Below are 57,671 nucleotides of genomic sequence, written 5' to 3' on the forward strand. Positions count from 1 at the left end.
GCAGGAGAGATGGGACAGATACTGGCTGATTTGATGCTGAAGCTTGACCAGGTAAACCCCGATGATCTGCAGATGAAGAACAAAGGTTTTTTCGCCCGGCTGTTTAAAAGGGTATCCGGTTCTGTGCAGGAAGTGCTTTCGAAATATCAAAAGACAAGTGTGCAGATTGACCGTATCAGCAGAAGGCTGGAACATTCTAAAAATGTGCTGTTGAGTGACAATAAATTGTTAGATCAGCTGTACGCCCAAAATAAACAATACTTTTCTGATTTAACTATGTATATAGCAGCGGGGGAATTAAAATTAGATGAGCTGAAAACAAAGCTGATACCCGAAGCGGCAAGAAAAGCCGAATTACAAGAACACAATCAAATGGCCGCGCAGGAAGTGAATGACCTTCGCCAGTTTGCCGACCGTCTGGATAAGAGAGTGCATGATCTGCTGCTGAGCAGGCAGATTACGCTTCAGAGTGCGCCGCAAATCCGTCTGATTCAAAACACGAATCAGGCACTGGCAGAGAAAATTCAGTCCTCCATTGTTACGGCTATTCCTTTATGGAAGAATCAAGTTGCCATCGCCCTGACACTAATGAAGCAGCGGAGTGCGGCAGATGCACAGCAGAAGGCGGCGGATACGACGAATCAATTGCTCCTGAAAAATGCTGAGCTTCTGAAAACAAGTACAGTCGAGACCGCCAAAGCCAATGAGCGCGGACTTGTTGAGGCAGAGACCCTCAAAAAAGTGCAGGAAAGCTTAGTCAGCACACTTGAAGAAATCATGTCTATTCAAGAAGAAGGCAGGATGAAACGCAGGCGTGCCGAGGAGGAGCTTGTTATCATGGAAGGCGATTTAAAAAAGAAGCTGCTTGATATGGGGACCGGCCGGGATAACGGCTAGATGGCAAAAAGTCTTAGCTTTAAGTTGGCTCGCAGGCACGATATAATAAGAAAGACAGGCAAAGGATTTGTTTAAAAATGGACACACCTTTATATACAGCGCTGATGAAGCATGCGCACCGAAATACGTACTCTTTTCATGTTCCGGGACATCACAATGGAGATGTCTTTTTTGATGAAGCCAAATCTGTATATCAATCTCTTTTATCTATTGATATGACTGAGATCACGGGTCTTGATGACTTGCACCACCCGACGGGGGTCATTAAGGAAGCGCAGGATTTGGTGAGCAGATTTTACGGCTCTCAGGAAAGCTTCTTTCTCGTCAATGGAACGACCGCCGGCAATCTGGCGATGATTTTAGCTGTTTGTGAACCGGGTGAACCCATTCTGATCCAGCGTAATTGTCACAAGTCTGTTTTCCATGCGGCGGCATTGGCCGGAGCCAAGCCGGTTTATTTGTCGCCGGAATTCGATGAAAACATGCATGTGCCGGCACATGTATCCCTTTCAGTCATCGAAAACGCGCTGGCGTCATATCCGAACGCGAAAGGACTTGTTCTGACCAATCCGACTTACTACGGGCATGCTGCCGATTTGACTGCGGCAGTTAAAAAAGCCCATTCATACGGCGTTCCTGTACTGGTGGATGAGGCTCATGGGGCTCACTTTGTGTTAGGCCAGCCTTTCCCGCCTTCATCATTGGCTATGGGGGCGGACGCCGTTGTTCAATCGGCTCACAAAACGCTTCCGGCTATGACGATGGGGTCTTACTTTCATTTGAACAGCACCAGAATTGACAGAGAACGATTAACTTATTATGTAAGCAGTTTGCAAAGCAGCAGCCCGTCATACCCGATTATGGCATCTTTAGATACGGCGCGCGCTTATGTACAGGATATTGCTGAAAAAGGGACACTTCCCGTTCATATGGAGCATATTGAGAAAATCAAAGGAAGGTTCGCATCAATTTCTTCTATTGAAATAATCGAGCCTTCCGGATATGGGCTGCGGGCGGATCCGTTAAAATTAATTCTTCGCTCAAAGCTCGGACATTCCGGCTATTCATTACAACGTATTTTGGAGAGTGAAGACATTGTTGCCGAGCTGGCTGACGAATACCAAGTATTGCTCGTCCTGCCGATAGGCGGCCGGCGGATGATAGAACAGGAAACCGTAAGAAACATACAGCAGAAACTGGAGAATACACCGCCCGATAAATTGCCGGATGCCGTGAATTGGACATTTCCGTCCATTTCGACACTTGAATATCCGCAAAATGAGATGCGGAAGTTTACAAAAGAGCCTGCAGATATAAATAAGGCGGCCGGGCGCTTGCATGCGGGGAACATTATTCCTTATCCGCCGGGAATTCCGCTGATCATGGACGGAGAACGGATAACAGAAGAGATCGTACAAAAGCTTTCCCGTTTAATCGGCATGGACGCGCATATTCAAGGCTTGTTAAACGGGGAACAATTACTTGTCTATATAGAAGAGGAGAAATCATGAGCGGTTTATTTATAACATTTGAAGGTCCTGAAGGTGCAGGGAAAACGACTGTGCTTCAGGAAATGAAAGAGATTCTGTCGGCAGAGGGGCTTCCGGTGACAGCGACAAGAGAACCGGGCGGCATCGACATTGCGGAACAGATCAGAGAAGTGATCTTAAATAAAAACAATACACTGATGGATGCAAAAACGGAGGCACTGCTTTACGCTGCGGCGAGAAGACAGCATTTAGCCGAAAAGGTGCAGCCTGCATTGAAAGAAGGGCGCATTGTGCTGTGCGATCGTTTCATCGACAGTTCGCTGGCTTATCAAGGCTATGCGAGAGGGCTCGGGATTGATGAAGTTCTTTCTATCAACCAGTTTGCAATCGGCGATACGATGCCTGATGTCACCATCTATTTTTCTATTGAGCCGGAAGAAGGGTTGAAACGGATTACGTCGAATGATTCAAGAGAAAAGAATCGTCTCGATCTTGAGGCCCTGCACTTTCACACGAAAGTACGGGAAGGATACCAAAAGGTAATGCAGCGTTTTCCGGAAAGATTCCATACAATCGACGCATCGAAAAAGAAGGAACTCGTCATTCAGGACGCACTTCAAGTGATAAATGAAGCATTGAAAAAAATTCAGTTGTGACCTGTTTCTCATAAGTTGCTATAATGAATGTAACGACAATGTTCTTTCCAACCTAAAGGGGGCCTAGAGAATGAAACTAATAGTGGCAGTGGTGCAGGATCAGGACAGCAACAGGCTTTTGAAAGTATTAACCGACCACAACTTTAGGGTGACGAAACTTGCGACAACAGGCGGATTCCTTAAATCAGGCAATACGACGTTTATGATCGGGGTGGAAGATATCCGTGTCGATAAAGCGCTCAGCCTCATTAAAGAGAATGGCTGTAAACGTGATCAGATGATTGCCCCGGTATCCCCGATGGGCGGGAATGCGGATTCCTACGTTCCATATCCCGTCGAAGTGGAAGTCGGCGGAGCGACGGTCTTTGTCCTCCCGGTCGATGAATTTCATCAATTTTAAGGATTTGACGACGTGAAAATAAATTCTGACTTACGTACATTTATTGAGAAAAAGCAGCAGCCTGCTTATAAAGCGGCAGAGCTTTCCGGAACATTTAAAAGTTCAATGGACAGCCAAAGCAGCAAGCTGAAATTTGATCAGCTGAGCAGGTTCTTAACGGATATAGAAACGTTCGGGAAAAGGCTGACGAAGTCGAGAAACTTCAAAGACTTAGCGAAATTCAAAGGATTGGTAAAACGTTTTGTAAAAGAGGCCGTAGACAGCGGATTATCGCATGAGACGGAGAAAAGCTTTGACCTGTACGGCAGCAGCCGGACTCTGGGGCTTGTGAAAGAAATAGATGAAAAACTGCTTCAGCTGACGGAAGAAATGTTAGATCAGGAAAAACCGGCAATTGATTTGCTGGATCGAATCGGAGAAATAAAAGGTTTATTGATTAACCTTTACACATAGAGAGTGATACAATGGCAATATCATGGAAGGAAATGACCGGGCAGCAGCCCAGAGTGATGCGGCTTTTGCATAACAGCATTGAAAAGAAAAGGCTTTCTCACGCATATCTGTTTGAAGGCAAAAAAGGTACGGGCAAATTGGATGCCGCACTGCTTCTCGCAAAAAGCTTTTTTTGCCTTGAAGACGGGACTGAGCCTTGCGGGGAATGCCGGAACTGTAAGCGTATCGAATCCGGAAACCATCCCGACCTACATGTGGTTCAGCCCGACGGATTATCCATTAAAAAGGCTCAGATCCAATCGCTTCAGGAAGAGTTTTCTAAAACAGGACTGGAATCGCATAAAAAGCTGTACATTATATCCCATGCGGATCAAATGACGACAAATGCAGCAAACAGTCTGCTGAAATTTTTAGAGGAGCCGAGTCAAGACACCATCGCAATTCTTATTACTGAGCAGCTCCATCGAATACTGGATACCATTGTTTCGAGATGTCAGGTTCTTCCGTTCCAGCCGCTTCAGCCGAAAGCCATAGAAGAAAGACTGATTGAACAGGAAGTGAGCCCTCACATGGCCCGGCTCTTAGCAAATATGACAAATAATATTGCGGAAGCAGTCGAATTAAGTCGAAATGATGAGTTTGCAGAGTCCAGAGCGAAAGTGATAAAATTGTATGAAGTCTTACATCAGCGGAAAGGACATGCCTTTTTCTTCATTCAGGATCAGTGGGTGCCCTTTTTCAAAGAAAAAACCCATCAAGAAATGGGTCTTGATATGCTCTTATTGATATACCGTGATGTATTATCCATCCAAATTGGAAATGAAGATAAACTGATTTATCAAGACTTATTCCAATCAATAAAACAGCATGCGCTGCAATTTACACAACAAAGCGTTACGAACCAAATTCTCGCTGTTTTAGAAGCAAAAAAACGGCTTCATTCCAATGTGAATGTGCAGGGATTAATGGAGCACTTGGTGTTAACGTTGCAGGAGGGATAAGCTTGTACAACGTAATAGGCGTCCGCTTTAAAAAAGCGGGAAAAATTTATTATTTTGATCCGAACGGATTTGATATAGAACAAGACAGCTGCGTCATTGTTGAAACCGTAAGAGGTGTCGAATACGGGCAGGTTGTCATCGCAAATAAACAAGTGGACGAGCATGATGTTGTGCTTCCGCTTCGAAAGGTCATACGCGTTGCTGATGAACGCGATCTTCTCATTGTAGAAGAAAACAAACAGGAGGCCTTGTCCGCTTTTGAAGTCTGTCAGAAAAAAGTGGCTGACCACGGCTTAGATATGAAGCTGGTTGATGTTGAGTTTACATTTGACCGCAATAAAGTCATTTTTTACTTTACAGCAGACGGACGGGTAGATTTCAGGGAATTGGTCAAAGACTTGGCTTCTATCTTTAAAACGAGAATCGAATTGCGCCAAATCGGGGTGAGGGACGAGGCGAAAATGCTCGGCGGTATCGGACCATGCGGGAGAATGCTTTGCTGCTCCACGTTCCTCGGTGATTTTGAACCGGTGTCCATCAAAATGGCGAAGGATCAAAATTTATCGTTGAACCCAACGAAGATTTCCGGTCTGTGCGGCCGTTTGATGTGCTGTTTGAAGTACGAAAATGATGAGTATGAGACGGCAAAAGAACAGCTGCCGGATTTAGGCGAAATGATTACGACGGCAAACGGCCCCGCAAAGGTTGTCGGTCTTAATATTCTGGAACGGGTGCTTCAGGTGGAACTGAAGAATCGTGAAAAAGTGATAGAATATACTTGGGAAGAGCTCTTGGAAGAGGGCGTCGTATCCGCACAAACCACAGATTAACGAGGTGTGGAACCTTGGATAAAAAAGAGTTATTTGATACTGTCATAAACCTGGAGGAACAAATCGGTTCGCTGTACCGTCAGCTGGGTGACTTAAAGCAGCATATCGGCGAAATGATTGAAGAGAATCACCATCTTCAGCTTGAAAATAAGCATTTGCGTAAGCGGCTTGATGACACGACAGAGCAAATTGAGAAATTCAAAGCCGATCAGAAAGAAACAAAAACACAGAAGGCAGAGCAGAGTGATATAGGAGAAGGGTACGACAATCTGGCCCGGCTGTATCAAGAAGGCTTTCATATTTGCAACGTCCATTATGGGAGCGTCCGCAAGGGAGATTGCCTTTTTTGTCTGTCCTTCTTAAATAAAAAATAAGGAAAAGGCTTCCGCTGTTGTCGGAAGCCTTTTTCAAAGAGTGCCGAAAGGAATAAGATTATGGTTTCATTACGTGATGATGAAAGATTGGATTACTTATTAGCAGAGGATATGAAAATAGTACAGAGTCCGACGGTTTTCGCTTTTTCATTAGATGCCGTGCTGCTGTCTAAGTTTGCATACGTTCCGATTCAAAAGGGGAACATCGTTGATTTATGTACGGGGAACGGCATTGTGCCGCTTTTGCTCAGCACAAGGTCAAAAGCCGATATCACCGGGGTTGAAATTCAGGAACGCTTGTATGATATGGCGCTCCGAAGCGTGGAATACAACGGGCTGGGCGGTCAGATCAGTCTCATTCATGATGATCTGAAAAATATGCCGGAAAGACTCGGACATAATAAATATGATGTTGTCACCTGCAATCCGCCTTATTTTAAAACACCGAAAGAAGCGGAGCAGAACCTGAACGAGCATCTCAGAATCGCAAGGCACGAAATCCTTTGCACGCTTGAAGATGTGATTTCCGTCAGCAGCAAACTGCTGAAGCAAGGCGGAAAAGCGGCTCTCGTTCATCGGCCGGGGAGGCTTTTGGAAATCTTTGAATTAATGAAAGCGTACCGAATAGAACCGAAACGGGTTCAGTTTATTTATCCGAAACAAGGTAAAGAAGCGAATACCATTTTGGTTGAAGGAATTAAAGGCGGCCGCCCTGATCTCAAAATTCTTCCCCCGCTGTTCGTATACAATGAACAAAATGAATATACGAAAGAGATCCGCACGATTTTATATGGAGACAAATAGTCATTTCTTTTATGTGCTGCTGTGCAATGACAACAGTCTGTATGCCGGTTATACAAATGATCTGCAAAAACGGCTGAAAACCCACAATGAGGGAAAGGGCGCGAAGTACACAAGGGCGCGGAGGCCGGTTTCGTTATGCCATGCGGAATCATTTGAAACAAAACGGGAAGCGATGCAGGCGGAATACCGTTTTAAACAGCTGACCCGAAAGAAAAAAGAGCAATATATAGAAGAAAAACGACGCAGCAAGGAGGCTGTATATGTTAAGACGCCAGATGAGTTTTAACGGAAAATCTGAAATGGGAACTCTGTACCTTGTTCCTACACCGATCGGCAATTTGGAGGACATGACCTTTCGTGCAGTAGAGACGCTGAAATCGGCCGATGTCATAGCTGCCGAAGATACGAGACAGACGAAAAAGCTGTGCCATGTTTATGCCATAGAAACATCTCTCATCAGCTATCATGAACATAATAAAGAAAGCAGCGGCCATAAAATCATTGAATGGCTGAAAAGCGGAAAGAATGTGGCATTGGTCAGTGATGCCGGCATGCCGACAATTTCCGACCCGGGGGCTGAGATTGTGAGAGATTTCACCCAAATCGGCGGATATGTCGTTCCGCTTCCGGGTGCAAATGCGGCATTAACCGCGCTGACCGCATCAGGCATCACCCCGCAGCCGTTTTTCTTCTACGGATTTTTAAACAGACAGAAAAAAGAAAAGAAGAAAGAACTCGAAATCCTGAAAAAACGGCAGGAAACGATGATATTTTATGAAGCGCCGCACAGATTAAAAGAAACATTAACAGCAATGCATGACGTTTTGGGTAATCGAACCATCGCCGTCACGAGAGAATTAACGAAAAAGTACGAGGAATTCATCAGAGGAACCATCGCCGAGGTGATTGAATGGGCAAATGAAGATCAAATCCGCGGTGAGTTCTGTCTCGTTGTCGAAGGAAATCAAACCGCTGAACCGGATGAAGAGGAAAAGCCTTGGTGGACGGAGCTTTCTGAGAAAGAACATGTGGAGCATTACATAAATGAAGGATCTTCTTCCAAACAGGCCATAAAACAAACAGCGGTAGATCGGGACGTGCCGAAACGCGAGATTTATGACGCCTATCACATTCAATCATAAAAAAAACCGTTCTTGTGTCGTAACAAGAACGGTTTTTGTATGAAATAGCTTATTTTTGGTTTTGAAGCTGGTTTTGAATTTCAGAGATGATTTGCTCAGCGCCTTCTTTGCTGAGTACCAATTTGCCGCCGGCAAGTTTAAGGTTATCATCAGAAACTTCACCAGTTACTTGGCAAGTCATGTTTGGTTTATATTTTTTAAGGATGATTTTTTCATCATCAACATAAATTTCAAGAGCGTCTTTTTCTGCGATGCCCAGTGTACGGCGAAGTTCGATAGGGATAACTACGCGTCCAAGTTCATCAACTTTACGTACGATACCAGTAGATTTCATTAACAGTCTCCTCCCGAGAGATAATTATTTGTAGTTTATATTTTTCTTCGTCATTATTCGACAAAATTCCTTACATTCCTAGCATAACAAGGTTTCCAATAATCGTCAATCTTTTTGTTTGCTATTGTTTGTAAGAATTAGTTCTTATAGTAAGTAAAGCCTTGGAAATCCTGAAATAACAGGTTTTTTGACTGCTTTTTCGAACCTATTATCCTACTGAAAATCCTTTTAAATCAAGACTTTCGAACCAAGATGTTTTATATTAGTAGATTATATACGACAAATTTCGACATGTTAAGACTTTTTTTAATTTCAATAAAAATTTTTAATTTTATTTACTCTTTTACGCGCAGTACGTATATATCCTTGATCTTAAAGGCTAAGATGGTATCATAGATAGAGGACAAATATCAATATTGTATATCAAATAAAACCGCTCTCGTCCTTTGGGCGTGAGCTTTTCGACATTCTGAATGGGAGGTTGCAACATGCCGCAAGACAATAATACTTTTTATATTACAACCCCGATATATTATCCGAGCGGAAAATTACATATCGGCCATGCTTATACTACCGTGGCCGGCGATGCGATGGCGCGTTACAAAAGATTAAAAGGATTTGACGTACGCTACTTAACCGGAACGGATGAGCACGGACAGAAAATCCAGCAGAAAGCGGAGGAAGAGAATATCACGCCTCAAGCTTATGTGGATCGTGCAGTTGCTGAAATCCAAAAACTATGGAAGCAGCTCGACATTTCTCACGATGATTTCATCCGGACGACGGAAAGCCGGCACAAAGAAATTATCGAGAAAGTGTTTCAAAAACTTCTTGATAATGGTGACATTTACCTGGATGAGTATGAGGGCTGGTACAGCATCCCTGATGAAACATTCTATACGGAAACACAGCTGGTGGATGTGGAACGAAATGAGAAGGGTGAGGTTGTCGGCGGAAAAAGCCCTGACAGCGGACACCCGGTCGAATTAATCAAAGAGGAGTCATACTTCTTCCGCATGAGCAAATACGCAGACCGCCTGCTGAAGTTTTATGAGGAAAATCCTTCTTTCATTCAGCCTGAATCGCGCAAAAATGAAATGATTAACAACTTCATTAAACCGGGGCTTGAAGATTTGGCCGTTTCCAGAACGACGTTCGACTGGGGCGTAAAAGTGCCGGGAAATCCGAAGCATGTCGTGTATGTATGGATTGACGCACTGTTCAACTATATTACAGCGCTCGGTTACGATACGGAAAATGATGAGCTTTACAAAAAGTACTGGCCGGCTGACGTCCATCTTGTCGGTAAAGAAATTGTCCGTTTTCATACCATTTACTGGCCGATTATGCTGATGGCGCTTGATCTCCCGCTGCCTAAGCAAGTATTCGCGCATGGCTGGTTATTGATGAAAGACGGAAAAATGTCGAAATCAAAAGGAAATGTCGTTGATCCGGTAACGTTAATTGAACGCTACGGCTTGGATGAACTTCGCTATTACCTGCTTCGCGAAGTACCGTTCGGTTCTGACGGTGTCTTTACGCCGGAAGGTTTCGTAGAACGGATTAATTATGACTTGGCGAACGACTTAGGAAACCTTCTGAATCGTACAGTCGCAATGATCCAAAAATATTTTGACGGCGAGATTGGTTCATATGAAGGAAATGTGACCGATTTTGATTCAGAGCTTTCTTCTGTAGCCGGTGAAACGGTTAAAGCTTATGAAAAGGCAATGGAAAACATGGAGTTTTCAGTCGCTTTATCAACGCTATGGCAATTAATCAGCCGTACGAACAAATATATTGATGAAACTGCTCCGTGGGTGCTTGCTAAAGATCAGGAAAAAGAAAAAGAATTACGTTCTGTCATGTATCATTTAGCTGAATCATTACGTATCTCAGCCGTATTGCTCCAGCCTTTCTTGACACAAACGCCTGAAAAAATGTTTGCACAGCTAGGAGTTGAGGATCAGTCTCTTAAAGCATGGGACAGCATTCAGACATTCGGCCAATTGAAGAACACGAAAGTGAAAAAAGGGGAACCGCTTTTCCCTCGTCTTGAAGCTGAAGAAGAAGTAGCTTACATCAAGCAAAAAATGCAAGGAACTGCTCCTGCTAAAGAAGAAAAGGCGGAAGAGCCGCAAGAAGCAGAGCGTCTTCCTGAAATTACGTTTGATCAATTTATGGATACAGAACTTCGCGTCGCAGAAGTCTTGTCCGCAGAGCCGGTGAAAAAAGCAGATCGGCTGCTGAAATTGCAAATTGATCTGGGCTTTGAACAGCGCCAAGTTGTATCAGGTATCGCGAAGCATTATACACCGGATCAGCTTGTGGGAATGAAGATCATTTGTGTAACGAATTTAAAACCTGTAAAACTGAGAGGCGAGCTTTCTCAAGGAATGATACTGGCAGGAGAATCGGACGGCGTTCTCAAAGTTGTAGCTGTCGACCAGTCATTACCGAAAGGCACTCGAATTAAATAAATAAATAGATGCAAAAGGTGTTTCACGTGTAACATTCCGTCGAACACCTTTTGTTTTTCAACAAGAAAGGAGTTTTTATGATGCTTTTTGATACACATGCGCACTTAAATGCCGAGCAATTTGACACAGACTTAGAGGAAGTCATTGCGCGTGCAAAGGCTGAAAAAGTTGAACGAATCGTCGTTGTCGGATTCGACAAACCCACTATCACGCGTGCGATGGAGCTGATTGAGGAATATGACTTTATATACGCTGCGATCGGTTGGCATCCGGTAGACGCAATTGACATGACAGAGGAAGATTTATCATGGATTAAGGAACTGTCCTCTCATGAAAAAGTCGTGGCAATCGGAGAGATGGGCCTTGATTACCACTGGGATAAATCACCAAAAGGCGTTCAGAAAGAAGTATTCCGGAAACAAATCGCTCTCGCCAAAGAAGTGAACCTTCCAATTATCATTCATAATCGTGATGCAACGGAAGATGTTGTCACGATTTTGAAAGAAGAGGGGGCGGAAGAAGTCGGCGGCATTATGCACTGCTTTACGGGGAGCGCGGAGGTTGCGCGGCAGTGTATGGATATGAATTTCTATATTTCATTCGGCGGACCGGTTACCTTCAAAAATGCGAAGAAACCAAAAGAAGTAGCAAAGGAAATTCCGAATGACCGTTTGCTGATTGAAACGGACTGTCCTTTCCTGACACCGCATCCTTTCCGCGGTAAACGAAATGAGCCAAGCTATGTAAAATATGTTGCTGAACAGCTCGCTGCATTAAAAGGGCTGACATATGAAGAAATTGCCTCAATTACAACCGAAAACGCAAAAAGACTTTTCCGCATGAACTGACAGAATGCGCTGTCGTAACGTGTAAAGGCTTGTCCGATTCAGTGGATATGTAAAACCGTTCTACAAGCTTCCTTCTCCTCATAAGATAGGTTGTCGATATGTCTCTCTTCCTTTTTTTGCTTTGTTTTTGCATAATGAGGGATACGCTGAAGGTTTTTCATCTTCGAGATGGGAGGGTTGACAGCATTTTAGATACTCTATATAATCTCTCCGAGGAGAAGGAGGCGTTTTTCATCACACAAAAAATGAAAAAACTGTTTTCCGTAAAGCTTGGTAAAAGCAAGGTTATTCTTATTGCAGCTATTATTCTGCTGGGCGGAACCGGGACTGCATACGGGGCACATGAGCTCTCAAAACAATCAGTTTCTGTTTCCATCAACGGCAAGAAAAAGCAAATACGCACTCATGCAAAAACGGTTGGGGAACTTCTGGAAGATTTACATATAGAGACGAGAAATGAAGACCGGATTACCCCGTCTAAGCAGACAGCATTGGCAGACAACATGAATGTCGTGTATGAAGCTGCAAAGCAGATCCGTGTGACAAGAGGCGGAGAAGAAAAGACTTTATGGTCAACGGCAAAAACAGTCGGCGCATTTCTGAACGAACAGCATACACCTGTGAATCAGCACGATAAAATAGATCCAGCAGCAGATACGAAAGTGACAAACGGCATGAAAGTCACGGTCGACCCGGCTTTTCAGGTCACTGTAAATGATGCGGGAAAGAAAAAGAAAATATGGACGACTTCGACTACGGTCGCTGACTTTTTAACGCAGCATAAGATGGACATGAAAGACGAAGATAAAGTAAAACCGGCATTACACGAAAAGCTCACAAAAAATCAGGCCGGTATACAAATCACTCGTATCGAAAAAGTCACCGATGTAGTTGAGGAAAAAATAGCGTATCAAGTGAAAGAAAAAGAAGATGCGTCTCTCGACAGCGGGAAAGAAAAGATCGTTCAAAAAGGAAAAGAAGGCAAACTTAAAAAGCATTTTCATGTTGTCAAAGAAAATGGAAAAGAAGTATCAAGAAAGCTTGTCAAAGAAGAAACATCTGAAAAAAGCAAAGATCAGATCATAGCGGTCGGCACAAAGCGGCACAGTCCCAAGATTGAGCAGCTCAGTGCACCTGTGAAGGCATCTTCGGGCGAAACCGGATCTTCCGGTAAAGTGATTACCGTGTCTTCCACGGCTTATACCGCAAGCTGCAGCGGCTGTTCCGGCCATACGGCTACAGGCGTTAACCTGACAAGCAATCCGAATGCCAAAGTCATTGCGGTAGACCCTAGCGTCATTCCGCTCGGCACGAGAGTCCACGTAGACGGATACGGGGATGCCGTGGCCGCTGATACGGGCTCAGCCATTAAAGGAAGACGGATTGATGTCTTTTTCCCTGAAAAATCTTCAGCTTACCGCTGGGGAAAGAAACAGGTCAAAATAAAAATCTTAAATTAATTCCGATTCACTCAGAGGGTTTTGCGCCCTCTGTTTTTTTCGTTATAATAGGTAAAGTGTATTTTCAGTATATTAGACGTGACATGTAAGCAAAGGTTTCGTTTTGGATATAAAAAGTTTTTTTGGAGGAAGTAATGAAAATTAAAGAAATTATTGTAGTCGAGGGACGCGATGACACTGCGCGCATAAAACTTGCCGTTGATGCGGATACGATCGAGACAAACGGTTCCGCAATCGGAGACGAAGTCATCAGGCAGATTCGGCTGGCGCAGGAAACGAGAGGTGTCATCGTGCTGACGGACCCGGATTTTCCGGGGGAAAAGATCCGGAAAACCATTTCTGAAGCAGTACCCGGCTGTAAACACGCATTTCTGCCCAAACATCTTGCCAAACCGAAAAACAAGCGCGGCATTGGCGTTGAGCACGCATCCATTGAAAGCATCAGAGCATGTCTGGAAAATGTGCATGAAGAGATGGAGGCAAAGCCGAGTGAGATTTCAGCTGAAGATGTCATACAGGCCGGTCTGATCGGCGGACCGGCTGCCAAAAGACGCCGCGAACGATTGGGCGACCTGCTGAAGATCGGCTATACAAACGGCAAGCAGCTTCAAAAACGGCTGCAAATGTTTCAAATCAAAAGAAGTGATTTTATTGATGCGCTCGATGCTATGAGGCAGGAGGAACAGGATGAACAATAAAGATATCGCGACACCTATCAGAACGAAGGAAATTCTGAAAAAGTACGGTTTCTCTTTTAAAAAGAGTCTGGGACAGAATTTCTTAATTGATACAAATATATTGGACAGAATTGTGGACCATGCGGAAATTACGGATCGGACCGGAGTCATTGAAATCGGGCCCGGAATCGGCGCGCTGACAGAGCAGCTTGCCAAACGGGCGAAAAAGGTCGTCGCGTTTGAAATTGATCAGCGCCTGCTTCCCATTCTCAATGATACGCTGTCTCCGTATGACAATGTAACGATCATTCATCAAGATGTGCTGAAAGCAGACGTCAAATCCGTCATTGAAGAGCAGTTTCAGGATTGTGATGAAATTATGGTGACGGCGAATCTCCCATATTATGTGACGACGCCGATCATCATGAAGCTCTTGGAAGAACATCTTCCGTTAAAAGGGATTGTCGTGATGCTGCAAAAAGAGGTCGCTGAGCGGATGGCCGCTGATCCTTCCTCTAAGGAGTACGGATCGCTTTCCATTGCGGTTCAGTTCTATACGGAGGCCAAAACCGTCATGACCGTCCCGAAAACGGTGTTTGTGCCTCAGCCTAATGTCGATTCAGCCGTCATCCGTCTCTTGCTTCGTGACGGCCCGGCGGTTGACGTCGATAATGAACCGTTTTTCTTCCAGCTGATTAAAGCAAGCTTCGCACAGCGCCGGAAAACCTTGCTGAACAACCTTGTGAACAATCTTCCGGGCGGAAAAGAGAAAAAAGCTCAAATTGAAGAAGTTCTTCAAGAAACGAATATTGACGGAAAGCGGCGCGGTGAATCCCTGTCCATAGAAGAATTCGCGCTCCTGTCCAACGGATTGCATAAAGCCCTTTTCTAAGAGGGCTTTTTGTTTTGCGTCACCACTTGGACTGCCGCTACATAGGCTAGAGGAGAACCTTATTCATTCAACTGCAAGAAAAGCTTGAAACATCAAGCGCCGCAGCGGAAAGAGGTGTATTTGCCAAGACTTCTTTCATGATGAGGCTTAGTCTATTTGTGGAGTGGGTAACGTGCAATTTCAAATAGGAGATATGGTAGCCAGGAAATCCTATCAAATGGATGTTTTATTTCGCATTATCGGTATAGAGCAAACAAGCAATGGGAATTCAATTGCCATCCTGCATGGTGACGAAGTCAGATTGATTGCGGATGCTGATTTTTCTGATTTGGAGCCTGTCAGAAAAGACGAACAGGCCATGAGAAAGAAAAGAGATGAAAGCAGGATGAATGAATCTCTCGAGCTGCTCCGCCAGGATTATAAGCTGCTTCGGGAAAAACAGGAATATTATGCGACAAATCAATATCAGCATCAGGAGCACTACTTTCATATGCCCGGAAAGGTATTGCATCTGGACGGCGATGAGGCCTATTTGAAAAAGTGCCTGAACTTTTATGAAAAAATCGGTGTGCCGGTATACGGAATTCATTGCCATGAGAAAAAAATGCCGGCATCAATTGACGAGCTGCTTGATAAATACAGGCCGGATATTTTAGTCATCACCGGCCATGATGCATATTCCAAGCATAAGGGAGGCGTGAACGATTTAAGCGCCTACAGGCATTCCAAACACTTTGTCGAAACCGTTCAAAGAGCGAGGCGTAAAGTACCTCATTTGGATCAGTTGGTCATATTCGCGGGGGCGTGCCAATCTCATTTCGAGTCTTTAATCAGGGCAGGCGCGAATTTTGCAAGTTCGCCGTCACGCGTCAATATCCATGCGCTTGACCCGGTATATATTGTCGCGAAAATCAGCTTCACCCCGTTTATGGAGCGGATCAATGTATGGGATGTCCTGAGAAATACGCTGACGAGAGAGAAAGGGCTGGGAGGAATTGAAACGAAGGGTGTGCTACGTGTCGGTATGCCGTATAAATCAAATGGATGAGTGATAAAACCCGCATATATTTCGCTATGCGGGTTAATTATTTTACATATTGATACATAAATTTCCGGAACTTGTGAAAAATAACGCAGAAATCAATAGAATTTTGTCAAAATAATTTTGTTGACAATGACTTATTAACGTTGATATAATTTAAATTTTATTTGACAAAATTGGGCTCTTGTTGTACAATAAATGTAGTGAGGTGGATGCAATGGCGAAGACGTTGTCCGATATAAAAAGATCGCTTGATGGGAATTTAGGTAAACGGCTTACGTTAAAAGCAAACGGCGGCCGCCGAAAAACGATTGAGCGTTCGGGCATTTTAGCTGAGACGTACCCTTCTGTTTTTGTGATACAACTAGATCAAGACGAGAATTCGTTTGAAAGAGTTTCATACAGTTATGCTGATATTCTGACTGAGACTGTTGAATTGACATTCAATGACGATGCGGCAAGCTCAGTAGCATTTTAATGGGCAGTGAACCTTTTGTTTACTGCTTTTTGTTTTGCCTTCCAAAGCTCTTCTAATTATTCCCTCGAAAGTTTCAGCCGATTAAACGGAAGCTATAAGTGTCACATGTTTTATCGTGGCGTGCACGAATGGTGATCAATTCTATAAAAGGGGTTGTTTCGTTTGGGCAGACGTCGTGGAGTTATGTCAGATGAGTTCAAATATGAGCTGGCGAAGGACCTTGGTTTTTACGATACGGTGAAAAACGAGGGCTGGGGAGGCATTCGGGCGCGTGACGCCGGGAATATGGTAAAGCGCGCGATTGAGATTGCCGAACAGCAGATGGCGGCTCAGAACCAAAATAACCGATAATGCAGTGGCCCGGGGGACAATCCGTTCCCCGGTTTTTTCTATCGGCTGTCAAAACCGGCGTCAATTTCGGATAAGTACCTCCGGGTCTCCAAATGTGATACAATGTTCATACTTATGTTTAGATGGAGAAGTAGGTGAAAGCTATGCGTATTTTAGAAAAAGCGCCGGCCAAAATCAATCTGTCCCTCGATGTGACGAGTAAACGCCCGGATGGTTATCACGAAGTGGAGATGATCATGACGACAATTGATTTGGCAGATCGGATTGAACTGACAGAACTGCCCGAAAACGTTATCAGAGTGGCGTCGCATAATCGCTTTGTTCCGGATGATCAAAGGAATCTGGCTTATCAGGCAGCCAAACTGCTTAAAGAACGGTTTCAAGTCAAAAAAGGCGTTTCCATTATGATTACAAAAGTGATCCCTGTTGCGGCAGGGCTTGCCGGCGGAAGCAGCGATGCGGCAGCCACGCTCAGAGGGCTGAACAGGCTTTGGGATTTAAAGCTTTCTGTCGAAGAGCTCGCGGAGCTTGGAGCTGAAATCGGTTCAGACGTGTCCTTCTGTGTATACGGAGGCACTGCTCTGGCAACCGGACGCGGTGAGAAGATCAGGCACATCAGTGCTCCGCCTCATTGCTGGGTCGTGCTTGCCAAACCGACGATCGGGGTATCGACTGCCGAAGTGTACCGCCGGCTGAACTTACAGCAGGTTCGGCATCCTGATGTGCAGGCGATGATTGACGCGATTGAAGAAAAAAGCTTCCAAAAGGTATGCGGACAATTAGGAAACGTATTGGAGTCGGTTACGCTCAGCCTCCATCCCGAGGTGGCGATGATTAAAAGTCAAATGAAACGCTTCGGCGCTGATGCGGTGTTAATGAGCGGAAGCGGACCGACTGTATTCGGTTTGGTTCAATACGAATCGAAGGTGCAGCGGATTTATAACGGGTTAAGAGGTTTCTGTGATCAAGTGTACGCGGTGCGGATGATCGGCGAACAGAATGCTCTTGATTAAATCCGTATGTTAAGTTATATTATTTTTAAATTATTCGGATTTTGGGGGTAAGTTCATGAAGTTTCGTCGCAGCGGCAGATTGGTGGACTTAACAAATTATTTGTTAACCCATCCGCATGAATTAATACCGTTAACGTTTTTCTCAGAACGGTATCAATCAGCAAAGTCATCAATCAGTGAAGATTTAACGATTATTAAACAGACCTTTGAACAGCAAGGCATTGGGACGCTGCTTACAGTGCCGGGAGCTGCCGGAGGCGTCAAGTACATTCCGAAAGTGAAACAGGCTGAAGCAGAAGCGTTTATCCAGGAGCTGGGACAGTCTTTAGTAAATCCTGAGCGTATCCTTCCGGGCGGTTATGTATATTTAACGGATATCTTAGGAAAACCATCTGTCCTCTCTCATGTAGGCAGGCTTTTTGCTTCCGTTTTTGCGGAGCGGGAGATTGATGTGGTGATGACCGTTGCGACAAAAGGAATCCCTCTTGCTTACGCAGCGGCCAGTTATCTGAACGTTCCGGTTGTCATCGTGCGAAAGGACAACAAAGTGACGGAAGGCTCCACGGTGAGCATCAATTATGTATCAGGGTCATCTAACCGCATTCAAACGATGTCGCTTGCGAAAAGAAGTTTGGCTACGGGTTCGAACGTTTTGATTATTGACGACTTTATGAAAGCCGGCGGCACCATTAACGGCATGATCAGCCTGCTTGATGAGTTTAATGCAAACGTCGCGGGAATAGGCGTCTTGGTTGAAGCCGAGGGAGTGAATGAACGGCTTGTCGATGAATACATGTCACTGCTCACGCTTTCAACCATCAATATGAAAGACAAAACGATTGAGATTCAAAACGGCAATTTTCTGCGATTTTTTAAAGAACAGCATTTAAAGAATGGGGAGACAGAAAAATGACAAAAGCAATCCATACAAAACACGCGCCGGCAGCGATCGGGCCATATTCACAGGGAATCATCGTAAACAACATGTTTTACAGCTCAGGCCAGATTCCTCTTACTGCTGAAGGAGAAATGGTAAACGGTGATATCACAGAACAAACGCATCAGGTGTTCAGCAATTTAAAAGCTGTGCTGAAAGAAGCGGGCGCTTCGCTCGAGACGGTTGTCAAGGCAACGGTGTTTATTGCTGATATGGAGCAGTTTGCGGAAGTGAATGAAGTGTACGGACAATACTTTGATGTACATAAGCCGGCAAGGTCTTGTGTGGAAGTGGCGAGACTGCCGAAAGACGCTCTCGTGGAAATTGAAGTCATTGCGCTGGTGAAATCTTAAATCTCAGAAAAGTGGTTCCGGTCTCCGGGATCACTTTTTTTATGCAGTATATGATCCCCAAATATGGTTTATCACCTAATTGTGTATGTATATCCTATATTTTCAAAAAAACTTTTTGAAACGTGCAGGAATTTAAAAAGAATCGTGGAATTGTTAGACTAATGCTTTTATATAGGGAAAAGGTGGTGAACTACTGTGGAAGTTACTGACGTAAGATTACGCCGCGTGAATACCGATGGTCGCATGAGAGCGATTGCATCCATCACGCTGGATCACGAATTTGTCGTACATGATATTCGTGTGATTGATGGAAACAATGGTCTTTTCGTTGCGATGCCGAGTAAACGCACCCCTGATGGAGAATTCCGCGATATTGCTCATCCTATTAATTCCAGCACGCGGGGCAAGATCCAGGATGCTGTTTTAAATGAGTATCATCGTTTGGGTGACTCTGAAGCATTAGAATATGAAGAAGCCGGGGCTTCTTAAACATAACAAAATGTAAGGACTGCTGATAAAGGCTGACACAAGGCCTTTTCCGGCAGTCCTTTTTTAAATCTGATTTTTCAGTAATAAAGCGATTACATAGAAAATTCTTGCACTTTTTGATGTCTTCTTGAAATCAACAGCTATTTAGGATATATTTTTCTATGGATAAAAGGGATATTGGAGGCCATTAAATGGATAAGCGGTTTGCAGTGATTTTAGCTGCCGGAAAAGGAACGAGAATGAAATCGAAGCTTTACAAGGTCCTTCATCCGGTATGCGGAAAGCCTATGGTAGAGCACGTCGCAGACGAAGCTCTGAAATTATCTTTAGCGAAGCTTGTCACCATCGTAGGACACGGCGCCGAAGATGTGAAGAAGCAGCTCGGACAGAAAAGCGATTACGCTCTCCAAGCAGAACAGCTCGGTACGGCTCATGCGGTCAAGCAGGCAAAACCATTTCTTCACGGAGAAAAGGGTGTCACGATCGTTATTTGCGGCGATACACCGCTTCTGACGGCGGAGACGATGGAAGCCATGCTGAATGAACATACAGACAAAGGTGCAAAAGCCACGGTGTTAACGGCCGTTGCCGACGATCCCGCCGGATACGGAAGAATCATCCGCAGTGAAGACGGCGCCGTTCAAAAAATCGTGGAGCACAAGGATGCTTCGGAGCAAGAACGTCTTGTGAAAGAAATTAACACGGGAACGTACTGTTTTGATAACGAGGCTCTTTTTCGTGTCATCGAACAGGTTTCGAATGAAAATGCCCAAGGCGAGTATTATCTGCCGGATGTGATCGAAATCCTCAAAGACGAAGGCGAAACTGTTGCCGCTTACCAGACTGGTAACTTCCAAGAGACGCTCGGAGTGAATGATAGAGTCGCTCTTTCTCAGGCTGAAATGTATATGAAAGAGCGTATTAACAAACGGCATATGCAGAACGGAGTCACTTTAATCGATCCGATGAATACGTACATCTCACCTGACGCACGTATCGGACAAGATACAGTTATTTATCCCGGAACTGTGTTAAAGGGACAAGCAGAAATCGGCGATGAATGTGTCATCGGCCCTCACACTGAGATAGAGGACAGCTCAATCGGCAGCCGCACTGTGATTAAACAATCCGTTGTCAATCGCAGCAAAGTTGGGAATGATGTAAATATCGGTCCTTTTGCTCACATCAGACCCGATTCCGCAATCGGCAATGAAGTGAAGATCGGAAACTTTGTTGAAATCAAGAAAACACAATTCGGCGACCGAAGCAAAGCATCTCATTTAAGCTATATCGGTGATGCCGAAGTGGGCACGGATGTGAATCTGGGCTGCGGCTCCATCACGGTCAATTATGATGGGAAGAAAAAGTATTTAACCAAAATTGAAGACGGCGCCTTTATAGGCTGCAACTCCAATCTGGTCGCTCCTGTTACAGTGGGAGAAGGCGCGTACGTCGCTGCGGGTTCAACCGTAACTGAAGATGTGCCGGGCGAAGCGCTTGCCATTGCCAGAGCAAGACAAGTAAATAAAGAAGATTATGTGAAAAACATTCATAAAAAATAATCCTAAAATCGGAGGTTTACCATGTCTAACGAATACGGAGATAAGAATTTAAAGATTTTTTCTTTGAATTCAAATCCAGAACTTGCAAAAGAAATCGCGGATAATGTAGGGGTTCAATTAGGAAAGTGCTCTGTTACAAGATTCAGTGACGGAGAGGTCCAGATCAACATAGAAGAAAGTATTCGCGGCTGTGATTGCTATATCATTCAGTCTACAAGTGCGCCGGTTAATGAGCACATTATGGAATTGCTGATTATGGTTGACGCTTTAAAGCGCGCTTCCGCGAAAACAATCAACATTGTGATTCCGTACTACGGTTATGCGCGCCAGGACAGAAAAGCAAGATCACGTGAACCGATTACGGCAAAACTTTTTGCAAACCTGCTTGAAACAGCGGGTGCGACACGCGTGATCGCGCTTGATTTACACGCGCCGCAAATTCAAGGTTTCTTTGATATTCCGATTGACCACTTAATGGGTGTTCCGATTTTAGGCCATTACTTTGAAGGTAAAGACTTGAAAGATATCGTCATTGTTTCTCCTGACCACGGCGGTGTGACGCGCGCCCGCAAACTTGCGGACCGTCTGAAAGCGCCGATCGCGATTATCGACAAACGCCGTCCTAGACCGAATGAGGTAGAAGTGATGAATATCGTCGGTAACGTGGAAGGAAAAACAGCGATTCTGATCGATGATATTATTGATACGGCCGGCACAATCACACTTGCCGCTAACGCGCTGGTTGAAAACGGAGCTGCAGAAGTGTATGCATGCTGTACGCACCCTGTACTGTCAGGCCCTGCCGTTGAGCGGATCAATAACTCTAAAATCAAGGAGCTTGTCGTAACGAACAGTATCAAGCTTCCTGATGAGAAAAAAATCGACCGCTTTAAGCAGCTTTCTGTCGGACCGCTTCTGGCTGAAGCGATTATCCGCGTTCACGAGAAACAATCTGTCAGCTATTTATTCAGCTAAACCGAAACTTTAAGGTTTAAATCCCAGTTATTGTGGGTATTGTTCTAATAGGACGATAAAACGATAATTAGGATGGTGCTGAATATGGCAACTTTAAAAGCAAATGAAAGAACAGATTTTAAACGTTCGACGCTTCGGAAAATCCGTCATTCAGGACATGTTCCAGGGATTATATACGGTAAAGAAACAACGAATACGCCTGTCTCTTTAGACAGTGTCGAATTGCTTAAAACATTGCGGGACGAAGGAAAAAACACGATTATCACAATTGATGTCAACGGAAATCAGCAATCGGTTATGGTGACTGATCTTCAGACAGACCCGCTCAAAAACGAATTGACGCACGCCGATTTTCAAGTCGTGAATATGAGTGAGGAGCTGGAGGCCGAGGTGCCGATTCAGCTGACGGGAGAGGCGAAGGGAGTCAAAGACGGAGGCGTCATCCAGCAGCCGCTGCATGAGCTTTCGATTAAGGCCAGACCGAAGGACATCCCTCAGACAATCAATGTTGATATTTCAGGACTTGAGATGAATGATGTGCTGACCATCGCAGATCTGACTGCTGACGGCAATTATACATTTACAAACGATCCGGAAGAAGTCGTGGCTTCCATCCTTCCTCCTAAGCAGGAAGCATTCGAAGAAGATGCAGAACCGTCTCCTGGGGAAGAGCCCGAAGGAGAAAATCAATAAGCGCTTTAAGACGTAACCCGCCCGAGGTTACGTCTTTTGTGCTAGAATGAGAAGAATTACAGCGATGTTGAGGGAGGATTTACGATGCTTGTGATTGCTGGTCTCGGTAACCCCGGGAAAACCTACGAGAACACGAGACATAATGTCGGCTTTATGGCCATTGACGAGCTTTCTAAAGAATGGAATATTGAACTGAATAAAACGAAATTCAACGGACTTTACGGAATGGGGTTTGTTTCCGGAAAAAAAGTTCTACTTGTTAAACCGCTTACATACATGAATTTATCAGGGGAATGTTTGCGGCCGCTACTGGATTATTATGATGCCGATCATGAAGATCTGAAAGTCATATACGATGACCTTGATCTTCCGACGGGAAAAATCAGGCTCCGGACGAAGGGGAGCGCAGGCGGACATAACGGAATTAAATCGCTTATACAGCACCTCGGAACCCCTGAATTTGACCGGGTCAGAATCGGAATCGGCCGCCCCGTCAACGGAATGAAAGTCGTTGACTATGTACTGGGAGCTTTTACGAAGGAAGAAGCGCCGCATATCAATGATGCCGTCTCAAAAACCGTAAAAGCCTGCGAAGCTTCCTTAACGAAACCATTTTTAGAAGTCATGAACGAATTTAATGCAAATGTATAAGATAAATAATGGGAGACCATACTAGGGAAAAATGATTTTTTCACATCAGGAGGTCCAACGTATGGCTTTGCATTATTTCTGCCGCCACTGCGGCTTTAAGGTAGGGAGCCTGGAATATTCGACGGTGCCGACACAGTCACTTGGATTTCAGCACTTAACAAATGAGGAAAGAAACGATATGATTTCATATAAAGACAATGGAGATGTCCATGTTCTTACAATTTGTGAAGACTGCCAAGAGGCGCTGGAACGCAATCCGCACTACCATGAACACAACACATTTATTCAATAAGAAGCTTTGGTGTAGATTCTAGACCAAAGCGTTTTTCTGTTCTTGCAGAAAATAGAGAGGAGGGCCCATATGGACAACATTCAAACCTTTATTAAAGAAAGCGATGATTTTAAATCCATTGTCAACGGTTTACATGAGGGGCTGAAGGAACAGCTGCTTGCGGGTCTGTCAGGTTCCGCGCGTTCTGTTTTCACCTCCGCCCTTGCACAGGAAACGAAAAGGCCGATTTTCTTTATCACCCATAATTTATATCAGGCCCAAAAAGTGACGGAAGATCTGACGGCGCTTCTCGGGGATCAATCTGTTTTTTTATACCCCGTAAATGAATTGATTTCTTCAGAAATTGCGGTAGCGAGCCCTGAACTGCGCGCTCAGCGGCTTGATGTCATTAATAGATTAACAAACGGAGAAGCGCCGGTCGTTGTGGCGCCCGTTGCGGCAGTGAGAAGAATGCTTCCGCCGAAGGAGCTGTGGAAAAGCAGCCAGCTCGTCATTTCACTCGGAGACGAAATAGAACCGGATCAGCTGTCCGCGCGCCTTGTAGAGGTGGGGTATGAGCGTTCCGATATGGTTTCTGCACCCGGTGAATTCAGTATTCGCGGCGGAATTATCGACATTTATCCGCTGACGTCGGAGCATCCGGTGCGAATTGAACTGTTTGATACGGAGGTCGATTCCATCAGAAGCTTCAATTCTGATGACCAGAGATCAATTGAGACGCTCAAACATGTGGCGATCGGACCGGCGAAGGAATTGATCATCAGGGCGGAAGAAAAAGCCCGTGCGATGGAAAGGCTCGATAAAGGGCTTGCCGACAGTCTGAAAAAGCTGAAGCAGGACAAACAAAAGGAAATGCTTCATATCAATATCTCACATGATAAAGAACGGTTATCAACGGGACAGACTGATCAGGAACTTGTGAAGTATCTCTCGTACTTTTACGAAAAGCCTGCTAGTTTGCTAGATTATACACCGGCAGACACGTTGTTACTGTTAGACGAGGTCAGCCGCATTCATGAAATGGAGGATCAGCTGCAAAAAGAAGAGGCCGAATTTACGACAAGTCTGCTCGAGGAAGGGAAAATTCTGCACGACATTCATTTATCCTTCAGCTTTCAGGAGCTTATGAGCGAAAAGCGGCGCCCGGCTATTTATTATTCATTATTTTTGCGTCATGTCCAGCATACAAGCCCTCAGAATATCGTGAATGTGACAAGCAGGCAGATGCAGAGTTTTCACGGGCAGATGAATGTGCTCGCAGGTGAAATGGAGCGCTTTAAGAAATCAAACTTCACCGTCGTCTTTTTAGGCGCGAATAAGGACAGAACCGACAGATTGGCATCCGTGCTGGCTGATTACGAAATTGAAGCCGCAAAAACGGACAGCTCCAAAGCGCTTGTGCAAGGACAGGTCTATGTCATGGAAGGCGAGCTGCAATCCGGTTTTGAACTGCCGCTGATGAAGCTGGCCGTCATTACGGAGGAAGAGCTGTTCAAAAACCGAATTAAGAAAAAGCCGAGAAAGCAGAAGCTGACAAATGCCGAACGGATCAAAAGCTATTCCGAGCTTCAGGTCGGTGACTATGTCGTCCACGTCAACCACGGGATCGGTAAGTATTTGGGGATCGAAACACTAGAAATCAAAGGCATTCATAAAGATTACCTCAACATTCATTATCAGGGCAGCGATAAGCTGTACGTCCCTGTAGAACAAATCGACCAGGTGCAGAAGTACGTCGGCTCTGAAGGGAAAGAACCGAAGCTTTATAAACTGGGCGGCAGTGAATGGAAACGGGTGAAGAAAAAAGTTGAAAACTCCGTTCAGGATATTGCCGATGATCTGATTAAGCTTTATGCGGAACGGGAAGCAAGCAAAGGCTATGCGTTCTCGCCGGATCATGAAATGCAGCGGCAGTTCGAATCTGCTTTCCCTTATCAGGAAACAGAGGACCAGCTCCGTTCCATTCAGGAGATTAAAAAGGACATGGAAAGAGAGCGTCCGATGGACCGTTTGCTTTGCGGTGATGTCGGTTACGGGAAGACGGAGGTAGCCATCCGAGCGGCCTTTAAAGCGATCGCAGACGGAAAGCAGGTCGCGCTTCTTGTGCCGACGACAATACTCGCGCAGCAGCATTATGAAACCATTATGGAGCGTTTCCAGGACTATCCGATTAACATCGGTCTTCTCAGCCGATTCAGAACGAGAAAAGAATCCAATGAAACGATTAAAGGCCTGAAAAACGGAACTGTAGACATCGTAATCGGAACCCACAGGCTCTTATCTAAAGACGTCGTCTATAAAGATCTCGGCTTGCTCATCATTGATGAAGAGCAGCGCTTTGGCGTAACGCATAAGGAAAAAATCAAACAGATCAAAGCCAATGTCGATGTGCTGACTCTTACAGCGACGCCGATACCGCGTACGCTTCATATGTCCATGCTCGGTGTGCGGGACTTATCTGTTATTGAAACGCCGCCGGAAAACCGTTTCCCTGTTCAGACATATGTCGTGGAATACAATGGCGCGCTTGTGCGGGAAGCCATCGAAAGAGAACTGGCGCGCGGAGGACAGGTATATTTCTTGTACAACCGCGTGGATGACATCGAGCGGAAGGCTGATGAAATTTCCATGCTTGTTCCCGATGCGAAAGTGGCATATGCCCACGGAAAAATGACTGAAAATGAATTGGAAAGCGTCATGCTCAATTTTCTGGAGGGGGAATCAGACGTCCTTGTCAGCACGACTATTATTGAGACAGGCGTAGATATACCAAATGTCAATACCTTGATTGTGTTCGACGGAGACAAAATGGGGCTGTCTCAGCTGTATCAGCTGAGAGGACGGGTCGGCCGTTCCAACCGCGTCGCTTACGCGTATTTTACGTACCGCAGAGACAAAGTGCTCACTGAGGTGGCGGAAAAACGGCTGCAGGCGATTAAAGAATTTACCGAGCTGGGATCAGGCTTTAAAATCGCCATGCGTGACTTGACGATCAGGGGAGCAGGGAACCTTCTCGGCGCCCAGCAGCACGGCTTTATCGACTCAGTCGGTTTTGACCTGTACTCGCAAATGCTCAAGGAAGCGATTGAAGAGCGGAAAGGCGATATTCCGAAAAGCGAACAGTTTGAGACAGAAATCGATATCGAGCTTGACGCGTATATTCCTGAGAACTATATACAAGACGGCAAGCAAAAAATCGACATGTACAAACGGTTCAGGTCGATCGCCACAATTGAGGAGAAAAATGAGCTTCAAGATGAAATCATCGACAGGTTCGGCAGCTACCCTAAAGAGGTTGAATGGCTGTTTACGGTTGCTGAGATGAAGGTATACGGAAAATATGAACGCGTCGAACTCATCAAGCAGGATAAAGACGCGATCAGATTTACCATTTCTGAAGAGGCCAGCGCACAGATTGACGGCCAGAAATTGTTCGAACTCGGCAATAAATACGGCCGGCAGATCGGACTGGGAATGGAAGGGAAAAAGCTGAAAATCTCAGTACAGACGAAAGGCCGCAAAACGGAAGAGTGGCTGGAGACCGTGCTCGGCATGCTGAAAGGCCTTCAGGATGTGAAGAAGGAAACAATCGCGTCTTCATAAAAATTGTTACTCTCTGGTGTATATTACATTTGATGTGACGGATACTAATTTCAAGCGAGTGGCGGAAGCTACATAAAGTAAAGAGCTTTAGTACTTTCCCTTAAATATCATCACATGAAAGAGAGGCACCAGAGAGATGAAAGCTACAGGTATCGTACGTCGTATTGATGATCTAGGACGGGTCGTCATTCCTAAAGAAATTCGGAGAACACTGCGAATCAGGGAAGGAGACCCGCTTGAAATATTCGTTGACCGCGACGGAGAAGTTATATTGAAAAAATATTCTCCTATCAGTGAGCTTGGCGATTTTGCGAAGGAATATGCAGATGCTTTGTATGACAGTCTCGGCCATTCCGTTTTGATTTGCGACCGTGACGCGTATATTGCCGTTTCAGGCAGTTCGAAAAAAGAATTTCTGAACAAAGCCATCAGCGATTTGCTCGAAAAAACGATGGATCAGCGCAGCTCAGTGGTAGAAAACGACGTGAAGTCCGCGCAGCTTGTTAATGACATTGATGAAGATATGAGCTCCTATACCATAGCCCCGATCGTGGCAAATGGCGATCCTATCGGCGCCGTGGTCATCTTTTCTAAGGAACAGGCGCTTGGAGAAGTAGAACATAAAGCGGTAGAAACGGCAGCCAGTTTTTTGGCGAGACAAATGGAGCAGTAGGTCTTATTACCATTATTGAAATAAGAAAACGGAGAAAGAGCAGCTCTTATACAAGTGCTGTTCTTTTTCATATTCATATGTGCTCTCTATCGGTTCGGCCGTTAGGATTGTGATATAATAAGCTCGTTTTATAGACGTAATTTTCTAGCGGCTGGAAGGAGCTTTTGGATGAACGATTCAGTTGGCGCCAAGCGGCAATCGGCATGGAAAGGTGCTTTTGTGCTCGTCGTTGCGGGTATCGTGACGAAGATATTAAGCGCCGTGTACAGAGTTCCTTTTCAGAATATTGTCGGTGACGTCGGATTTTACATTTATCAGCAGGTGTATCCGTTTTTAGGGATCGCGGTCATGCTGTCAACATCCGGTTTTCCGGTAATCATCTCAAAATTAATGAACGATTATAGCGATCATAAACAAAAAATAATGAAAATTTCCGCCCTTTATGTCACGGCGGCCGGACTTGTTCTGTTTGCGCTCATGTATGCCGGCGCGGCGCCGTTGGCCGGTTTTATGGGTGACGCCCGCCTTGTGATGCTGATAAGGGTCGCGGCGTTCGCTTTCATACTGTTTCCGTTTACGGCGGTTTTCAGGGGGTATTTCCAAGGCGTGCATGATATGATGCCGTCAGCTTTATCCCAGATTACGGAACAGCTTCTTCGCGTGGCGGTGCTTCTCGGTTTATCCTTCTGGCTTTTGAAAAGCGGCCGCTCATTATACGCGGCAGGTGCGGGGGCGGCCTCGGGATCAATTGCCGGAAGCTTGGCAGCCCTTTGTGTATTGGCTGTTTTCTGGTATAAGCGGGAAGAAACAAAGAAAGACGGCGGACATATCGAAACGGCCGTCATTGTAAAAAAGCTGCTGCTTTATTCAGTCACCATCTGTATCAGCAGTGTACTCATGCTTTTGATTCAGCTTGTAGACGCCCTAAACTTATATTCACTGCTTTCAGACGGGACGGAGAGCCATGCCGCGAAACAGCTGAAAGGCATATATGACCGCGGACAGCCGCTCCTTCAGCTGGGAACCGTGTTTGCCGTCAGTATCGCCGCGTCATTGGTTCCTTCAATTTCAAAAGCGGTGCATGAGAATAAGCCGTTTATCATAAAAGAGAAAGCGACATCAGCCGTCAAGCTCTGCCTTGCGGTAGGGATCGGTGCATCAGCCGGGCTTTTTTGCATTTTAGAGCCGGTGAATATCATGCTTTTCCAAAACAGTGAGGGGACGCAGACCTTACAAATATTCAGCTTATCTATCTTTTTTGCCTCGATTGCGCTTACAGCAGCCGCGATTCTGCAAGGAGCGGGACATACCGTTTTCCCCGCCGTATCTGTTTTGGCGGGAGTGGCGCTGAAATGGGTGCTGAATGTTTGGCTGGTCCTCGGCTGGGGTATTACAGGAGCGGCACTGGCGACCGTCTTGGCATTTGCCGCAGTTGCGTGCCTGAATCTCCGGAGAATTTGGTCGAAGGGCTGGCTGACGAATATCGGCGGCGTGATTGCCCGTCTATGCTGGTGCAGCCTGCTGATGGTCTTCTTTCTGCTCGTATATATGAAGCTTTGGCAGTTATTTGTTCCTGTCAGCAGGGCCGGAGCTGTATGTGAGAGTCTGTCTGCGTCAGTCATCGGAGGGCTATTGTTTATTTATTGTATGATAAGAATGAAGATTTTCACGGACGAAGAGCTGAGCGGCCTTCCTTTCGGCAGTGCTTTAAGCAAATTGAAAAAGAGGAGAGAAAAACATGGCAGGTAACATTACGGTCGTCGGCCTCGGCGCCGGAGACATGGATCAATTGACAGTGGGCGTACATAAGCTGTTGACTCAGGCGAAGCATTTATATATAAGAACGAAAGACCACCCTTTGATTTCGGAATTAGAGCAAGAGACGGAAGCGGACATCCGGTATTTTGATGATATTTATGAAAAACATGATCAGTTTGAAGCGGTCTATGAAGAGATCGCGGACATTCTGTTTGAAAAAGCGAAGCAAGAGGATATCGTCTACGCTGTACCCGGGCATCCGTTTGTCGCTGAGAAAACCGTTCAGCTGTTATTTGAACGCCGGGAAGAACAACAGATAGCTGTTCATACTGCCGGAGGGCAAAGCTTTCTGGATGCCACTTTTAATGCATTGCGAATTGATCCGATTGAAGGGTTTCAATTTACGGATGCGCAAACAATGACGCCGGATGAGCTCGAACTCCGCCATCACCTGATCATTTGCCAGGTTTATGACCAGATGACGGCCTCTGAGGTAAAGCTGACGCTTATGGAGAAATTGCCTGACGACTATGAAGTGGTCATCGTCACGGCAGCCGGAAGCAAGGGAGAAAAGATGACCAAGGTGCCTTTGTTTGAACTTGACCGCAATGTAGAAATAAATAACTTAACAAGCGTGTATGTTCCGCCGATTAAAAAAGAAGAACTCCTTTACCAGGAATTTTCTGCATTCCGAAGTATTATTCGCGAGCTTCGCGGGCCGAACGGCTGTCCGTGGGATCAAAAGCAGACACACCAGTCATTAAAGAAATATATGATTGAGGAATGCTACGAACTGCTTGAGGCCATTGACGAAGAGGACACGGATCACATGATAGAAGAACTCGGGGACGTCATGCTTCAGGTTATGCTGCACGCCCAGATCGGAGAAGACGAGGGGTATTTCTCAATTGATGATGTCATCAGAGACATCAGTGCGAAGATGGTCAGACGGCACCCGCACGTGTTTAAGGATGTTAAGGTTCAGGATGAACATGATGTCGTCGCCAACTGGGAAGAAATCAAAAAGACGGAAAAGCAAACAACATCCTCTTCATTGCTGGATGCCGTGCCGAAAACACTGCCTTCTCTTGCAAAAGCGGCCAAGCTTCAGAAAAAAGCCGCAAAAACCGGCTTTGACTGGGATGACGTTCAGGATATATGGGATAAAGTAAATGAAGAGCTGAAGGAATTTTCTGCAGAGGCTTCCGCCGAAACAGCAGATGAAATCAGCTTAAAAGCTGAATTCGGCGATGTTTTATTTGCATTGGTCAATATCGGCCGATACTATAAAATTGAGCCTGAGGAAGCGCTCGCCATGACAAATGACAAATTCCGCAGACGCTTTGCTTATATTGAGAAAGAAGCGGCAGCAAAGGGACTTGAATTGACCGCAATGTCACTTGAAGAAATGGACAAATTGTGGGATGAAGCAAAAGAAATGGAGAGGAGATTCTGATATGAGACTTGATAAGTTTTTAAAAGTATCCAGATTAATTAAACGCCGCACATTGGCGAAAGAGGTCGCCGATCAAGGGAGAATCACCGTTAACGGGAATCAGGCGAAAGCCAGCTCAGACGTAAAAGCCGGTGATGAACTGACGGTCCGCTTCGGCCAGAAGCTTGTCACCGTGAAGGTAAACGAATTGAAAGAAACAACGAAAAAAGAAGAAGCCGCGGGCATGTATACAATCGTCAAAGAAGAAAAACTCGGCGAATAGGCTTGTTCTAAACAAGGCTCCCGCCTCATACAATGCAGTAATAATGCTAAAAGTATCGAGGATATGGGGGCTGAATAGATGAATTCATATTATGAGCAAAAAGGTTCTTCTTCTGTTCCGGAACAGCATGATGTAACGATGAAAGGGAGAAAGCATTTAGACATTTCGGGCGTCAAGCATGTAGAAAGTTTTGACAACGAAGAGTTTTTGCTGGAAACAGTTATGGGAATGCTTTCCGTCAGAGGCGAGAACCTGCAGATGAAAAATCTTGATGTGGAAAAAGGGATTGTATCTATAAAAGGCAGGGTGTTTGACCTTGTATATTTAGACGAGCAGCAAGGGGATAAAGCTAAAGGGTTTTTTAGCAAGTTGTTTAAATGACACTGACGACCCAATTTTATACGATGCTGGCAATGACCGGTATGGGCGCCTGGCTCGGAGCGTCGCTTGATACATACAGGCTGTTTGTCAGCCGCGCCAAAACGGCCAGATGGCTGTTATTCATTCATGACATTCTCTTTTGGATTGTACAAGGTCTGATGTTTTTCTATGTGCTGCTCAACGTGAATGAAGGAGAACTCAGGGTATACATTTTCTTGGCTGTCTTACTGGGTATTGCGACGTACCAAAGCCTGTTTAAACGAATGTATATAAAAATACTGAAATTTGCCATTCATCTTGCGGTGTCTCTTTACCAATTCGCAAAAAAGCTCATTCAGCACGTGCTGTTCCGTCCGGTGCTTCTGCTCTTTAAGCTGCTCATCGGGCTGATCACGGTTATTTCTTTATACTCCTATCGGGTGAGTGCCTTTTTTGCGAAGTGTCTTTTTAAGATCGTAGCTTTTTTGCTGTATCCGCTGTTCTTCCTGTTGAAACAATTATTGAAACTTCTTCCTGAAAAATGGCGTCTTACTTTCAAACGATATTTTCAAAAAAGTGCAGGATTTTCACAAAAGAGCAAGAAACTAATCATAACAATCAGATCGACCATGATACGTATTTTGAAAAGGTGAAAGGAGGACCGTCTGGTTTGAATCTATCTAGAGAACGTACAATAACTGAAATTCAAAACGACTATAAAGAGCAGGTTGAACGGCAATCCCAGCTTATGAAAAGAAGGCGGAAAGGGCTTTTCAGACGGTTGATCGTATTCGGCGCCCTTGTGTTGTTGACGGCTATTGTCTTAGCGGGTTCTCTGTGGTCACAGACCTCTTCCCTTAGCGCAAACGAAGAAAAGAAAGCTCAGCTGGAAAAACAAGTGAAAAAATTGAACACGAAACAGGCTGATTTAAAAGATGAAATTTCCAAATTAAAGGATGAGGATTACGTCACAGAGCTTGCCAGAAGAGACTTGTTTATGTCAGGAAATGGTGAGATTCTCTTTAATGTAGAGAAGAAGAGCAAGTAGCCTTGTTGACACTTAAATTTTTATTTAGGTATAATTAAACAAACGATCTTTTTATAAGCCTAAGGAGGAGCACTTTTTTTATGTCGATTGAAGTTGGCAGCAAGTTGCAAGGGAAAATAACAGGTATTACAAATTTCGGAGCATTTGTTGAATTGCCTGGAGGCTCAACCGGTCTCGTTCATATCAGTGAGGTAGCCGATAATTATGTAAAAGACATTAACGAGCATTTAAAAGTCGGCGATCAAGTTGAAGTGAAAGTCATCAACGTTGAAAAAGACGGGAAAATTGGTTTATCAATTAAAAAAGCTAAAGACCGTCCGCAAGCCAGACCTAGAAATGATTTCCGTCCGAAAGAATCTTTTGAACAGAAAATGAACAAGTTTCTTAAAGATAGCGAAGACCGCTTATCATCTTTAAAACGAAACACGGAATCAAAACGTGGAGGGCGCGGAGCAAGAAGAGGATAACTTGCTGCTTTCTATAAATACATGGAGCATCCGTCTATCCCAGCGGGTGCTTTTTTTGTATGCGTCCGTATAGTCAGAAAATTAAAACTTTAAAGTTTCTGTTGACGAGATGAAGAAACCTTTGTATTATATAACTTGTGCTTATAAGCACCTATATGGCGGTGTAGCTCAGCTGGCTAGAGCGTACGGTTCATACCCGTGAGGTCGGGGGTTCGATCCCCTCCGCCGCTACCATATATATCCGGCCCGTTGGTCAAGCGGTTAAGACACCGCCCTTTCACGGCGGTAACACGGGTTCGAATCCCGTACGGGTCATCAAGCGAATCGGCTTCTGTTGCAGAAGCCGATTTTTTCATATTTAGACAACTTTTTGAGAAATGTCGGAGGAAATACGAAAGGAAAGGGGAACAAGGGAGAAAGCGTCGAAGACTTCTTTGGAATTGTTACCTTCTTTTGACAAAATCCTATCTGGGCTTTCATTTATAATGACAAGCAACGAATAAAACAGGTGGGGGATGAGAGCAATGGAAAAAGCGGAAAGAAGAGTGAACGGGCCGATGGCGGGACAAGCTCTGGAAAAACTGCAATCGTTTTTTGAAAAGGCGGCAAAGCTTACAGTCCATCAAGCGCATTCACTTTTTTTCTATAAGGGGTTCATTTATGTCGTGATCGGTTTTTTACTTGGACGGGCTTTCATATTATCTGAGGTTCTTCCGTTTGCGCTGCCGTTTTTCGGAGCGATGCTGTTGATCAGAAGAGATAAAGCCTTCTATGCTTGTCTGTCTTTACTTGCGGGCGCTTTAACCATTTCGCCGAAACACTCTTTATTGATTCTCACAGCTTTGGCCGTCTTCACTCTATTTTCGAAAATCGGTACATATATCGTGCAGGACCGGGTGAAGATGCTGCCGATCGTGGTGTTTTTCTCTATGGCTGCCGCGAGAATCGGATTTGTTTATTTTGAAAGCGGCGCTTTTACCACCTATGATTATGTGATGGCTGTTGTCGAGGCGGGCCTGGCCTTTATTTTGACGCTGATCTTTTTACAAAGCCTGCCGATCTTCACGATCAAAAAAGTGAAGCAATCGTTAAAAATAGAAGAAATCATCTGTTTTATGATCTTGATCGCATCCGTTTTAACCGGGCTTGCCGGTGTTTCATTTCAGGGAATGCAGGCTGAACATATCCTGGCCCGCTATGTCGTGCTGAGTTTTTCCTTTGTCGGCGGGGCAAGCATCGGCTGTACGGTCGGTGTTGTGACCGGACTGATCCTCGGGCTTGCGAATATCGGGAATCTCTATCAAATGAGTCTGCTTGCGTTTTCCGGGCTTCTTGGCGGGCTGCTGAAAGAAGGAAAGAAAGCCGGCGCCGCAGTCGGATTAGTGATCGGCTCACTGCTGATTTCATTATATGGAGAAGGATCTGCCGGATTAATGACCACTCTTTATGAATCTTTGATTGCCGTTGTTTTGTTTTTGATTACGCCCCAATCGATTACGAAAAAGGTGGCGCGATACATACCGGGCACTGCTGAGCACAGTCAGGAACAGCAGCAGTACGCAAGGAAAATCAGAGATGTCACCGCCCAGAAAGTAGACCAGTTCTCCAATGTGTTTCATGCCTTGTCGGAGAGCTTCGCCACCTTTCATCAGACGTCTTCTGATGAGCAGGCGGAAGAAGGGGAAGTGGATCTCTTTTTAAGCAAAATCACCGAGCATTCCTGCCAATCCTGCTATAAGAAAAGCAAATGCTGGGTTCAAAACTTTGATAAAACATATGACTTAATGAAACAAGTTATGCATGAAACAGAAGAAAAACAGTATGCCTCAAACCGCAGATTAAAAAAGGAGTTTCAACAGCACTGTTCCAAATCCAGACAGGTGGAAGAGCTGATTGAGGACGAACTTGCCCACCATCATGCCCATCTGACACTGAAGAGAAAAGTTCAGGACAGCAGAAGGCTTGTTGCCGAGCAGCTGTTGGGGGTTTCTGAGGTCATGGCGGACTTTTCTCGGGAAATAAAACGGGAGAGGGAGCAGCATTTTATTCAGGAAGAACAAATGATAGAGGCGCTTCAGCATTTCGGAATCGAGATTCAGCATGTCGAGATATACAGCTTGGAGCAGGGCAATATTGATATCGAAATGACAATCCCGTTCAGCGGAGGACACGGCGAGAGTGAGAAAATTATCGCCCCGATGCTGTCTGACATTCTTGAGGAGCAGATACTTGTCAAAAGCGAACAGCACTCGGCTCATCCGAATGGCTACAGCCATGTCGCGTTCGGTTCGACCAAGTCGTACCGGGTATCGACAGGCGCGGCTCATGCGGCAAAAGGCGGCGGCCTTGTCTCCGGCGACAGCTACAGCATGATGGAACTGGGGGCGAGAAAGTATGCGGCCGCGATCAGTGACGGCATGGGCAATGGGGCGAGGGCCCATTATGAGAGCAATGAAACGATTAAGCTGCTCGAAAAAATTCTCGAATCAGGTATTGATGAAAAAATAGCGATCAAAACGATCAACAGTATTCTGTCTTTACGGACGACAGACGAAATCTACTCAACTCTCGATCTTTCTATCATTGATCTTCAGGATGCAAGCTGCAAATTCTTGAAGGTCGGTTCAACGCCGAGTTTTATCAAGCGGGGAGATCAAGTCATGAAAGTGCAGGCCAGCAATCTGCCGATCGGCATCATCAATGAATTTGATGTAGAGGTTGTAAGTGAACAGTTAAAAGCGGGAGATCTGCTCGTCATGATGAGTGACGGTATTTTTGAAGGGCCGAAGCACGTTGAAAACCACGATCTGTGGATGAAACGGAAAATGAAAGGGCTGAAAACCGAAGATCCGCAGGAAATCGCTGATATATTAATGGAAGAGGTCATCAGAACGCGTTCCGGCCAAATCGAAGACGATATGACGGTGGTTGTTGTCCGGATTGATCACAACACGCCGAAATGGGCTTCCATCCCGGTGCCGGCGGTTTTCCAAAATAAAAAGGAGATTTCTTAATCCTTTCGTATAAATCACTTTCCTTCTGGCGAAGATGGGACTAATCGTATCACCGGGAGGAATGTATGTGAATAAGGGACATTTAAATCAAGTTCTGCTGATTACAGATGGCTGCTCCAATCATGGTGAAGACCCGATCGCAATGGCGGCTTTCGCCAAGGAGCAGGGGATTACGGTGAATGTTATAGGAATTATGGAAGAAAACGCGATTGACCAAGAGGCAATGAAGGAAGTTGAAGGCATCGCCATGGCCGGAGGCGGCGTCCATCAAGTTGTGTACGCGTCACAATTGTCTCAGACGGTTCAAATGGTGACGAAAAAAGCAATGACCCAGACGCTGCAAGGCGTCGTCAATCAAGAGCTTAAACAAATTTTAGGGAAAAACGTTGAAATGGAAGAGCTTTCTCCTGAAAAACGCGGCGAAGTGATGGAAGTGGTTGATGAACTCGGCGAAACGGTTCATCTGCAAGTGCTTGTGCTGGTTGATACGAGTGCGAGTATGGCGCCGAAACTGCCGACGGTGAAAGAAGCGCTGATCGATCTTTCCATCAGTTTAAATTCCCGGGCCGGACAAAATGAATTTGCAATGTGTATATTTCCCGGGAAAAGCCAGGAAGTTGAGCTTGTACTGAATTGGACGCCGAAGCTTGAATCCCTTTCTGCACTCTTTGCGAAGCTGTCGACCGGCGGTATCACCCCTACGGGCCCCGCTATCCGGGAAGCGACGCAGCAGTTTGAGAGAATCCGCTCAAGAAGGAGCATGTTGGCAGATGATGAACGACGCTTTAACGAGTTTGGCATGTAGTCTGGCACCGGGGACGGCAATTCAGGGCAAATGGAACGGCAAATCCTACAGATTGCTCAAACAGCTTGGAAAAGGGGCTAACGGTATTGTATATCTGGCAGAAGCATCAGGCGGACAGGTCGCTTTGAAAATAAGCAGCGACAGCATGTCTGTTACCTCTGAAGTGAATGTCTTAAAATCCTTTTCAAAGGCCCGGTCGCAAACGATGGGGCCTTCTTTTTTTGATGCGGACGACGCGTTTATACCGCAGCTGAATAAAAATGTCTCTTTTTACGTGATGGAGTACATAGAAGGGCCGCTTCTTCCGCAATATATCAGCAGTAAGGGAGCGGAGTGGATTCCGGTGCTGATGGTGCAGCTTCTTTCCAGCCTGTCAGTCCTTCATCAGCAAGGATGGGTTTTTGGCGACCTCAAACCGGACAATCTCATTGTAACCGGACCACCGGCTGCCATTCGCTGCATTGATGTAGGGGGAACGACAAAACAGGGCCGCGCGATTAAAGAGTATACGGAGTTTTACGACAGGGGCTATTGGGGGTATGGAACAAGAAAAGCAGAACCATCCTATGACCTGTTTGCTGTCGCAATGATCATGATCCACTGTGTCCAGAAGAAAGAGTGCAAAAAGTCAGGACAGCCGAAAGAACAGCTTCGTTCTATCATTGAAGGCCACCCGTTTCTGAATAAGTATAAGAAGGTTCTGTTTTCTGCTTTAAACGGTCAATATCCGTCTGCGGAAGCCATGAAGCATGACATCCTGACGGCGGGGCAGAGCGCCGGGAGCAAAAGGAAAGCCGCCGCCAAGCCTAAGCCGCCGCATTCAAAACCGCGGCAGGGCACTGTATCTCAAACGCGGTATAAACCTAAACAAAAACCCGCAAAGCACAATGGTTTGTTTGAAACAACACTTATTTTAATCAGCGTTCTCGCCCTTTATTTCGCTTACATCGTCTTTTTTCTCATCTAGTGCCGGCCGGACGCCTGCGCTCATGCTTCTTCTTTGCTTGGAGGGAATGAAAGTGATAGGATATGTATATCTTTAAAAAACCTGCTCATTGTGAGGGGGACATTGTGAAAAGCGTGGAAGATTTTTTCAAAACATATCATCTTCAGGCGGAGGGAGAAACGATTATTGCCGGGGTCTCCGGAGGCCCTGATTCAATGGCGCTTCTCAGTATGCTGAATAAGCACTTCGGGCATTCCTCCGTTATCATAGCGGCGCATGTCGACCATCAGTTCAGGGGTCCTGAATCTGAAGAAGATATGAAGTTTGTGCAGTCATATTGCGAGGCTGAACACATCCTCTGCGAAACGGTACAGATTGATGTTTCTGCATACGCAAAGAAGAATAAGCTGAACAAGCAGGCTGCCGCGCGTGATTGCAGATATCAGTTTTTCGAAGATCTGATGACAAAACACCAAGCGAAGTTTTTGGCGCTGGCTCATCACGGCGATGACCAGGTTGAGACAATGCTCATGAGGCTTGCGAAAGGTACGCTCGGGGCAGGGCTTGCGGGAATGCAGCCCGTTCGCGAATTTGCATCCGGCTGGCTGATCAGGCCTTTCCTCTATACGGCAAAGGATGAAATCCTTGAATACTGCCGTCAAGAAGGGCTCAGCTACAGAACGGATGAGAGCAATGCAAAAGACGATTATACAAGAAACAGATTCAGAAAGACCGTGCTTCCTTTTTTAAAACAAGAATCACCTGACGTTCATAAAATGTTTCAAAAGGTGAGTGAAGCACTGACAGAAGACGAACAATACCTGCAGTCATTAACGAAAGAACGAATGAATAAGGTTATTACAAGCAAGTCTGACACATCGGTTGAAGTCGATTCCTCTCAATTGCTTGCCCTTCCGATACCTTTACAAAGAAGAGGAGTTCAACTAATATTAAACTATCTTTATGAAAACGTTCCATCGTCGTTTTCCGCCCGCCACATACAGCAGTTTCTCGAATGGGCGGAAAATGGAAGCGCCTCGGGAGTGCTTGATTTTCCGAAAGGGCTGAAGGTGGTCAAATCATATCAGACATGTTTGTTTACATTTGAACAATGGCAATGTGAAAAGGTTCCCTTTGAGCTGCAGCTGCAAGGAGCGGAAGGCGAGACTGCTGTTCTCCCCAACGGCTTTATGATAGAGGTGGCCGATCAGGCTGACCCTCATATCAAAAATGGGAATGCTGTTTTTATGACAAGCAGAAATAAGGTGCAATTTCCTTTAACAATCCGGACGAGAAAAATCGGCGATCGGATCAAACTTAAAGGGATGAATGGCTCGAAAAAGGTGAAAGATATATTTATTGATCATAAACTGCCTCTGCGGGATCGGGACGAATGGCCGATTGTAACGGATGCGAGCGGTGAAATTATCTGGCTGCCTGGCTTGAAAAAATCCATCTTTGACGATCTTGTGATTTCAAACAGTGACCGCATTGTATTACAATATAGACAGCATGAAAAGTGTAGGGGGCAAGCATTAACATGAAACAGGATATCGAAAAAGTGCTGATCTCAGAAGATGAGATCCAGCAGAAAGTAAAACAGCTTGGAGAACAATTAACAAGCGAGTACAGCGACACGTTTCCGTTGGCAATCGGTGTGTTAAAGGGAGCGCTTCCTTTTATGGCTGATCTTATAAAGCATATTGATACATATTTGGAAATGGACTTCATGGATGTATCAAGCTACGGAAATTCCACGGTTTCTTCCGGAGAAGTCAAAATCATCAAAGATTTGGATACATCTGTAGAAGGCCGGGACATCTTAATCATTGAAGATATTATCGACAGTGGGTTAACCTTGAGCTATCTCGTAGAACTCTTCCGATATCGTAAAGCGAAATCAATTAAGATTGTTACCCTGTTGGATAAACCAAGCGGAAGAAAAGCGGACATTAAAGCAGACTTCGTAGGCTTTGAAGTTCCTGACGCGTTTGTTGTGGGTTACGGACTTGATTATGCCGAACGCTATCGCAATCTGCCTTACATCGGAGTATTAAAACCGGCGATTTATGAAAGCTGATCGGCTGCCTGCTTCCGAGATGGTTATCGGTTGTATTGGAATGATTTTCTATGGTACTATTGAACATAGTTGTGCTTACTGTGGGAGGAGGTAAGGAATGAATCGGGTCTTCCGTAATACCATTTTTTATTTACTTATTTTATTAGTAGTAATCGGGGTTGTGAGTTACTTCCAGACTTCAAACCCGAAAACAGAAAATATGTCGTACAGTACGTTTATCAAGAACCTCGATGAGGGGAAAGTTGATAGCGTATCGGTTCAGCCTGTCAGAGGTGTTTATGAGGTAAAAGGACAGCTGAAAAAATACGACAAAGACCAGTACTTTTTAACACATGTTCCTGAAGGAAAAGGAGCAGACCAGATATTTGATGCAATTAAAAAGACGGACGTAAAAGTTGATCCCGCACAGGAAACAAGCGGGTGGGTGACGTTCTTAACGACGATCATTCCGTTTGTCATCATCTTTATTCTGTTTTTCTTCCTGCTCAATCAGGCTCAGGGCGGCGGCAGCCGTGTCATGAACTTCGGAAAGAGCAAAGCGAAGCTGTATACGGAAGAAAAGAAACGCGTGAAGTTTAAAGATGTAGCCGGCGCGGATGAGGAGAAGCAGGAGCTCGTTGAGGTTGTTGAGTTTCTGAAAGATCCTCGCAAATTCGCCGAGCTTGGCGCCAGAATCCCTAAAGGCGTGCTGTTGGTCGGACCTCCGGGAACCGGTAAGACGCTGCTTGCGAGAGCCTCAGCCGGTGAAGCGGGCGTTCCTTTCTTCAGCATCAGCGGATCTGACTTCGTTGAAATGTTTGTCGGTGTCGGTGCTTCCCGTGTGCGTGATTTATTCGAAAATGCGAAAAAGAATGCGCCTTGTCTGATCTTCATTGATGAGATCGACGCGGTGGGACGTCAGCGCGGCGCAGGTCTTGGCGGCGGGCATGATGAACGCGAACAGACGCTGAACCAGCTGCTTGTAGAGATGGACGGTTTCAGTGCGAATGAAGGAATCATTATTATCGCTGCGACAAACCGTGCGGACATTCTCGACCCTGCATTGCTTCGTCCGGGACGTTTTGACCGTCAGATTACGGTAGACCGTCCGGATGTCATCGGCCGTGAAGCCGTATTACAGGTCCATGCGAGAAACAAACCGCTTGATGAAACGGTGAACTTAAAAGCGATCGCTTCAAGAACACCCGGTTTCTCAGGCGCCGATTTAGAAAACCTTCTTAACGAAGCGGCACTCGTTGCTGCCCGTCAAAACAAGAAGAAAATTGATATGCGCGACATTGATGAAGCGACGGACCGTGTGATTGCGGGCCCTGCGAAGAAGAGCCGCGTCATATCGAAAAAAGAACGCAATATCGTGGCGTACCACGAGGGCGGTCACACCGTTATCGGACTTGTGCTGGATGAAGCCGATATGGTTCATAAAGTAACGATCGTTCCGAGGGGGCAGGCGGGCGGATACGCGGTCATGCTTCCGAGAGAAGACCGTTACTTCCAGACAAAACCTGAACTTCTCGATAAAATTGTCGGTCTTCTGGGCGGACGCGTTGCCGAGGAAATTATCTTCGGCGAAGTCAGCACGGGCGCTCACAATGACTTCCAGCGGGCAACGAACATTGCCAGAAGAATGGTGACAGAGTTCGGTATGTCAGAAAAACTCGGACCGCTTCAGTTCGGTCAATCTCAAGGCGGTCAAGTATTCCTGGGCCGGGATTTCAACAACGAGCAAAACTACAGTGATCAGATCGCTTACGAAATCGATCAGGAAATTCAGCGCATCATTAAAGAATGTTATGAGCGTGCGAAAACCATCCTGACTGAAAATCGCGATAAGCTGGAATTGATTGCTCAGACATTGCTTGATGTGGAAACATTAGATGCGGAACAAATCAAGCATCTCGTGGATCACGGAAAACTCCCTGAGCGCAATTTCTCAGATGACCATCTTCAAAAAGACGATGTGAAAGTAAACATCCTGTCTAAAACAGAAGAAGAAAAGAAAGACGAGCCGAAAGAATAGTTCGCTTTCTGATATGAAAACCGCCGGCGTATACCGGCGGTTTTTTTACTGGTTTCGTTTTGTTTACAAAAGAGCCGCAGATCGTGTATGGTATTGTAGAATGTTGAAAATGTTATGATTAGAAACTATTCAAAAGTGGTGATAGAGGTTGTTACTGGTTATAGATGTGGGGAACACCAACACCGTGATTGGTGTATATCATGATGGGGAACTAGAATATCATTGGCGCATAGAAACGAGCAGGCACAAAACAGAAGACGAATTCGGCATGCTGCTCCGCTCCTTATTTGAACATTCCGGATTGATGTTTGAACAGATTGAAGGGATTATCATCTCATCCGTAGTGCCGCCGATTATGTTCTCTTTAGAAAGAATGTGCACAAAATACTTTCACATCGAGCCGCAGGTTGTCGGCCCGGGAATGAAAACAGGTTTAAATATAAAATATGACAATCCGAAAGAAGTGGGAGCTGACAGAATCGTCAATGCCGTTGCGGCGATTCAGCAGTATGGCGGCCCCTTAATTGTTGTTGATTTCGGAACGGCGACGACGTATTGCTACATCGATGAAAACAAACAATACATGGGCGGCGCGATTGCTCCCGGCATTACAATTTCAACGGAAGCGCTGTACTCACGCGCGGCCAAGCTTCCGAGAATTGAAATCGCCCGACCGGACAATATCATCGGCAAAAATACGGTAAGCGCCATGCAGTCCGGCATCCTTTTCGGCTATGTCGGACAAGTTGAAGGTATAGTGAAGCGGATGAAATGGCAGGCAACACAGGAACCGAAAGTCATTGCGACAGGCGGGCTTGCGTCATTAATCGCAAACGAATCAGACTGTATTGATATTGTTGACCCGTTTCTCACTCTGAAAGGGCTGGAAATCATTTATGAGCGAAATCGTGTGGGTCACGTATAGGAGGTAAACGATGGATTATTTAATTAAAGCAATTGCATATGACGGTAAAGTAAGGGCTTATGCAGCCAGAACGACAGATATGGTTAATGAAGCGCAAAGAAGGCATGACACGTGGCCGACGGCATCAGCCGCAATCGGCCGGACGATGACAGCTTCTCTGATGCTCGGAGCGATGCTTAAGGGTGAAGATAAGCTGACAGTCAAAATAGAAGGCGGCGGCCCGATCGGAGCCATTGTCGCAGATGCGAACGCAAAGGGTGAGGTAAGAGCATACGTATCAAACCCGCACGTTCATTTTGACCTCAATGAACAAGGGAAACTGGATGTCAGACGGGCGGTCGGAACTGACGGAACACTCAGTGTCGTAAAAGATTTGGGCTTGCGTGATTATTTTACGGGACAAGTAGAGATTGTCTCGGGTGAACTCGGTGACGACTTCACGTATTACCTTGTTTCTTCTGAACAAGTCCCTTCATCTGTCGGCGTAGGTGTTCTAGTAAATCCTGATAACACGATTCTCGCTGCGGGCGGGTTCATCATTCAGCTTCTTCCGGGGACTGATGAAGAAACCATTTCAACAATTGAAAAGCAATTATCTCAAATCGAACCGATTTCAAAATTGATTCAAAAAGGCCTGACACCGGAAGAAATCTTAGAAGAAGTTCTGGGTCAAAAACCGGACGTTCTCGAAACAATGCCGGTCAAATTTCACTGTTCTTGTTCAAAAGATCGATTCGAAACGGCCATTTTAGGACTAGGCAAAAAAGAAATACAAGATATGATAGAAGAAGACGGAAAAGCCGAAGCGGTTTGCCATTTTTGTAATGAGAAATATTTATTTACAAAAGAAGAACTGGAAGAGCTTCGTGACGAAACAACCCGCTAGCTCTTTAGCGGGTTGTTCTATTTTGTAAAAGGGATGGGGTAGATTTTGAAATCGAGAACACTTTTGACGATTATTGTAGCGGCGCTGTTGGTATGCAGTGTAGCAGTGGCGTATAAGTTAACAAAATCCCAAGCCGCGGGGTCATCTGAAGAATCCATCGCGACAATCGGTGATAAACATATCACACGGCAGGACTGGATGAAAAAGATGGAAGACGAGTACGGAAAATCAACTCTGGAAGACATGATTAATGCACAAGTAGTGGAAGAGCTTGCGAAAAAGAATAAACTCACAGTTTCAAACAGCGAATTGGAGCGGGAATTTCTTTTAATCAAAGCGGTGAATAATTCATTTTATGAAGACAGCCATATTACCGAAAAAGAATGGAGAGACCAGATCCGCTACAACATTCTTCTTGAAGAACTGCTGACGAAGGACATCGATATATCGGATAAGGAAATGCAATCATTTTATAATAAAAATAAAGAACTGTACCATTTCGATGATTCCTACAGAATCAGGCACATTGTCGTCAAAAACAAGGAAGAGGCGGACAGGGTGCTTGCTGATTTGAAAGGCGGTTCCAGCTTTGAAGCCGTCGCCGCTGAGCGTTCCACGGACAGATACACGTCACAGTATGGCGGAGACCTCGGCTTTGTGACAGAAAAACAGGAAAATATCCCGCAGGCATATATCACAGAAGCTAAAAATCTTAAAGAAGATGAATGGTCCGCTGAACCGATTAAAGTTTCTTCAGGATACGCCATCATTCAGCTGAAAGAAAAGCTTAAAGCGAGAACTTTCTCATACAATGAAGTGAAGAGCCAAATCAGACGCCAGATCGCGATGGATCAATTAGGTGACAAGGCGACAGTCAAAACGCTGTGGAAAGAGGCGGGGGTCTCTTGGTTCTACGGGGAAAAAAGAACTAAATGATTGACAAAAAATTTTGAAATTGATAACTTATATTTATAATACCAATAAATTTAGTCGGAAATTGAGGTGTCCAACATGGTGCGTATTGCAAATTCTATTACTGAACTAATCGGAAATACTCCTATTGTGAAATTGAATCGCCTGACGGATGAAAACAGTGCAGATGTATATCTGAAGCTTGAATACATGAATCCGGGCAGCAGCGTAAAAGACCGTATCGGAGCGGCGATGATTGAAGCGGCTGAAAAAGAAGGGAAATTAAAAGCCGGCGACACAATCATTGAACCGACAAGCGGAAATACAGGGATCGGTCTTGCGATGGTGGCAGCGGCTAAAGGTCTCAGAGCCATTCTCGTTATGCCTGATACAATGAGTATGGAGCGACGCAATCTGCTGCGCGCATACGGAGCGGAGCTTGTGCTGACTCCCGGCGCAGAAGGAATGAAGGGCGCCATTAAAAAGGCGGAAGAACTTGCGGAGGAACACGGATACTTTGTGCCTCAGCAATTCAACAATGCGGCAAACCCGGAAATTCACCGCCAAACGACGGGGAAAGAAATCGTAGAACAGTTTGGTGATGACCAGCTTGATGCGTTCGTGGCCGGAATCGGTACCGGCGGAACCATCACGGGAGCGGGCGAAGTGCTGAAAGAAGCATATCCATCCATCAAAATCTATGCGGTAGAGCCGGCAGATTCTCCGGTTCTTTCCGGCGGAAAACCGGGCCCGCATAAAATTCAGGGTATCGGAGCGGGATTTGTCCCTGAAACATTGAATACGGACATCTATGATCAGATCATTCCCGTCAAAAACGAGGATGCATTTGAATATGCCCGTAAAACGGCAAAAGAAGAAGGGATTCTCGGCGGCATTTCTTCCGGAGCGGCTATTTACGCGGCACTGGAAATCGCGAAAAAATTGGGGAAAGGCAAGAAAGTGCTTGCGATCATCCCTAGTAACGGAGAACGTTACTTAAGCACACCGCTTTATCAGTTTGAATAGAGACATACACACGGCTCCCGGCTGTATCCGGGAGTTTTTTTGTGCCTGAAGCATCGAAAATCCAAAAAACGTTTCGAATTTTATGGTTGGAAGTGAAATTCACTTTTTTCACCAGTGTGATTGCTTTAAAATAAAACTACAGTAAAACGAAGCAGAGGATTGATATGATGGCACAACGCAGACCGGCAGGAAGAAAAATACCTTTTACGAAACAAGCATTTTTACAGCGATATGAAAACCTTTCGAAATCGAGAAAACGGCATGTTCTGCTCGAAAGCGCGAGAGGGGGAAGATTCAGTATAGCCGGTCTAGATCCGATTGCGTCCGTCAGAGGGAAAGACGGAATTACAACGATCAAGCATGAGGGGGAAACACTGTTTAAAGAAGGTGACCCGCTGCGGGCCTTTCATGAATGGTTTGGAACGCTCGGAACGGAAACAAACGTTGAGTTTCCGGACTTTCAGGGCGGTGCGATTGGTTTTATCAGTTACGACTACGCCCGATATATTGAGAATTTTAAGATGCTGTCGTTAGATGATCTGGAAACACCTGATATTTACTTTCTTGTTTTTGATGATGTGGCCGTTTATGACCATGAGGAAGAGGCGTTATGGCTCATTACCCATACTGAAGCGGAAGAAGCGGATCTTGCGGAAGAAAAGCTGTCCGGCTTAGAGGACATGTGGTGTTCCCTCCAAACGGCGGACGAGCCTTTTTCACCGCTGGATCGGAATGGGGACGGATCGTACGCCGCTCCGTTCACTGAAGAAGGATTTTCGCAGGCTGTAGAACAAATTAAACAATATATCGCGAGCGGCGATGTGTTCCAGGTTAATTTGTCCATCAGGCAGTCTCAGTCCTTATCCGTTCATCCGTATGAGGTGTATAAACACTTGAGAAACGTCAATCCGTCTCCTTACATGGCCTATCTCGAGACACCGGGGTTTCAAGTGATATGCGGGTCGCCGGAGCTATTGGTGACAAAGAAGGGGAAGAAGCTTGAAACGAGACCGATCGCGGGTACGCGTTCAAGAGGAAAAGACGATGCTGAAGACAAGGCTTTGGCTGACGAATTAATTCACAATGAAAAAGAACGTGCGGAACACGTCATGCTTGTTGATCTTGAGCGCAATGACCTCGGGCGCGTATCGCGCTACGGCTCCGTGCGCGTTAACGAATTTATGGCGATCGAAAAGTATTCCCACGTCATGCATATCGTGTCAAACGTACAGGGAGAGCTGCAGGACGGATATGACGCGACAGACATTATTCATGCGGTGTTCCCGGGGGGCACCATCACGGGAGCGCCCAAAGTGAGAACGATGGAAATTATAGAAGAGCTTGAGCCGACAAGACGGGGGCTTTATACTGGATCTATAGGCTGGTTCGGATTCAACGGAGATTTGCAGTTTAACATTGTGATCCGGACGATCTATGCAGCCGGCGGACATGCTTTTATGCAGTCCGGAGCAGGAGTGGTCATTGATTCGGTTCCGAAGCATGAATACAAGGAATCGTTCAAAAAAGCTTTTGCGATGAAAAAGGCGTTAGAGCTGAGCGAAGAAGAGACAAAAAATCAGACGAGGTGAGCAGAGATGATTTTAATGATTGACAATTATGATTCATTTACGTACAACTTGGTTCAATATTTGGGTGAGCTCGGGGAGGAACTGATCGTCAGACGGAATGACGAGATTACGATTGAGCAGATTGAAGAGCTGGGTCCGGACTTCTTAATGATTTCACCCGGGCCGTGCAGTCCTGATGAAGCGGGGATCAGCCTCGAAGCCATCAAACATTTTGCCGGCAGTATTCCTATTTTCGGCGTATGTCTCGGGCATCAGTCGATTGCGCAAGTATTCGGCGGCGATGTCGTCAGAGCAGAGCGGCTCATGCACGGCAAAACGTCAGAAGTTATGCATGACGGACAGACGATTTTTAAAGGCCTGCAAAATCCGCTGGTCGCCACCCGGTACCATTCACTTATTGTCAAAGCGGACACGCTGCCGGATTGTTTTACGGTATCCGCTCAAACCAAAGAAGGAGAAATTATGGCAATCCGCCATAATGAGCTGCCTGTTGAAGGTGTTCAGTTCCATCCGGAATCCATCATGACCTCCTTCGGCAAAGAGATGCTCAGAAACTTTATAGAGACACACCGCAAAAAGGAAGTAACGGTGTGATTATATATTTGAATGGTCAATATATAGAGGAGAAAGAAGCGGCGCTTTCTCCTTTTGACCATGGTTATCTGTACGGGATCGGCGCGTTCGAGACGTTCAGGCTTTACAGCGGCCGGCCGTTTCTGCCGGATGCGCATGTCGCCAGGCTCAACAGGGCGCTTCGGGATCTGCAGATTGCATATGAGGTGAACAAACAGGAGCTGCTTGATATGCTTCTGAGACTGTTGCTCCTCAATGACATCAAGGACGGCAGCGCGCGTGTCCGGCTTAACATCTCGGCAGGCGTCAGCGATAAGGGATTTGCCGCGCAGACTTATGAAAAGCCGACCGTCCTTTGTTTCGTCAACCGGCTCAATCCGGAAACTCTGCCTGTTCAAAAAGAAGGCAGGCTTCTCTCTGTCCGGAGAAACACGCCTGAAGGATCTTTTCGGTTAAAATCCCATCACTATTTAAACAACATGTATGCTAAACGGGAGATCGGGAATGATCCCAATCTTGAAGGCATTTTCCTGACCGGAGAAGGAGATGTCGCGGAAGGCATTGTCTCCAACGTGTTTTGGCGAAAAGGAGACAAGGTCTTTACGCCATCTTTGGATACGGGAATTCTCGACGGCGTAACGAGACAGTTTGTCATTGATGAATTGAAACGGCAGGGGACAGAAGTCACCGAAGGCCGATTCCGTTTTCAATCAATGCTTGAAGCGGATGAAGCATGGATGACAAACTCCGTGCTTGAAATCATCCCGTTTTCTAAAATAGAGGAAGTGCCGCTGCCCGGAATGAGCGGAAAAACGGTGCAATTGCTCCGTAAGCAGTATCAGCAGGAAATAAACAAAATGAATGTACAGGAGGAGGAACAAAATGGCGCAGCAAACAATTGAACAGCCTAAACTGATTCATACAAAAAAAGGCGCTCTGTCCTATAAAGAGAAGACGCTCGTTATGGGGATATTAAATGTAACGCCAGACTCCTTCTCTGACGGCGGTAAATACGACAGTACGGAAAGGGCGCTTCTGCGTGCGGTGAAGATGGCTGAAGAAGGGGCGCATATTATAGATATCGGCGGCGAATCGACAAGGCCCGGCGCATCACTCGTGTCGGCTGATGAGGAAATGTCACGAGTCATCCCCGTCATAGAACGGATTACAAGCGAGCTGGACATTCCGCTTTCAATCGATACGTACAAAGCGTCCGTGGCAGACGAAGCGGTCAAAGCGGGAGCCTCTATCCTTAATGACATCTGGGGGGCGAAAGGTGACCCTGACATGGCGTCAGTAGCCGCCGCACACGGGGTTCCGATTATCTTAATGCATAATCGCACGGAAAGAAACTACAACGATCTTATTCCTGATATGCTTGCAGACCTGATGGAAAGCGTAAAAATTGCCGCAGAAGCCGGCGTCACAGATGAAAACATGATTCTGGATCCGGGGATCGGCTTTGCGAAAAACTATGAGGACAATCTGGCTGTCATGAACAAGCTGGAGGTGTTCAGCGGGTTAGGTTATCCGCTGCTCCTGGCGACATCGAGAAAAAGGTTCATCGGCCGTGTACTTGACCTTCCCCCTGAAGAACGTGCTGAGGGAACGGGAGCGACAGTATGCCTTGGCGTCCAGAAAGGCTGCGACATTGTGAGGGTGCACGATGTCAAAGAGATCGCAAGAATGACTAAGATGATGGATGCTATGTTGAACAAAGGAGGCGCACATTATGGATAAAGTATATGTGGAAGGTATGGAGTTTTACGGATATCACGGCGTGTTCGAAGAAGAAAACAAACTCGGCCAGCGCTTCAAAGTAGACCTGACTGCCGAACTGGATTTGAGCAAAGCGGGAAAAACGGATGACCTTTCTTATACCATTAACTATGCGGAATTGTACAGTGTCTGCCGCGGCATCGTTGAGGGCGAGCCCGTTAATTTGGTCGAGACCCTTGCGGAACGGATCGCAGACACCGTCCTTAAGAAATTTGAGCCGGTGCAGCAATGTACGGTAAAGGTTGTTAAGCCTGACCCGCCGATTCCCGGCCATTATAAATCAGTAGCTATAGAAATGACGAGAAAGAAATCATGAACAATACGGCATATATCGGCCTCGGTTCCAATATGGGCGACCGTGAACATTATTTGCGTCAGGCAGTGGCCATGCTCAGCCGGCATCATGGCGTGACGGTGTCAAAGGTGTCCTCCATATATGAAACAGATCCCGTCGGCTATGAGGATCAAGATCAGTTTCTCAATATGGCGGTTGAAGTGAAAACGTCGTTATCTCCTTTTGAACTTCTTGATGTAACGCAGAGCATTGAAGCTGAATTAGGCAGAACGAGAGAGATTCGCTGGGGACCGCGGACGGCAGACCTTGACATTTTGCTGTATAATCGTGAAAATATTGAAACAGAGCGGCTGATTGTTCCGCATCCGAGAATGTATGAGCGCTTATTTGTCCTTGCGCCGTTAAAAGAAATATGTCCGCAGGCGGATCATATCACGATAAGCGCTGAAACAAACCAAGAAGGTGTAAGAGTATGGAAGCAGAAATCTGGGGTAGGCGAATTCGTGCATTCAGAAAGCTGAAAGGTTATACTCAAGAAGGATTTGCAAAAGCATTAGGTATATCAGTTTCTATTGTCGGTGAAATTGAACGCGGAAACCGATTGCCGTCAGATGCCATCATTCAAGATGCGGCAGATGTTTTAAATATAAGTGCGGACGAATTGGCCCCGCCTGAAAAATAGACAAATGAAAGGAGGGGAAAAATGTTTAAAATCGGTGATATTCAATTGAAAAACCGGGTTGTGCTTGCCCCTATGGCCGGTGTCTGCAACTCAGCGTTCAGATTGACTGTAAAGGAATTCGGAGCCGGATTGGTATGCGCTGAAATGGTCAGTGACAAAGCGATTCTTTACAACAACGCAAGAACAATGGGGATGCTTTACATTGATGAACGTGAAAAACCGCTCAGCCTTCAGATTTTTGGAGGGAAAAAGGAAACCCTTGTGGAAGCGGCGAAGTTTGTAGATCAAAACACGACTGCTGATATTATTGATATTAACATGGGATGTCCTGTACCCAAGATTACAAAATGTGATGCGGGCGCCAAATGGCTTCTCGATCCTGATAAGATTTATGAAATGGTATCCGCAGTAGTAGATGCTGTTGATAAGCCGGTTACAGTGAAGATGAGAATGGGTTGGGATGAAGAGCACATCTATGCGGTGAAAAATGCCCAAGCCGTTGAACGTGCCGGCGGAAAAGCCGTTGCCCTGCACGGCCGCACAAGAGTGCAAATGTATGAAGGCACTGCGAACTGGGATATCATTAAAGAAGTGAAGCAATCCGTCTCCATTCCCGTCATCGGAAACGGTGATGTCAAAACGCCTCAGGACGCGAAACGTATGCTTGAGGAAACAGGAGTTGACGGCGTCATGATCGGCCGGGCCGCACTCGGCAACCCGTGGATGATTTACCGTACGGTGCACTACCTTGAAACCGGTGAGTTAAAAGACGAACCGAAAGTCCGTGAAAAAATGTCGGTATGCAAACTGCACTTAGACCGCCTGATTAAGTTAAAAGGCGAAAATGTGGCAGTCAGAGAAATGAGAAAACACGCTGCCTGGTACCTGAAAGGTGTCAGAGGCAATGCGAATGTACGCAACGAAATCAACCAATGTGAGACGCGTGAAGAAGTTGTGCAGCTTTTAGATGCATTTACCGCCGAAGCAGAGGCAAAAGAGCTTCAAGATGCAAAAGTAGGTTAATATACACCCTCTATTGCTGCTCACTGCCAGCTTACCGCTGGCAGTTTTTCTGCTTTTTCGTGAAATCAAAATGTAACGGAGTGATACCAATGAGTCAAGAAGAGCAAAATCATGAGGAATTGAACGACCAGCTGCAAGTCAGACGAGATAAAATGAACCAGCTGAGAGAAAACGGCATTGACCCTTTCGGCGAACGTTTCGAGAGAACGCATCAATCTCAACAGATCATTGACGCCTACCAGGAGCTTTCTAAAGAAGAACTGGAAGAAAAAGCGATCGAAGTGACCATTGCAGGCCGTATGATGACAAAGCGCGGAAAAGGGAAAGCCGGCTTTGCGCATCTGCAGGACTTAGAAGGTCAAATTCAAATTTACGTAAGAAAAGACAGTGTCGGCGAAGAACAATATGAAATCTTTAAATCTTCAGACCTCGGAGACGTTATCGGCATCACGGGGAAAGTTTTCAAAACAAACGTAGGCGAGCTTTCTGTCAAAGCGACATCTTTTGAACTGCTGACAAAAGCACTGCGTCCTCTTCCTGATAAATATCATGGGTTAAAAGATGTTGAACAGCGTTACCGCCAGCGCTATCTCGATCTCATCGTAAACCCTGACAGCAAACAAACGTTTATCACACGCAGCAAAATCATCCAAGCGATGAGAAGATACTTAGATGACCATGGATACTTAGAAGTTGAAACACCTACGATGCACAGCATACCGGGAGGAGCGTCTGCACGCCCGTTCATCACGCACCATAACGCGCTCGATATGCCTCTTTATATGCGTATTGCGATTGAACTGCACCTGAAACGCCTGATTGTCGGCGGATTGGAAAAAGTCTACGAAATCGGCCGTGTGTTCCGTAATGAAGGTGTTTCTACACGCCATAACCCTGAATTCACGATGATCGAGCTGTATGAAGCGTACGCCGATTATAAAGATATTATGAGTCTTACGGAAAACCTCGTAGCACATATTGCGCAGGAAGTGCTTGGAAGCACCACAATCCAGTACGGAGAAGAGCAGATTGATCTGAAACCTGAATGGAAACGACTCCACATGGTAGATGCGGTCAAAGAAGCGACAGGCGTAGATTTCTGGAATGAGATGACTGTTGAAGAAGCGCGCGGTCATGCAAAAGAGCATGGTATCGAGATCACAAACTCAATGACGGTGGGTCATATCATCAATGAATTCTTCGAACAAAAAATTGAAGAAACACTCATTCAGCCTACATTTATTTACGGCCACCCTGTAGAGATTTCTCCTCTTGCTAAGAAAAATCCGGAGGACCCTCGCTTTACAGACCGTTTTGAGCTGTTTATCGTCGGCCGTGAGCACGCTAATGCGTTTACGGAGCTGAATGACCCTATTGACCAGAGGGAACGCTTTGAAGCGCAATTAAAAGAAAGAGAAGAAGGAAACGATGAAGCGCATATGATGGATGAAGACTTCGTTGAAGCTCTTGAATACGGCATGCCGCCGACCGGGGGATTGGGTATCGGTATCGACCGCCTTGTCATGCTGTTAACAAATGCTCCGTCTATCAGAGACGTTTTATTATTCCCTCAAATGAGACAACGCTAATAAAAGGGCAGGCGCCGTTTCTGCTTATCGCAGTACGGCGCTTTTTTAGAAACAAGCCGCTCGTAAAACTTTTTTGATTTTCTTTTAAAAAACTATTGCACTATTATTTGTGAGGTGGTATATTATTATTCGTTGCCGCTAAACAAGGCGCTGACGAAAAAAAGAAATTTAAAAAGTTGTTGACTTCAAGAGATTGATAAGATATAATAATAAAGTCGCTTGAACGAAAGACAAAAATGATCTTTGAAAACTAAACAAGACAAAACGTACCTGTTAATTCAAAGTTTTAAATAAATCGCACAGCGATGTGCGTAGTCAGTCAAACACTTTATCGGAGAGTTTGATCCTGGCTCAGGACGAACGCTGGCGGCGTGCCTAATACATGCAAGTCGAGCGGACAGATGGGAGCTTGCTCCCTGATGTTAGCGGCGGACGGGTGAGTAACACGTGGGTAACCTGCCTGTAAGACTGGGATAACTCCGGGAAACCGGGGCTAATACCGGATGGTTGTTTGAACCGCATGGTTCAGACATAAAAGGTGGCTTCGGCTACCACTTACAGATGGACCCGCGGCGCATTAGCTAGTTGGTGAGGTAACGGCTCACCAAGGCAACGATGCGTAGCCGACCTGAGAGGGTGATCGGCCACACTGGGACTGAGACACGGCCCAGACTCCTACGGGAGGCAGCAGTAGGGAATCTTCCGCAATGGACGAAAGTCTGACGGAGCAACGCCGCGTGAGTGATGAAGGTTTTCGGATCGTAAAGCTCTGTTGTTAGGGAAGAACAAGTGCCGTTCAAATAGGGCGGCACCTTGACGGTACCTAACCAGAAAGCCACGGCTAACTACGTGCCAGCAGCCGCGGTAATACGTAGGTGGCAAGCGTTGTCCGGAATTATTGGGCGTAAAGGGCTCGCAGGCGGTTTCTTAAGTCTGATGTGAAAGCCCCCGGCTCAACCGGGGAGGGTCATTGGAAACTGGGGAACTTGAGTGCAGAAGAGGAGAGTGGAATTCCACGTGTAGCGGTGAAATGCGTAGAGATGTGGAGGAACACCAGTGGCGAAGGCGACTCTCTGGTCTGTAACTGACGCTGAGGAGCGAAAGCGTGGGGAGCGAACAGGATTAGATACCCTGGTAGTCCACGCCGTAAACGATGAGTGCTAAGTGTTAGGGGGTTTCCGCCCCTTAGTGCTGCAGCTAACGCATTAAGCACTCCGCCTGGGGAGTACGGTCGCAAGACTGAAACTCAAAGGAATTGACGGGGGCCCGCACAAGCGGTGGAGCATGTGGTTTAATTCGAAGCAACGCGAAGAACCTTACCAGGTCTTGACATCCTCTGACAATCCTAGAGATAGGACGTCCCCTTCGGGGGCAGAGTGACAGGTGGTGCATGGTTGTCGTCAGCTCGTGTCGTGAGATGTTGGGTTAAGTCCCGCAACGAGCGCAACCCTTGATCTTAGTTGCCAGCATTCAGTTGGGCACTCTAAGGTGACTGCCGGTGACAAACCGGAGGAAGGTGGGGATGACGTCAAATCATCATGCCCCTTATGACCTGGGCTACACACGTGCTACAATGGGCAGAACAAAGGGCAGCGAAACCGCGAGGTTAAGCCAATCCCACAAATCTGTTCTCAGTTCGGATCGCAGTCTGCAACTCGACTGCGTGAAGCTGGAATCGCTAGTAATCGCGGATCAGCATGCCGCGGTGAATACGTTCCCGGGCCTTGTACACACCGCCCGTCACACCACGAGAGTTTGTAACACCCGAAGTCGGTGAGGTAACCTTTATGGAGCCAGCCGCCGAAGGTGGGACAGATGATTGGGGTGAAGTCGTAACAAGGTAGCCGTATCGGAAGGTGCGGCTGGATCACCTCCTTTCTAAGGATTTTAACGGAATATAAGACCTTGGGTCTTATAAACAGAACGTTCCCTGTCTTGTTTAGTTTTGAAGGATCATTCGATTCTTCGAGATGTTGTTCTTTGAAAACTAGATAACAGAAGTAATTCACATTCAATTAGTAATGCAAGATATCACGTAGTGATTCTTTTTAACGGTTAAGTTAGAAAGGGCGCACGGTGGATGCCTTGGCACTAGGAGCCGATGAAGGACGGGACGAACACCGATATGCTTCGGGGAGCTGTAAGCAAGCTTTGATCCGGAGATTTCCGAATGGGGAAACCCACCACTCGTAATGGAGTGGTATCCATATCTGAATACATAGGATATGAGAAGGCAGACCCGGGGAACTGAAACATCTAAGTACCCGGAGGAAGAGAAAGCAAATGCGATTCCCTGAGTAGCGGCGAGCGAAACGGGACCAGCCCAAACCAAGAGGCTTGCCTCTTGGGGTTGTAGGACACTCTGTACGGAGTTACAAAGGAACGAGGTAGATGAAGAGGTCTGGAAAGGCCCGCCATAGGAGGTAACAGCCCTGTAGTCAAAACTTCGTTCTCTCCTGAGTGGATCCTGAGTACGGCGGAACACGTGAAATTCCGTCGGAATCCGGGAGGACCATCTCCCAAGGCTAAATACTCCCTAGTGACCGATAGTGAACCAGTACCGTGAGGGAAAGGTGAAAAGCACCCCGGAAGGGGAGTGAAAGAGATCCTGAAACCGTGTGCCTACAAGTAGTCAGAGCCCGTTAACGGGTGATGGCGTGCCTTTTGTAGAATGAACCGGCGAGTTACGATCCCGTGCAAGGTTAAGCAGAAGATGCGGAGCCGCAGCGAAAGCGAGTCTGAATAGGGCGAATTGAGTACGTGGTCGTAGACCCGAAACCAGGTGATCTACCCATGTCCAGGGTGAAGTTCAGGTAACACTGAATGGAGGCCCGAACCCACGCACGTTGAAAAGTGCGGGGATGAGGTGTGGGTAGGGGTGAAATGCCAATCGAACCTGGAGATAGCTGGTTCTCTCCGAAATAGCTTTAGGGCTAGCCTCAAGGTAAGAGTCTCGGAGGTAGAGCACTGATTGGACTAGGGGCCCCTACCGGGTTACCGAATTCAGTCAAACTCCGAATGCCGATGACTTATCCTTGGGAGTCAGACTGCGAGTGATAAGATCCGTAGTCGAAAGGGAAACAGCCCAGACCGCCAGCTAAGGTCCCAAAGTATACGTTAAGTGGAAAAGGATGTGGAGTTGCTTAGACAACCAGGATGTTGGCTTAGAAGCAGCCACCATTTAAAGAGTGCGTAATAGCTCACTGGTCGAGTGACTCTGCGCCGAAAATGTACCGGGGCTAAACGTATCACCGAAGCTGCGGACTGTTCTTCGAACAGTGGTAGGAGAGCGTTCTAAGGGCTGTGAAGCAAGACCGGAAGGACTTGTGGAGCGCTTAGAAGTGAGAATGCCGGTATGAGTAGCGAAAGAGGGGTGAGAATCCCCTCCACCGAATGCCTAAGGTTTCCTGAGGAAGGCTCGTCCGCTCAGGGTTAGTCGGGACCTAAGCCGAGGCCGAAAGGCGTAGGCGATGGATAACAGGTTGATATTCCTGTACCACCTCCTCACCATTTGAGCAATGGGGGGACGCAGGAGGATAGGGTAAGCGCGGTATTGGATATCCGCGTCCAAGCAGTTAGGCTGGGAAATAGGCAAATCCGTTTCCCGTGAAGGCTGAGCTGTGATGGCGAGCGAATTATAGTAGCGAAGTTCCTGATTCCACACTGCCAAGAAAAGCCTCTAGCGAGGTGAGAGGTGCCCGTACCGCAAACCGACACAGGTAGGCGAGGAGAGAATCCTAAGGTGATCGAGAGAACTCTCGTTAAGGAACTCGGCAAAATGACCCCGTAACTTCGGGAGAAGGGGTGCTCTGTTAGGGTGCAAGCCCGAGAGAGCCGCAGTGAATAGGCCCAGGCGACTGTTTAGCAAAAACACAGGTCTCTGCGAAGCCGTAAGGCGAAGTATAGGGGCTGACGCCTGCCCGGTGCTGGAAGGTTAAGAGGAGCGCTTAGCGTAAGCGAAGGTGCGAATTGAAGCCCCAGTAAACGGCGGCCGTAACTATAACGGTCCTAAGGTAGCGAAATTCCTTGTCGGGTAAGTTCCGACCCGCACGAAAGGCGCAACGATCTGGGCACTGTCTCAACGAGAGACTCGGTGAAATTATAGTACCTGTGAAGATGCAGGTTACCCGCGACAGGACGGAAAGACCCCGTGGAGCTTTACTGCAGCCTGATATTGAATGTTGGTACAGCTTGTACAGGATAGGTAGGAGCCTTGGAAACCGGAGCGCCAGCTTCGGTGGAGGCATCGGTGGGATACTACCCTGGCTGTATTGACCTTCTAACCCGCCGCCCTTATCGGGCGGGGAGACAGTGTCAGGTGGGCAGTTT

57 protein-coding genes, 2 tRNA genes and 2 rRNA genes (2 of these 61 only partly in view) are annotated in these 57,671 nt (G+C 46.2%); 60 read left to right on the forward strand and 1 reads right to left on the reverse strand.

Annotated features, from left to right (window positions below; genetic code table 11):
- The 11 genes from NYE50_RS00195 to rsmI all read left to right on the forward strand — a co-directional run.
- A protein-coding gene (locus tag NYE50_RS00195; RefSeq protein ID WP_224988854.1) for a toxic anion resistance protein crosses the window boundary here: on the forward strand, positions 1 to 897 show its 3' portion. The gene continues 222 nt to the left of window position 1, outside the view; the window shows 897 of its 1,119 coding nt (coding positions 223-1,119); the start codon falls outside the window, past its left edge; its stop codon occupies positions 895 to 897.
- Between the two features lie 77 nt (positions 898 to 974).
- Positions 975 to 2,408 carry an aminotransferase class I/II-fold pyridoxal phosphate-dependent enzyme gene (locus tag NYE50_RS00200; protein WP_224988852.1) on the forward strand — a complete coding sequence of 478 codons (1,434 nt, stop codon included), beginning with the start codon at positions 975 to 977 and terminating at the stop codon, positions 2,406 to 2,408.
- Complete coding sequence (gene tmk / locus NYE50_RS00205; protein WP_007615155.1) at positions 2,405 to 3,043, forward strand: dTMP kinase; 639 nt, start codon at positions 2,405 to 2,407, stop codon at positions 3,041 to 3,043. Before NYE50_RS00200 ends, tmk begins: the two co-directional genes overlap by 4 nt.
- A 70-nt stretch (positions 3,044 to 3,113) precedes the next feature.
- Positions 3,114 to 3,443, forward strand: a complete 330-nt coding sequence (gene darA / locus NYE50_RS00210; RefSeq protein ID WP_004264734.1) for a cyclic di-AMP receptor DarA — start codon at positions 3,114 to 3,116, stop codon at positions 3,441 to 3,443.
- A gap of 12 nt (positions 3,444 to 3,455) precedes the next feature.
- Positions 3,456 to 3,896, forward strand: coding sequence for a YaaR family protein (locus tag NYE50_RS00215; RefSeq protein WP_004264730.1), 441 nt, complete (start codon positions 3,456 to 3,458; stop codon positions 3,894 to 3,896).
- A gap of 11 nt (positions 3,897 to 3,907) precedes the next feature.
- Positions 3,908 to 4,897, forward strand: a complete 990-nt coding sequence (gene holB, locus NYE50_RS00220; RefSeq protein WP_007409919.1) for a DNA polymerase III subunit delta' — start codon at positions 3,908 to 3,910, stop codon at positions 4,895 to 4,897.
- A 2-nt stretch (positions 4,898 to 4,899) separates the two neighbouring features.
- Positions 4,900 to 5,727: a competence/sporulation regulator complex protein RicT gene (gene ricT / locus NYE50_RS00225; protein WP_004264723.1), complete on the forward strand. Its 828-nt coding sequence runs from the start codon at positions 4,900 to 4,902 to the stop codon at positions 5,725 to 5,727.
- 14 nt (positions 5,728 to 5,741) lie between these two features.
- Positions 5,742 to 6,101: a replication initiation-control protein YabA gene (gene yabA / locus NYE50_RS00230; protein ID WP_004264720.1), complete on the forward strand. Its 360-nt coding sequence runs from the start codon at positions 5,742 to 5,744 to the stop codon at positions 6,099 to 6,101.
- Positions 6,102 to 6,161: 60 nt separating this feature from the next.
- Positions 6,162 to 6,905 (forward strand): tRNA1(Val) (adenine(37)-N6)-methyltransferase, encoded by a 744-nt coding sequence (locus tag NYE50_RS00235; RefSeq protein ID WP_004264717.1) that lies wholly within the window; start codon positions 6,162 to 6,164, stop codon positions 6,903 to 6,905.
- Positions 6,892 to 7,191 carry a GIY-YIG nuclease family protein gene (locus NYE50_RS00240; RefSeq protein ID WP_007409921.1) on the forward strand — a complete coding sequence of 100 codons (300 nt, stop codon included), beginning with the start codon at positions 6,892 to 6,894 and terminating at the stop codon, positions 7,189 to 7,191. The genes NYE50_RS00235 and NYE50_RS00240 overlap by 14 nt, the downstream gene beginning before the upstream one ends.
- Positions 7,166 to 8,047 carry a 16S rRNA (cytidine(1402)-2'-O)-methyltransferase gene (rsmI, locus tag NYE50_RS00245; protein WP_017419497.1) on the forward strand — a complete coding sequence of 294 codons (882 nt, stop codon included), beginning with the start codon at positions 7,166 to 7,168 and terminating at the stop codon, positions 8,045 to 8,047. The genes NYE50_RS00240 and rsmI overlap by 26 nt, the downstream gene beginning before the upstream one ends.
- Before the next feature lie 49 nt (positions 8,048 to 8,096).
- On the opposite strand, the gene abrB is transcribed toward rsmI, so the two are convergent.
- Positions 8,097 to 8,387 carry a transition state genes transcriptional regulator AbrB gene (gene abrB, locus NYE50_RS00250; protein ID WP_169510469.1) on the reverse strand — a complete coding sequence of 97 codons (291 nt, stop codon included), beginning with the start codon at positions 8,385 to 8,387 and terminating at the stop codon, positions 8,097 to 8,099.
- A gap of 482 nt (positions 8,388 to 8,869) precedes the next feature.
- Here abrB and metG point away from each other — a divergent pair, with 482 nt between their 5' ends.
- From metG to NYE50_RS00495, 49 genes are all read left to right on the forward strand, one after another.
- Positions 8,870 to 10,861 (forward strand): methionine--tRNA ligase, encoded by a 1,992-nt coding sequence (gene metG, locus NYE50_RS00255; protein ID WP_022552471.1) that lies wholly within the window; start codon positions 8,870 to 8,872, stop codon positions 10,859 to 10,861.
- A gap of 80 nt (positions 10,862 to 10,941) precedes the next feature.
- Positions 10,942 to 11,709: a TatD family hydrolase gene (locus NYE50_RS00260; RefSeq protein WP_121984736.1), complete on the forward strand. Its 768-nt coding sequence runs from the start codon at positions 10,942 to 10,944 to the stop codon at positions 11,707 to 11,709.
- A gap of 134 nt (positions 11,710 to 11,843) precedes the next feature.
- Positions 11,844 to 13,169: a G5 and 3D domain-containing protein gene (locus tag NYE50_RS00265; RefSeq protein WP_023356663.1), complete on the forward strand. Its 1,326-nt coding sequence runs from the start codon at positions 11,844 to 11,846 to the stop codon at positions 13,167 to 13,169.
- Between the two features lie 134 nt (positions 13,170 to 13,303).
- Entirely contained in the window at positions 13,304 to 13,867 is a 564-nt protein-coding gene (gene rnmV, locus NYE50_RS00270; protein WP_004264696.1) for a ribonuclease M5, read from the forward strand.
- Positions 13,857 to 14,738 (forward strand): 16S rRNA (adenine(1518)-N(6)/adenine(1519)-N(6))-dimethyltransferase RsmA, encoded by an 882-nt coding sequence (gene rsmA / locus NYE50_RS00275; RefSeq protein ID WP_004264694.1) that lies wholly within the window; start codon positions 13,857 to 13,859, stop codon positions 14,736 to 14,738. The genes rnmV and rsmA overlap by 11 nt, the downstream gene beginning before the upstream one ends.
- A gap of 172 nt (positions 14,739 to 14,910) precedes the next feature.
- A complete protein-coding gene (gene yabG / locus NYE50_RS00280; protein WP_004264691.1) occupies positions 14,911 to 15,786 on the forward strand; it encodes a sporulation peptidase YabG in 876 nt (291 codons plus the stop codon).
- Between the two features lie 211 nt (positions 15,787 to 15,997).
- Positions 15,998 to 16,258 carry a biofilm formation stimulator Veg gene (gene veg / locus NYE50_RS00285; protein ID WP_003218330.1) on the forward strand — a complete coding sequence of 87 codons (261 nt, stop codon included), beginning with the start codon at positions 15,998 to 16,000 and terminating at the stop codon, positions 16,256 to 16,258.
- 162 nt (positions 16,259 to 16,420) lie between these two features.
- Positions 16,421 to 16,609 (forward strand): small, acid-soluble spore protein, alpha/beta type, encoded by a 189-nt coding sequence (locus NYE50_RS00290; RefSeq protein WP_011996172.1) that lies wholly within the window; start codon positions 16,421 to 16,423, stop codon positions 16,607 to 16,609.
- A gap of 143 nt (positions 16,610 to 16,752) precedes the next feature.
- The gene (gene ispE / locus NYE50_RS00295) at positions 16,753 to 17,622 is read left to right on the forward strand and encodes a 4-(cytidine 5'-diphospho)-2-C-methyl-D-erythritol kinase (RefSeq protein ID WP_071181494.1); all 870 of its coding nucleotides are present in this window, start codon (positions 16,753 to 16,755) and stop codon (positions 17,620 to 17,622) included.
- Between the two features lie 55 nt (positions 17,623 to 17,677).
- Entirely contained in the window at positions 17,678 to 18,535 is an 858-nt protein-coding gene (gene purR, locus NYE50_RS00300; RefSeq protein ID WP_004264666.1) for a pur operon repressor, read from the forward strand.
- Positions 18,532 to 18,912, forward strand: a complete 381-nt coding sequence (ridA, locus tag NYE50_RS00305; RefSeq protein WP_004264663.1) for a 2-iminobutanoate/2-iminopropanoate deaminase — start codon at positions 18,532 to 18,534, stop codon at positions 18,910 to 18,912. Before purR ends, ridA begins: the two co-directional genes overlap by 4 nt.
- A gap of 195 nt (positions 18,913 to 19,107) precedes the next feature.
- A complete protein-coding gene (gene spoVG, locus NYE50_RS00310) occupies positions 19,108 to 19,401 on the forward strand; it encodes a septation regulator SpoVG (RefSeq protein WP_004264660.1) in 294 nt (97 codons plus the stop codon).
- Positions 19,402 to 19,592: 191 nt separating this feature from the next.
- Entirely contained in the window at positions 19,593 to 20,963 is a 1,371-nt protein-coding gene (glmU, locus tag NYE50_RS00315) for a bifunctional UDP-N-acetylglucosamine diphosphorylase/glucosamine-1-phosphate N-acetyltransferase GlmU (protein ID WP_004264658.1), read from the forward strand.
- A 21-nt stretch (positions 20,964 to 20,984) separates the two neighbouring features.
- Entirely contained in the window at positions 20,985 to 21,938 is a 954-nt protein-coding gene (locus tag NYE50_RS00320) for a ribose-phosphate diphosphokinase (protein WP_004264656.1), read from the forward strand.
- Positions 21,939 to 22,022: 84 nt separating this feature from the next.
- The gene (locus tag NYE50_RS00325; protein WP_014416724.1) at positions 22,023 to 22,631 is read left to right on the forward strand and encodes a 50S ribosomal protein L25/general stress protein Ctc; all 609 of its coding nucleotides are present in this window, start codon (positions 22,023 to 22,025) and stop codon (positions 22,629 to 22,631) included.
- A gap of 84 nt (positions 22,632 to 22,715) precedes the next feature.
- On the forward strand, positions 22,716 to 23,282 hold the full coding sequence (pth, locus tag NYE50_RS00330) for an aminoacyl-tRNA hydrolase (RefSeq protein ID WP_004264652.1): 567 nt from the start codon (positions 22,716 to 22,718) through the stop codon (positions 23,280 to 23,282).
- Positions 23,283 to 23,343: 61 nt separating this feature from the next.
- On the forward strand, positions 23,344 to 23,574 hold the full coding sequence (locus NYE50_RS00335; RefSeq protein ID WP_004264650.1) for an anti-sigma-F factor Fin family protein: 231 nt from the start codon (positions 23,344 to 23,346) through the stop codon (positions 23,572 to 23,574).
- A gap of 69 nt (positions 23,575 to 23,643) precedes the next feature.
- Complete coding sequence (mfd, locus tag NYE50_RS00340; RefSeq protein ID WP_025650339.1) at positions 23,644 to 27,177, forward strand: transcription-repair coupling factor; 3,534 nt, start codon at positions 23,644 to 23,646, stop codon at positions 27,175 to 27,177.
- Positions 27,178 to 27,313: 136 nt separating this feature from the next.
- Positions 27,314 to 27,850, forward strand: coding sequence for a stage V sporulation protein T (gene spoVT / locus NYE50_RS00345; RefSeq protein ID WP_004264646.1), 537 nt, complete (start codon positions 27,314 to 27,316; stop codon positions 27,848 to 27,850).
- A 168-nt stretch (positions 27,851 to 28,018) separates the two neighbouring features.
- Positions 28,019 to 29,599: a putative polysaccharide biosynthesis protein gene (locus NYE50_RS00350; protein WP_172869969.1), complete on the forward strand. Its 1,581-nt coding sequence runs from the start codon at positions 28,019 to 28,021 to the stop codon at positions 29,597 to 29,599.
- Entirely contained in the window at positions 29,589 to 31,064 is a 1,476-nt protein-coding gene (gene mazG / locus NYE50_RS00355; protein WP_172869970.1) for a nucleoside triphosphate pyrophosphohydrolase, read from the forward strand. Before NYE50_RS00350 ends, mazG begins: the two co-directional genes overlap by 11 nt.
- 1 nt (position 31,065) lies before the next feature.
- Positions 31,066 to 31,326, forward strand: a complete 261-nt coding sequence (locus tag NYE50_RS00360; RefSeq protein WP_007409934.1) for an RNA-binding S4 domain-containing protein — start codon at positions 31,066 to 31,068, stop codon at positions 31,324 to 31,326.
- A gap of 78 nt (positions 31,327 to 31,404) precedes the next feature.
- Entirely contained in the window at positions 31,405 to 31,707 is a 303-nt protein-coding gene (gene yabP, locus NYE50_RS00365; protein ID WP_004264638.1) for a sporulation protein YabP, read from the forward strand.
- Positions 31,704 to 32,339 (forward strand): spore cortex biosynthesis protein YabQ, encoded by a 636-nt coding sequence (gene yabQ / locus NYE50_RS00370; protein ID WP_014416729.1) that lies wholly within the window; start codon positions 31,704 to 31,706, stop codon positions 32,337 to 32,339. The genes yabP and yabQ overlap by 4 nt, the downstream gene beginning before the upstream one ends.
- A gap of 17 nt (positions 32,340 to 32,356) precedes the next feature.
- Positions 32,357 to 32,734, forward strand: coding sequence for a cell division protein DivIC (divIC, locus tag NYE50_RS00375; protein ID WP_061861766.1), 378 nt, complete (start codon positions 32,357 to 32,359; stop codon positions 32,732 to 32,734).
- Between the two features lie 80 nt (positions 32,735 to 32,814).
- Positions 32,815 to 33,201, forward strand: coding sequence for a S1 domain-containing RNA-binding protein (locus NYE50_RS00380; protein ID WP_004264630.1), 387 nt, complete (start codon positions 32,815 to 32,817; stop codon positions 33,199 to 33,201).
- Positions 33,202 to 33,358: 157 nt separating this feature from the next.
- Positions 33,359 to 33,435 (forward strand) — tRNA-Met (locus NYE50_RS00385).
- A gap of 9 nt (positions 33,436 to 33,444) precedes the next feature.
- Positions 33,445 to 33,516: transfer RNA gene (locus NYE50_RS00390), tRNA-Glu, on the forward strand.
- A 209-nt stretch (positions 33,517 to 33,725) separates the two neighbouring features.
- Positions 33,726 to 36,215 (forward strand): stage II sporulation protein E, encoded by a 2,490-nt coding sequence (gene spoIIE / locus NYE50_RS00395; protein WP_004264625.1) that lies wholly within the window; start codon positions 33,726 to 33,728, stop codon positions 36,213 to 36,215.
- Positions 36,216 to 36,282: 67 nt separating this feature from the next.
- The gene (locus NYE50_RS00400; RefSeq protein ID WP_004264624.1) at positions 36,283 to 37,020 is read left to right on the forward strand and encodes a VWA domain-containing protein; all 738 of its coding nucleotides are present in this window, start codon (positions 36,283 to 36,285) and stop codon (positions 37,018 to 37,020) included.
- Positions 36,986 to 37,987 carry a protein kinase domain-containing protein gene (locus NYE50_RS00405; RefSeq protein WP_014416732.1) on the forward strand — a complete coding sequence of 334 codons (1,002 nt, stop codon included), beginning with the start codon at positions 36,986 to 36,988 and terminating at the stop codon, positions 37,985 to 37,987. The genes NYE50_RS00400 and NYE50_RS00405 overlap by 35 nt, the downstream gene beginning before the upstream one ends.
- Positions 37,988 to 38,091: 104 nt before the next feature.
- Positions 38,092 to 39,510 (forward strand): tRNA lysidine(34) synthetase TilS, encoded by a 1,419-nt coding sequence (gene tilS, locus NYE50_RS00410; protein WP_061862606.1) that lies wholly within the window; start codon positions 38,092 to 38,094, stop codon positions 39,508 to 39,510.
- Positions 39,507 to 40,046 carry a hypoxanthine phosphoribosyltransferase gene (gene hpt / locus NYE50_RS00415; RefSeq protein ID WP_004264611.1) on the forward strand — a complete coding sequence of 180 codons (540 nt, stop codon included), beginning with the start codon at positions 39,507 to 39,509 and terminating at the stop codon, positions 40,044 to 40,046. Before tilS ends, hpt begins: the two co-directional genes overlap by 4 nt.
- 97 nt (positions 40,047 to 40,143) lie before the next feature.
- Complete coding sequence (gene ftsH / locus NYE50_RS00420; protein ID WP_060561972.1) at positions 40,144 to 42,063, forward strand: ATP-dependent zinc metalloprotease FtsH; 1,920 nt, start codon at positions 40,144 to 40,146, stop codon at positions 42,061 to 42,063.
- 148 nt (positions 42,064 to 42,211) lie between these two features.
- Positions 42,212 to 42,988, forward strand: a complete 777-nt coding sequence (locus NYE50_RS00425; RefSeq protein ID WP_007409940.1) for a type III pantothenate kinase — start codon at positions 42,212 to 42,214, stop codon at positions 42,986 to 42,988.
- Positions 42,989 to 42,998: 10 nt separating this feature from the next.
- The gene (gene hslO / locus NYE50_RS00430; RefSeq protein ID WP_004264606.1) at positions 42,999 to 43,874 is read left to right on the forward strand and encodes an Hsp33 family molecular chaperone HslO; all 876 of its coding nucleotides are present in this window, start codon (positions 42,999 to 43,001) and stop codon (positions 43,872 to 43,874) included.
- A gap of 45 nt (positions 43,875 to 43,919) precedes the next feature.
- Positions 43,920 to 44,810 carry a peptidyl-prolyl cis-trans isomerase gene (locus NYE50_RS00435; protein ID WP_159353702.1) on the forward strand — a complete coding sequence of 297 codons (891 nt, stop codon included), beginning with the start codon at positions 43,920 to 43,922 and terminating at the stop codon, positions 44,808 to 44,810.
- A gap of 75 nt (positions 44,811 to 44,885) precedes the next feature.
- Positions 44,886 to 45,812 carry a cysteine synthase A gene (gene cysK / locus NYE50_RS00440; RefSeq protein WP_004264603.1) on the forward strand — a complete coding sequence of 309 codons (927 nt, stop codon included), beginning with the start codon at positions 44,886 to 44,888 and terminating at the stop codon, positions 45,810 to 45,812.
- 167 nt (positions 45,813 to 45,979) lie between these two features.
- A complete protein-coding gene (pabB, locus tag NYE50_RS00445) occupies positions 45,980 to 47,401 on the forward strand; it encodes an aminodeoxychorismate synthase, component I (protein WP_025650395.1) in 1,422 nt (473 codons plus the stop codon).
- A 6-nt stretch (positions 47,402 to 47,407) separates the two neighbouring features.
- On the forward strand, positions 47,408 to 47,995 hold the full coding sequence (gene pabA / locus NYE50_RS00450; RefSeq protein ID WP_007409944.1) for an aminodeoxychorismate/anthranilate synthase component II: 588 nt from the start codon (positions 47,408 to 47,410) through the stop codon (positions 47,993 to 47,995).
- On the forward strand, positions 47,992 to 48,876 hold the full coding sequence (gene pabC, locus NYE50_RS00455; protein WP_017419483.1) for an aminodeoxychorismate lyase: 885 nt from the start codon (positions 47,992 to 47,994) through the stop codon (positions 48,874 to 48,876). Before pabA ends, pabC begins: the two co-directional genes overlap by 4 nt.
- Positions 48,857 to 49,714 carry a dihydropteroate synthase gene (gene folP, locus NYE50_RS00460; protein WP_017419482.1) on the forward strand — a complete coding sequence of 286 codons (858 nt, stop codon included), beginning with the start codon at positions 48,857 to 48,859 and terminating at the stop codon, positions 49,712 to 49,714. Before pabC ends, folP begins: the two co-directional genes overlap by 20 nt.
- Positions 49,707 to 50,069, forward strand: a complete 363-nt coding sequence (folB, locus tag NYE50_RS00465) for a dihydroneopterin aldolase (protein ID WP_022552479.1) — start codon at positions 49,707 to 49,709, stop codon at positions 50,067 to 50,069. The genes folP and folB overlap by 8 nt, the downstream gene beginning before the upstream one ends.
- Positions 50,066 to 50,569: a 2-amino-4-hydroxy-6-hydroxymethyldihydropteridine diphosphokinase gene (gene folK, locus NYE50_RS00470; protein ID WP_007409947.1), complete on the forward strand. Its 504-nt coding sequence runs from the start codon at positions 50,066 to 50,068 to the stop codon at positions 50,567 to 50,569. Before folB ends, folK begins: the two co-directional genes overlap by 4 nt.
- Positions 50,521 to 50,730 carry a helix-turn-helix domain-containing protein gene (locus NYE50_RS00475; RefSeq protein ID WP_003150668.1) on the forward strand — a complete coding sequence of 70 codons (210 nt, stop codon included), beginning with the start codon at positions 50,521 to 50,523 and terminating at the stop codon, positions 50,728 to 50,730. The genes folK and NYE50_RS00475 overlap by 49 nt, the downstream gene beginning before the upstream one ends.
- 21 nt (positions 50,731 to 50,751) lie before the next feature.
- Entirely contained in the window at positions 50,752 to 51,753 is a 1,002-nt protein-coding gene (dusB, locus tag NYE50_RS00480; protein ID WP_007409948.1) for a tRNA dihydrouridine synthase DusB, read from the forward strand.
- Between the two features lie 89 nt (positions 51,754 to 51,842).
- Complete coding sequence (gene lysS / locus NYE50_RS00485) at positions 51,843 to 53,342, forward strand: lysine--tRNA ligase (protein WP_014416740.1); 1,500 nt, start codon at positions 51,843 to 51,845, stop codon at positions 53,340 to 53,342.
- A 328-nt stretch (positions 53,343 to 53,670) separates the two neighbouring features.
- Positions 53,671 to 55,220, forward strand: a 16S ribosomal RNA gene (locus NYE50_RS00490).
- Positions 55,221 to 55,395: 175 nt separating this feature from the next.
- Positions 55,396 to 57,671 (forward strand): 23S ribosomal RNA (locus tag NYE50_RS00495); it runs 654 nt beyond the window's last position.
- Together the 16S and 23S rRNA genes form the textbook arrangement of a ribosomal RNA operon.

This window comes from Bacillus sp. EU55 (assembly GCF_038005925.1).
GTDB classification, from domain to species: Bacteria; Bacillota; Bacilli; order Bacillales; family Bacillaceae; genus Bacillus; species Bacillus velezensis.

Excerpts from the sequence above, each read along its gene's own strand:
- NYE50_RS00200 (WP_224988852.1), top strand. The coding sequence starts at position 975 with ATGGACACACCTTTATATACAGCGCTGATGAAGCATGCGCACCGAAAT.
- tmk (WP_007615155.1), top strand. The coding sequence starts at position 2,405 with ATGAGCGGTTTATTTATAACATTTGAAGGTCCTGAAGGTGCAGGGAAA.
- darA (WP_004264734.1), top strand. The coding sequence starts at position 3,114 with ATGAAACTAATAGTGGCAGTGGTGCAGGATCAGGACAGCAACAGGCTT.
- holB (WP_007409919.1), top strand. The coding sequence starts at position 3,908 with ATGGCAATATCATGGAAGGAAATGACCGGGCAGCAGCCCAGAGTGATG.
- NYE50_RS00235 (WP_004264717.1), top strand. The coding sequence starts at position 6,162 with ATGGTTTCATTACGTGATGATGAAAGATTGGATTACTTATTAGCAGAG.
- NYE50_RS00240 (WP_007409921.1), top strand. The coding sequence starts at position 6,892 with ATGGAGACAAATAGTCATTTCTTTTATGTGCTGCTGTGCAATGACAAC.
- rsmI (WP_017419497.1), top strand. The coding sequence starts at position 7,166 with ATGTTAAGACGCCAGATGAGTTTTAACGGAAAATCTGAAATGGGAACT.
- metG (WP_022552471.1), top strand. The coding sequence starts at position 8,870 with ATGCCGCAAGACAATAATACTTTTTATATTACAACCCCGATATATTAT.
- NYE50_RS00260 (WP_121984736.1), top strand. The coding sequence starts at position 10,942 with ATGCTTTTTGATACACATGCGCACTTAAATGCCGAGCAATTTGACACA.
- NYE50_RS00265 (WP_023356663.1), top strand. The coding sequence starts at position 11,844 with ATGAGGGATACGCTGAAGGTTTTTCATCTTCGAGATGGGAGGGTTGAC.
- rnmV (WP_004264696.1), top strand. The coding sequence starts at position 13,304 with ATGAAAATTAAAGAAATTATTGTAGTCGAGGGACGCGATGACACTGCG.
- rsmA (WP_004264694.1), top strand. The coding sequence starts at position 13,857 with ATGAACAATAAAGATATCGCGACACCTATCAGAACGAAGGAAATTCTG.
- veg (WP_003218330.1), top strand. The coding sequence starts at position 15,998 with ATGGCGAAGACGTTGTCCGATATAAAAAGATCGCTTGATGGGAATTTA.
- ispE (WP_071181494.1), top strand. The coding sequence starts at position 16,753 with ATGCGTATTTTAGAAAAAGCGCCGGCCAAAATCAATCTGTCCCTCGAT.
- purR (WP_004264666.1), top strand. The coding sequence starts at position 17,678 with ATGAAGTTTCGTCGCAGCGGCAGATTGGTGGACTTAACAAATTATTTG.
- ridA (WP_004264663.1), top strand. The coding sequence starts at position 18,532 with ATGACAAAAGCAATCCATACAAAACACGCGCCGGCAGCGATCGGGCCA.
- glmU (WP_004264658.1), top strand. The coding sequence starts at position 19,593 with ATGGATAAGCGGTTTGCAGTGATTTTAGCTGCCGGAAAAGGAACGAGA.
- NYE50_RS00320 (WP_004264656.1), top strand. The coding sequence starts at position 20,985 with ATGTCTAACGAATACGGAGATAAGAATTTAAAGATTTTTTCTTTGAAT.
- NYE50_RS00325 (WP_014416724.1), top strand. The coding sequence starts at position 22,023 with ATGGCAACTTTAAAAGCAAATGAAAGAACAGATTTTAAACGTTCGACG.
- pth (WP_004264652.1), top strand. The coding sequence starts at position 22,716 with ATGCTTGTGATTGCTGGTCTCGGTAACCCCGGGAAAACCTACGAGAAC.
- NYE50_RS00335 (WP_004264650.1), top strand. The coding sequence starts at position 23,344 with ATGGCTTTGCATTATTTCTGCCGCCACTGCGGCTTTAAGGTAGGGAGC.
- mfd (WP_025650339.1), top strand. The coding sequence starts at position 23,644 with ATGGACAACATTCAAACCTTTATTAAAGAAAGCGATGATTTTAAATCC.
- spoVT (WP_004264646.1), top strand. The coding sequence starts at position 27,314 with ATGAAAGCTACAGGTATCGTACGTCGTATTGATGATCTAGGACGGGTC.
- NYE50_RS00350 (WP_172869969.1), top strand. The coding sequence starts at position 28,019 with ATGAACGATTCAGTTGGCGCCAAGCGGCAATCGGCATGGAAAGGTGCT.
- mazG (WP_172869970.1), top strand. The coding sequence starts at position 29,589 with ATGGCAGGTAACATTACGGTCGTCGGCCTCGGCGCCGGAGACATGGAT.
- NYE50_RS00360 (WP_007409934.1), top strand. The coding sequence starts at position 31,066 with ATGAGACTTGATAAGTTTTTAAAAGTATCCAGATTAATTAAACGCCGC.
- yabP (WP_004264638.1), top strand. The coding sequence starts at position 31,405 with ATGAATTCATATTATGAGCAAAAAGGTTCTTCTTCTGTTCCGGAACAG.
- yabQ (WP_014416729.1), top strand. The coding sequence starts at position 31,704 with ATGACACTGACGACCCAATTTTATACGATGCTGGCAATGACCGGTATG.
- NYE50_RS00380 (WP_004264630.1), top strand. The coding sequence starts at position 32,815 with ATGTCGATTGAAGTTGGCAGCAAGTTGCAAGGGAAAATAACAGGTATT.
- spoIIE (WP_004264625.1), top strand. The coding sequence starts at position 33,726 with ATGGAAAAAGCGGAAAGAAGAGTGAACGGGCCGATGGCGGGACAAGCT.
- NYE50_RS00405 (WP_014416732.1), top strand. The coding sequence starts at position 36,986 with ATGATGAACGACGCTTTAACGAGTTTGGCATGTAGTCTGGCACCGGGG.
- hpt (WP_004264611.1), top strand. The coding sequence starts at position 39,507 with ATGAAACAGGATATCGAAAAAGTGCTGATCTCAGAAGATGAGATCCAG.
- ftsH (WP_060561972.1), top strand. The coding sequence starts at position 40,144 with ATGAATCGGGTCTTCCGTAATACCATTTTTTATTTACTTATTTTATTA.
- hslO (WP_004264606.1), top strand. The coding sequence starts at position 42,999 with ATGGATTATTTAATTAAAGCAATTGCATATGACGGTAAAGTAAGGGCT.
- cysK (WP_004264603.1), top strand. The coding sequence starts at position 44,886 with ATGGTGCGTATTGCAAATTCTATTACTGAACTAATCGGAAATACTCCT.
- pabB (WP_025650395.1), top strand. The coding sequence starts at position 45,980 with ATGGCACAACGCAGACCGGCAGGAAGAAAAATACCTTTTACGAAACAA.
- pabA (WP_007409944.1), top strand. The coding sequence starts at position 47,408 with ATGATTTTAATGATTGACAATTATGATTCATTTACGTACAACTTGGTT.
- folP (WP_017419482.1), top strand. The coding sequence starts at position 48,857 with ATGGCGCAGCAAACAATTGAACAGCCTAAACTGATTCATACAAAAAAA.
- folB (WP_022552479.1), top strand. The coding sequence starts at position 49,707 with ATGGATAAAGTATATGTGGAAGGTATGGAGTTTTACGGATATCACGGC.
- folK (WP_007409947.1), top strand. The coding sequence starts at position 50,066 with ATGAACAATACGGCATATATCGGCCTCGGTTCCAATATGGGCGACCGT.
- NYE50_RS00475 (WP_003150668.1), top strand. The coding sequence starts at position 50,521 with ATGGAAGCAGAAATCTGGGGTAGGCGAATTCGTGCATTCAGAAAGCTG.
- dusB (WP_007409948.1), top strand. The coding sequence starts at position 50,752 with ATGTTTAAAATCGGTGATATTCAATTGAAAAACCGGGTTGTGCTTGCC.
- lysS (WP_014416740.1), top strand. The coding sequence starts at position 51,843 with ATGAGTCAAGAAGAGCAAAATCATGAGGAATTGAACGACCAGCTGCAA.